A 53,588-nucleotide genomic window follows, 5' to 3' on the forward strand; every position below is an offset into this window, starting at 1 on the left:
CTGTCCAACGGTCACGGCTCCATGCTGCAGTACTCACTGCTGCACCTGAGTGGTTACGACGTTTCCATCGACGACCTGAAGAACTTCCGTCAGCTCCATTCCAAGACCCCGGGTCACCCGGAGTACGGTTATACCCCGGGCATCGAGACCACCACCGGCCCGCTGGGACAGGGAATTGCCAATGCGGTGGGTTTTGCCATTGCCGAAAAGGCCCTGGCCGCCCAGTTCAACCGTCCCGGCCACGAGATTGTTGACCATTACACCTACGCCTTCCTCGGCGACGGCTGCCTGATGGAAGGTATCTCCCATGAAGTGTGCTCGCTGGCGGGCACCCTGGGTCTCGGCAAGCTGATCTTCTTCTACGACGACAACGGCATTTCCATTGACGGTGAAGTCGAGGGCTGGTTCACCGACGACACGCCGAAGCGTTTCGAGTCCTACGGCTGGCAGGTGATTCCAGCGGTCGACGGCCACGATGCCGACGCCATCCGCGCTGCGGTGGAATCTGCCCGCGCCAACACCGATCAGCCCACGCTGATCTGCTGCAAGACCATCATCGGTTTCGGTTCCCCCAACAAGCAGGGCACCGAAAGCTGTCACGGCGCACCGCTGGGTGACGATGAAATCGCCCTGACTCGGGAAAAGCTGGGCTGGAATCACGCCCCGTTTGAAGTGCCGGCCGATATCTACGCTGCATGGAATGCCCGCGACAAGGGCGCGGCCGCCGAAAGTGCCTGGGATAAAGTGTTTGCCGCCTACGAGCAGGCCGAGCCGGAACTGGCTGCCGAGTTCAAACGCCGGATGGCGGGCGAGCTGCCAGCCGATTTCAGTGCCAGGGCGGATGCGTACATCCAGGAATGCCAGGACAAGGGCGAGACCGTCGCCAGTCGCAAGGCCTCCCAGAACAGCCTGAACGCCTATGGCCCGTTGCTGCCGGAACTGATGGGCGGCTCCGCCGACCTGGCCGGCTCCAACCTGACCATCTGGGGCGGCTGCAAGGGCCTGACCAAAGACGACGCCAGCGGCAACTACATCTACTACGGCGTTCGCGAATTCGGCATGGCCGCCATCATGAACGGCATCGCCCTGCACGGTGGTTTCGTACCCTACGGCGCGACCTTCCTGATCTTCATGGAATACTGCCGCAATGCGGTACGCATGGCCGCGCTGATGAAGCAGCGTGCCATCTATGTGTTCACCCATGACTCCATCGGTCTGGGCGAAGACGGCCCGACCCACCAGCCCATCGAGCAGATGGCCAGCCTGCGTACCACCCCGAACATGAGCACCTGGCGCCCGGCCGATGCGGTGGAATCCGCCGTTGCCTGGAAGGCGGCCCTGGAGCGTAACGACGGCCCGACCGCCATGGTGTTCTCCCGTCAGAACCTGCCGCACCAGCAGCGCAGCGCCCAGCAACTGGCCGACGTCGCCAAGGGTGGCTACGTGCTGTCGGACAGCGAAGCCGCACCGGAACTGATCCTGATCGCCACCGGCTCCGAAGTGGCGCTGGCTCAGGACGCCGCCGCCAAGCTGCGTGAGCAGGGCAAGGCCGTGCGTGTGGTTTCCATGCCGTCGACCGACGTGTTCGATGCCCAGAGCGCCGAGTACAAGCAGCAGGTACTGCCGCTGGACGTGTCCAACCGGATTGCCGTTGAAGCGGGCATTGCCGACTACTGGTACAAGTACGTGGGCCTGGACGGCCGCGTGGTGGGCATGACCACCTTCGGCGAGTCTGCCCCGGCTGGCCAGCTGTTCGAGGAATTCGGCTTCACCGTCGACAACATCCTTGAAGTGGCCGCGGAGCTGCTGGACGCCTGATGACCACTCCGGCGCCCTTCCGTATAGCGATCAACGGGTACGGCCGTATTGGCCAGTGCGTGTTGCGGGCACTTTACGAGAACGGGTTTCGCGATCACCTGCAGGTGGTCGCGATCAACGAGCTGTCAGACATCGACACCATCGCCCATCTCACCAAGTACGACTCCACCCACGGCCGGTTTCAGGGTGAGGTCAGGGTGGATGGGCAGGACCTGTTGGTGAACGGCGACCGCATCCGGGTACTCAGGCATCCGGACCCGGCCGACCTGCCGTGGGGGTTGCTGGCCATCGACCTGGTGCTGGAATGTTCCGGTGCCTTCTCGGACCGGGCGACCGCCCAGAGCCATATCGACGCGGGTGCCCGGCGCCTGTTGTTTTCCCAGCCTGCCGAGTCCGATGTGGACCGCACGGTGGTATTCGGGATCAACGACCGGGAGCTAACCGCGGACGACGTGATCGTTGCGGCGGGCTCCTGCACCACCAACTGCCTGGTGCCGGTGATCCGGGTACTGGATGAGGCCCTTGGTGTCGAGCAGGGCAGTACCACCACCATTCACGCCGCGATGAACGACCAGCCGGTGATCGACGCCTATCATCACCAGGATCTGCGCCGTACCCGCAGCGCCCTGCACAACATCGTGCCGGTGGACACCGGCCTCGCCCGCGGTATCGAGCGCCTGTTGCCTCACCTGGAGGGGCGCTTCAGTTCGGTGGCCATGCGGGTGCCCACCATGAACGTGTCCGCCATCGACATGGTGGTCAACGTGCGCAAGGCGACGTCTGTCGGGGCGGTTAACAAACTGTTAGAACAGGCCGCAAGCGGTCCGTTACAAGGTATCCTTGGCTACACCGATGAACTGCTGGCCAGCTCCGACTTCAACCATGATGCCCATTCCGGCATTGTCGACGGCGGCCAGACCCGGGTCACCGGTGGCACCATGGTGAAGGTGCTGTGCTGGTTCGATAACGAGTGGGGCTTTGCCAACAGGATGCTGGATGTCAGCAAGAGCTGGTTAACCAACGATCTGTAATCTCAGAATTTTCCCAAGGGATAAATGTTATGGCCATCAAGAAAATGACCGACATGGACCTCGCTGGCAAGCGGGTGCTGATTCGTGAAGACCTCAACGTACCGGTAAAAGACGGCAAAGTGACCAGCGATGCCCGTATCCGTGCCTCACTGCCCACCATCAAGGCGGCGCGGGATGCTGGCGCCCGGGTCATGCTGATGTCTCACCTCGGCCGCCCGGAAGAAGGCGTGTACGACGAAGCCTCTTCAATGAAGCCGGTAGCCGACCACCTGAGCCAGGTGCTGGGCCAGGAAGTACGGCTGATCAAGGATTACCTCGACGGTGTTGAGGTGGCCGACGGCGAAGTAGTGCTGTTCGAGAATGTGCGCTTCAACAAGGGTGAGAAGAAAGACGATGAGGCGCTGGCAAAACGCTACGCCGCGCTGTGCGACGTTTATGTGATGGATGCCTTCGGTACCGCGCACCGCGCCCAGGCATCGACCCACGGTGTTGCCCGCTTCGCCCCGGAAGCCTGTGCTGGCCCGCTGCTGGCCGCTGAACTGGACGCCCTCGGCAAGGCCCTGGATAACCCGGCCAAGCCGGTGGTTGCCATCGTCGGCGGCTCCAAGGTGTCCACCAAGCTGGACGTCCTCAACGCCCTGGAAAAGGTCTGCGACCAGATCATCGTGGGCGGCGGCATCGCCAACACCTTCCTGGCCGCCGCCGGTCATCCGGTTGGCAAATCCCTCTGTGAACACGACCTGATCGACACCGCCAAGGACATCGCCGCCCGCGTGGAAATCCCGCTGCCGGTGGATGTCGTGGTGGCCAGCGAATTCGCCGAGACTGCCGCAGCGACCACCAAGGGCATCGACGAGGTCAGCGCGGACGACATGATCCTCGACGTGGGACCGCAAACCGCCAGCCACTTTGCGGAGCTGCTGAAGTCCGCCAGAACCATCCTGTGGAACGGCCCGGTCGGCGTGTTCGAGTTTGACCAGTTCGGTAACGGCACCAAGGCCCTGGCCAATGCCATTGCCGACAGCGACGCCTTCTCCCTGGCCGGCGGTGGCGATACCGTGGCCGCCGTTGACAAATACGGCGTTGCAGACAAGATTTCCTACATCTCCACCGGCGGTGGTGCCTTCCTGGAGTTTGTGGAAGGCAAGACCCTGCCAGCCGTTGCAGTACTCGAAGAACGCGGCGCCTGAGTGCGCCTGAGCGCGGGTGGTTGGCGCCACCCGTTCAACGACACTTTTGAACAGACTTTTACCCGATTAAGGAGAGTTCCCCATGGCCCTGATTTCGATGCGGCAAATGCTGGATCACGCCGCCGAGCACGGTTACGGTGTGCCTGCGTTCAACGTCAACAACCTCGAGCAGATGCGCGCAATCATGGAAGCTGCGGACAAGACCGATTCCCCGGTGATCGTCCAGGCCTCTGCCGGTGCCCGCAAGTATGCCGGTGCGCCGTTCCTGCGCCACATGATTCTCGCTGCCATTGAAGAATTCCCCCACATCCCGGTGTGCATGCACCAGGATCACGGCACCAGCCCTGCGGTGTGCCAGCGCTCCATCCAGCTGGGTTTCAGCTCGGTGATGATGGACGGCTCACTCGGTGAAGACGGCAAGACGCCAACCGATTACGAGTACAACGTCGACGTTACCCGTCGCACCGTGGAAATGGCCCACGCCTGTGGCGTGTCGGTAGAAGGCGAGCTAGGCTGCCTGGGCTCCCTGGAAACCGGCCAGGCCGGTGAGGAAGACGGCATCGGCGCGGAAGGTATTCTCGACCACAGCCAGATGCTGACCGACCCGGAAGAAGCGGCGGACTTCGTCAAGAAGACCCAGGTAGACGCCCTGGCCATCGCCATCGGTACCTCCCACGGCGCCTACAAGTTTACCCGTCCGCCTACGGGCGACATCCTCGCCATCGACCAGATCAAGGCCATCCACGCCCGCATCCCGGACACCCACCTGGTGATGCACGGCTCCAGCTCCGTTCCCCAGGAGTGGCTGAAGATCATCAACGAATTCGGTGGTGAGATCCCGGAAACCTATGGTGTCCCGGTTGAGGAAATCGTCGAGGGCATCCGTCACGGCGTGCGCAAGGTCAACATCGATACCGATCTGCGCCTGGCCAGCACCGGCGCGGTCCGTCGTTTCATGGCCCAGAACCCGGCCGAGTTCGACCCGCGTAAATTCCTCAAGGAAACCATGAAGGCGATGACGGAAATCTGTATCGCCCGCTACGAAGCTTTCGGTACCGCCGGCAACGCCAGCAAGATCAAGCCGATCAACCTCGAACGCATGTTCGAGCGTTACGCCGCCGGCGAACTGGACCCGAAGGTCAAGTAAGCCTGCCTCGCCCCCGGCCGTCCGGCCGGGGGCTGCTTTCCCGTCTGCACTTCAGCGATTCATCCGGAATGATGCCGGGGTTTGCGTTGTTACAGCGCCGCGGCCTTCAAGCCGTTGCTCAGGGCACGCACGCCGGCTTCAATCTGTTGTTCGCTCGCACTGGCGAACCCCATCACCAGTCCCGACCTGGCGGCCGATCCGATGTAGTGGGCGCTGAGCGGAGTACTGCCGAAGCCCCGGCTTCTCAGCCAATGATGAGTTGCCACGTCGTCGAATTCGCCCTCCAATACCAGGTGCATGCCGGCGCTTTCCGCCACTGGTCGTACCCGTCCGCCAAGCTCTTCTGCCACCCGTCCCTGGAAACGGTGCCATTTGTCCCGGTAGAGCTGCCGCATGCGCCGGAGGTGACGGCTGAAATGGCCGCTTTCAATAAACTCGGCAATGGTTGCCTGCGTGAGCAGGGGGGCTTCCCCGCCGCTGACCTGCTTGGCCCAGAGCACCGGCTCCACCACCTGCTCGGGAACCACCAGGTACCCAACCCGCAGGGCAGGCACCAGGGTTTTGCTGAAGCTGCCCACATACAACACCGGTGGGTTGTCGAACATCCCCTGAATGGCGGCCGGATGTCCCGGTGCCTGGCGCCGGGGACACAGCTCTGTCTGTCCTTTGCGGTAACCAACGAATGGGTCATGAGTAAGTCCGCCTACCATCACAGCGCCAACTATGAGTCGGTGGTGCTGTTCGGTCGGGCCGTGCAGGTCACCGGTAATGACGAGTTTGATGCGGCATTTGAGGCCATCATCAACCAGCTTGAGCCGGGGCGCTGGGAGCAGGTACGGGCTCCCAGCCTGAGTGAACGCAAGGCAACCGCGCTATTCCGGATACCCATAGAGGAGGGCGCGTTCAAGAGCCGTAGCGGTGGCCCCAGCGAGGAACCCGGCGACATGGCGTTGCCTGTCTGGCACGGGCTCCTCCCTGCTGGGTCTTAGCCAGGATCTGCAGGGTTCTATCCGGGGTCAGTCGCACTGTCCGCTTTCATAGAACCCTTCAGCAGTTTCCTTAACCCAGCTGTAGGTGCCAGACAAGGCCCCGATGGCGTCATCACCTCCGGTGGTGAAATAACCTCCGGCATAGTAAGCCCGGCCGGCAAGGTCATGGTTAAGGTTGGTGTCGTTCCAGTCCTGGCAGGCAAATTCGCCACCGCCGCTGCCGCCGTCACCCGATCCGGTGCATGCAGCCGGCTCGGTGGCATACCAAAGCCCTGGCTCGCCTTCGTACAGCGTGATGCTGCTCCAGGTATCGAAGGATCCACCAATATCCACATCATCGCCGTTTGCCAGAGCCCGAAGCTCATACAAACCCCCGGCATAGGCGCGGCCTGCGGAGATGTGGCCATTGGGCGAGGCCGTGGCCTGTTCGCAGGTTTCGATGGGGGCAGCGGGATCGAAAACGTCGACGGTTCGTTCTTTGGTGGTGGCGTTGCTGTCGCTGTCAGTCGCCACGTAGGCGCAGGTGTAGGTGCCTACGGCTGCGGTGTCCACCTGGCTGCAGTCGGCCGTGACGGTCAGGGAGCCATCTTCGGCGTCTTCCGCCGTTGCGCCAGGATCGGTGAAGGTGGTGTTGATGGCGACGGTCATCGGATTATCGCCAAGCAGGGTGATTACCGGGAACCCTTCCGGCTCCGAGCCGTCGCGGCTGTGACGGTTGAAGAAATCCCAGATGATGTCCGGATAGCTGGGACCAACCTTGACGGACCACTTGCCATTGTTGCCATTAACGCCACCAACCCAGTAGTGGCCGTGGTCGGTGTCCTGCAGGTTCGGGGTGGACAAAGGGCCGTCCAGGTACACCGTTTCCACCACGGAGCGGGTGCCGAGGGTACCGTCCCGGGTATAACGGGTATGCACGCAGCTGTAATTGTTCTGGTTGAAGGGGGAGCAGGCCGCTGCCGAGGCCTCGGCTTCGGTCGGGGTGTCGAACGCCGGATCACCGAAAACCTTGAGGTGGGCATCCCGTGCGGTGTCGGCAGCGGTTTTAAGAACGGTGCAGTCGTTTTCGTTCTGCAGCACCATCATCGGGATGGGATAGGAGTCGTCCAACTCGGCCTGCATGTCGGACACCACGCGGGCGACGCTGTGAAATGTCGCGCTTCCCGGACACTGTCCGGATAACGAGACAGAGGCCGCATCCTCACCATAAGGCAGTCCCGCCGCCGGGGCGGCGGCGGCCCAGTATTCGTTGTGCGTGGTGGCGGCTACGATGGTCATGGCACCACCGGAGGACAGCCCGGTGATAAACCGGCGGTTTGGGTCAATGCTGAAGTTACCTTCCACAGCCTGTGCAATCTGGTGCAGGTCTTCCACTTCGCCGCCACCTTCGTGGCGATGGTGATCAAACCAGAAGCCCCAGCAGTTCTCGTTGCGCAAACCATCGTAACTGGTGATAAACGGCGCCACCAGTACGAAACCGTAGTCGTCTGCCGCCGTGGTCAGGCCCCAGTCGTTCAGTACGTCGTCATTGGTCTGCTTGCAGCCGTGGAGTGCCATCACCATGGGGGCAGGGCTGGTGAGATTGTCCGGCACATACACCTTGTAGTTCCGTGCGCGGGATTGGCTGTAGGCCTGTTGAGGCAGGGTGTATGAGTAGGTCTGGCCGGCAGTTGCCGGTGTGATGGGGGCCATGAGGATTACTGACAGCACGAGTCCGGACAGCAACGCCGGGCCGCCGTGCAGTGAAGCGGTCGATACCTTCATAGTTCTGAGCTCCGTTCTTGGATTTATTGTTCGGAGATTGGAGCCAAGAAAGTTTCATGCCAGGATTGTAACCAATTGAATTGTTGGCATATCTCTTGGGAGCTGCCCCGATGGGGTGACCGGAAATCTGGACGCATTGTCCGAATTGCAGGACAGCTATTGACTAATCGAGTCCCGGAAAGCGCCGCGTCAGCGCAGATAATGCTGCGTTATTGCGACCCAGTAGGCGGCACCGACGGGCAGGTTTGCGGGATCGAAGGCATACTCGGGATGGTGAACCATCGGGGTATCGCCGTTCCCGAGAAAGCCGTACACCGACGGTCTCTGCTGCGCGAAAAAGGCAAAATCTTCGCTGCCCATGAAGGTGGGCCCGGGATTGACCACCCGTTCTTCACCAAGTAGCCGGCATGCCACTTCCGTGCAGATCCGGGTTTGTTCGTCGTCGTTGACAAGGACTGCGCCCGGTTGCCCCTCCCGGATCTCGAATCCAACGTTGTAGCCTTCTGCCGTTGCGGCGGTGATGGCCCTGATGCGGTCCAGAACCCGGGTCCTCGTATCGGGGTCACGACTACGGACACTCAGCCGCAGGACGGCGTTTTGCGGGATTACGTTGCCGGCCTCGCCGGAGTTGAAGGCCCCAATGGTCACGACAACGGCATCCTGGGCCGCAACATTCCGTGAAACGATGGTTTGCAGTGACATCACCAGGGCTGAGCCGGCCACCAGAGGATCAATACAGCGTTCCGGCATGGATCCATGGCCACCTTTTCCGGTCAGTTCGATTTCCCAGTTATCGACTGCGGCCATAACCGGGCCAGCGGTCAGGTACAGCGTTCCTGCTTCCAGCCCCGGCATGTTGTGGAGCCCGAACATGTAATCCATCGGGAATCGCCTCAACAGGTCGTCCCCCAGCATGGCCGGTGCGCCCGCCATGATCTCCTCCGCCGGCTGGAAGATCAGATTGAGTGTGCCGTTGAAGTTGCCTTTGCGCGCCAGATACTGGGCAGCGCCCAGCAGCATGGTGGTGTGGGCATCATGGCCACAGGTGTGCGACTTGCCAGCCACCTTGCTCTTGTAGGGAAGGTCGGTCATCTCCGGGACCGGCAGCGCATCGGTATCGGCCCGCAGTCCGATGGATGTGGTCCCGTCCCCGAGTTGCATCCGGGCTACCACCCCGGTACCGCCAATGCCTTCCGTCACTTCGTAGCCCCACTGCCGCAGCAGATCGGCGATGTACGCAGCGGATTCCGTTTCTTCAAAGGCCAGTTCCGGATGCTGATGAAGGTGCCGGAAGTAAACCTCCATGGGAATCTGTTCTGCTTGGATATCATCGATCAGGCTGGGCATGTCATGTCTCCGTTCTCGGTCTGGTGCTGTCTAGTCTACATCCGGGGATCAGCGCTGCCAGCCGTTCTTTCCGTAACTGGCCAGGTTTCATCATGCCCTTCAATGATGCAATCAATCTGGCGCTATCGTTCAACCCTTGAGCAAAAACGCGCCAATTCGAGGCGAATGGCCGGCTCCGGGGGCTTTCATAGTGCGTGTGCACCACGGCCTGTTCCGTGGTGGTGCAGCAAAACCGGTTGTGGGCGGGATTGGCGCAGTGTTTGGCCTGGCTGGCGGGCCATTATGGTGCCTGCTTGTCGGCTAATTGATTGATATAAAAGACGTATAGCTCGTTGTGGAACACCACGTGCAATGGGTGCAGGGCGTTTGACGAACTGCACAACTCCCCAAGAACGAAAAGGATGCACGTGATGAAATTCAGCAAACACCTGAAGCTGGGCCTTTCTGCCCTGGCCTTGTCTGTTTCCCTGCACTCGGTTGCCGCCGAGGATCCCATCAAGGTGGGAATCCTGCACTCGTTGTCCGGCACCATGGCAATCAGTGAATCCGCCCTGAAAGACACCATGCTCATGCTGATCGAGCAGCAGAATGCTGCCGGTGGCGTGCTGGGCCGCCAGCTGGAGGCGGTGGTGGTCGACCCGGCGTCCGACTGGCCACTGTTTGCCGAGAAGGCCCGCGAGCTGCTGGCCAAGGAGAAGGTCGATGTGATCTTCGGTAACTGGACGTCGGTATCCCGCAAGTCGGTGCTGCCGGTGGTGGAGGAGCTCAACGGCCTGCTGTTCTACCCGGTGCAGTACGAGGGTGAGGAATCGTCCGAAAACGTGTTCTACACCGGCGCGGCGCCCAACCAGCAGGCCATTCCGGCAGTGGATTACCTGAAGAACGACCTGGGTGTTGAGCGCTGGGTACTGGCTGGTACCGACTACGTCTATCCGCGCACCACCAACAAGATCCTCGAAACCTACCTGAAGGACCAGGGGGTGGCAGACGCGGACATCATGATCAACTACACCCCCTTCGGCCATTCCAACTGGCAGGCCATCGTGGCGGAGATCAAGAAGTTTGGCAGCGCCGGCAAGAAGACCGCAGTGGTGTCCACCATCAACGGCGACGCCAACGTGCCTTTCTACCGGGAACTGGGTAACCAGGGCCTCGCCGCGTCCGACATCCCGGTGGTGGCATTCTCGGTGGGCGAGCAGGAGCTGGCCGGGATCGACACCGCGCCCCTGGTGGGCCACCTGGCTGCCTGGAACTACTTCATGAGCGTGGATAACGACGCCAACTACGACTTCATCGATGCCTGGGTCAAGTTCAAGGGTGACGACAAGGCGGTCACCAACGACCCGATGGAAGCCCACTACATCGGCTTCAACATGTACATCGAAGCGGTGAAAAAGGCCGGCACCACCGAAGTGGATGCGGTGAAAGACGCCATCATCGGTGTCACCGTCCCCAACCTCACCGGCGGATTTGCCGCCATGATGCCCAACCACCACATCACCAAGCCGGTGCTGATCGGCGAGATCCAGGATAACGGCCAGTTCTCGGTGGTGTGGGAAACCTCCTCCACCGTGGCCGGCGACGCCTGGTCGGACTTCCTGCCGGGCTCCCGGGACCTGATCAGTGACTGGCGGGCACCGCTGAAGTGCGGCAACTTCAACGTGGTCACCGGCAAGTGCGGTGGCGGTACGGCGGAAGTCGCGTCCAAGTAACGGGCCATTTTCAAACGGGGCCGGCAGGCGCATCAAGCGCCGCCGGACCCCGGACGAGCGCCCGGAATCCATCTATCATGCAACGCCAACAGGAAACCACCATGAGCATCCTGCGATCGCTCGCCCGGCTGACCTTCGCCCTGCATCTGGTCCTCTTGTCATCGTTAGCCGGTGCCCAGGTCAGCGAGCAGCAGGCCGCCCGCTTGCTGCAGGGCCTCGCCGGCGCCAGCCAGGCCGAGAAATCCATCATCGTCCGCGAGCTGGCCGGCAGTGGTGACGAACGCGCCCGCAACTGGCTGGAAGCGTTCAGTGCCAACAAGCTGAGCCGGATCAAAACCACCGGCCAGATAGTGATCGTGACCAGCAACCGGGGCCGCAACTGGGCCATTGCCGACGCCCTTACCGGTGAGTCGCTCGGGGAGATGTCCCGCCGCGAGCTGGAGGCGGTGCAGGTCAACAACACCCTGCGCGGCGAAGTGGACGACCTGCTGTCGGTGATTGACCTGACGGTGGCCAACCCCCAGGTGCGACTGACCGCTGCCCGTGCCCTGATGGGGACGGTGAATGCGCCGCTTGCCGAACGCCTGAACGGCTTGCTGGCCGATGAAGACAACCCCGCAGTACGTGAGGCACTGGAAAGTGCGCTGGCGATCTACCGGCTGGGGCAGGGCGATGGGGCTGCCGTGGCGGTGCTGGCCGGTAGCCTGAACCCGCAGGCCCGTGCCGCCCTGGCCGGCGCAGCACGGGGCGATGATCCGCAGATTGCGGCAGCCGCCACCCGGGCCCTGGCCAGTATCGAACAGAAACTCACACTCAATCGTGCCGCAGAGACCCTGTATTTCGGGTTGTCACTGGGCTCGGTGCTGGTGCTGGCGGCCATCGGTCTGGCCATCACCTTCGGGGTGATGGGGGTCATCAACATGGCCCACGGCGAGCTGATGATGCTCGGTGCCTACACCACCTGGGGCATGCAACAGTTGTTGCCCGGCCAGCCGGGCCTGGCGCTGATCCTGTCGATTCCCGCCGGTTTTCTGGTGGCGGCCATGGCCGGCATCGTCATCGAACGCAGCGTCATCCAGCATCTCAAGGGCCGCCCGCTGGAAACCCTGCTGGCCACTTTCGGGGTCAGCCTGATCCTCCAGCAACTGGTCCGCACACTGATTTCCCCCCTCAACCGTTCCGTCGTCACGCCGGACTGGATGAGCGGCTCCATCATGATCAACGAGGCGCTGTCGCTGACCCTGAACCGGCTTTACGTGATCGGCTTTGCGCTGGTGGTGTTCGCCGGGCTGATGCTGATCATGCGCAAGACCCGTCTCGGCCTGGAGGTGCGGGCAGTCACCCAGAACCGCGCCATGGCCCGCTCCATGGGCATCCGTGCCACCCGGGTGGACATCCTCACCTTTGGCCTCGGTTCCGGGGTTGCCGGGCTCGCCGGTGTCGCCCTGTCCCAGATCACCAACGTCGGTCCCAACCTGGGCCAGAGCTACATCATCGACTCCTTTATGGTGGTGGTGTTCGGCGGTGTGGGCAATCTCTGGGGCACCCTGCTGGCCGGTCTTTCCCTCGGCACCATCAACCAGATGCTTGAGCCCTGGGCCGGTGCGGTCCTCGCCAAGATCATCGTGCTGGTGTTCATCATCCTGTTTATCCAGAAGCGGCCGCGGGGACTGTTCCCCCAGAAGGGCCGGGCGGCGGAGGGTTAAGCCATGCCGGTATCATCCCAGTGGCTGAAACGGCCCCTGCTTGAACGTTCCACCCAGCTGTTCCTCGGCGTGCTGTTTGCCGCCATGGCGCTGGTGACCCTGCTCCACGTTGCCCTGCCGCAAGGCAGCGCGCTCCACGTCAGCGCCTACACCGTTACCTTGCTGGGCAAGTACCTGTGCTACGCCTTGCTGGCGGTGGCGGTGGACCTGGTGTGGGGCTACCTTGGCATTCTCAGCCTCGGCCATGGTGCCTTCTTTGCCCTTGGCGGCTATGCCATGGGCATGTACCTGATGCGCCAGATCGGCGACCGCGGCGTGTACGGCAACCCGGAGCTGCCGGATTTCATGGTGTTTCTCAACTGGCAGGAGTTGCCCTGGTACTGGCAGGGCTTCGACATGGCCTGGTTCGCCTTCCTGATGGTGTTACTGGCGCCGGGGTTGCTGGCTTTGGTATTCGGCTTTCTGGCGTTCCGCTCCCGGGTCACCGGGGTCTATCTGTCGATCATCACCCAGGCACTGACCTTTGCCCTGATGCTGGCATTCTTCCGCAACGAGATGGGGTTTGGCGGTAACAACGGCCTGACCGACTTCAAGGACATCCTCGGCTTCAGCCTGCGCAGCGATGCCACCCGCCTTGGCCTGTTCATCGCCACCGGCATTGCGCTCGCCATCGGCTACGTGATCTGCCGCGGTATCGTCACCAGCAAGCTCGGCCGGGTCAGCATCGCCTGTCGCGATGCCGAAGCCCGCACCCGCTTCCTCGGCTATCGGGTGGACCGGGTGCAGCTGTTTGTGTTCGTGGTTTCGGCCATGCTCGCCGGGGTGGCAGGCGCCCTTTACGTGCCCCAGGTGGGCATCATCAACCCCGGCGAGTTCTCGCCGCTGTTCTCCATCGAGATTGTGGTCTGGGTGGCGCTTGGCGGTCGCGCCACCCTGTACGGCGCGGTGATCGGGGCGCTGCTGGTGAACTACGCCAAGACCGTGTTCACCGGCGTGATGCCCGACGCCTGGCTGTTCGCCCTCGGCGGTCTGTTCGTGCTGGTCACGGTGTTCCTGCCCAAAGGCATTGCCGGGCTGCTGCAACGACGGTCGGCGCCGCCGGTCTCATCCCCGTCTCAGGAGGCTGCGGCATGAGTGTTTTCCAGCAACTCACCGAGCGGGACCGGGTATTCGACTTTCTTGCCCCGGTGCAGTCCCCGGTGGACGTCCGTCACGGCGCCATCCTGTACCTGGAAGATGTCAGCGTGAGTTTTGACGGCTTCCGGGCCATCAACAACCTCAACCTCACCATCGACGATGGCGAACTGCGCTGCATCATCGGCCCCAACGGCGCCGGCAAGACCACCATGATGGACATCATCACCGGCAAGACCCGGCCCGATACCGGTTCGGTGTGGTTCGGCAGCCGCCACAACCTGCTCACCCTGAACGAGCCGGACATCGCCGCCCTCGGCATCGGCCGCAAGTTCCAGAAGCCGACGGTGTTCGAGGCCCTGACCGTGTTCGAGAACCTGGAGCTGGCGATGGCCGCCGACAAACGGGTGCTGCCCACCCTGACCGCGCTGATGACCCAGGACATTCGCGATCGGATCGACGAAGTGCTGCTGCTCACCGGCCTGCAGGAGCTGCGTGGTGCCCTGGCCGGCATTCTCTCCCACGGCCAGAAGCAGTGGCTGGAAATTGGCATGCTGCTGATGCAGCGGCCCCGTCTGTTGCTGGTGGACGAACCGGTCGCCGGCATGACCGAGCAGGAAATGGAACGCACCGCCGAACTCCTGACCGGCCTTGCCGGCAAGCAATCGGTAGTGGTGGTGGAACACGACATGGGCTTCGTTCGCTCCATCGCCCGCACCGTCACCGTCCTGCACCAGGGCAGTGTGCTGGCGGAAGGCACCATGGACCAGGTGTCTGCCAATCCGAAAGTGATTGAAGTCTACCTGGGGGAGGGCGCGTGATGCTGAAGATCGAACAACTCAACCAGTTCTACGGCCAGAGCCACACCCTGTGGAATCTGGAACTGGACGTGCCGGCCGGCCAGTGTACCTGCGTAATGGGCCGCAACGGCGTCGGCAAGACCACCCTGATGAAATGCATCATGGGCGAGGAGAGCGTCAGCGGCGGCCGGATCATTCTGGCCGGCGACTCAGAGCTGTCCCGACGCCGCACCGAAGACCGCTCCCGGTTGGGCATCGGCTATGTCCCCCAGGGGCGCCAGATTTTTCCGCTGCTGACTGTGGAAGAAAACCTGCGCACCGGCCTGGCGGTGCGCAAGGATGGCAGCAGGAAAATCCCCGAGCGGATCTACGAGCTGTTCCCGGTGCTGAAGGAAATGAAAAACCGCCGCGGCGGTGACCTGTCCGGCGGCCAGCAGCAACAGCTGGCGATTGGCCGTGCGCTGGTGATCGAGCCACGTCTGCTGATCCTCGACGAACCCGGCGAAGGCATCCAGCCCAACATCGTGGCGCAGATTGGCGAGGTCATTCGCCGGCTGATCGCCGAGGATGGCCTCACCGTGCTGCTGGTCGAACAGAAACTGCCCTTTGCCCGCAAATACGCCGACCGCTTTGCCATCATGGATCGTGGTCGCCGGGTGGCGGACGGCGCCATCAGCGAACTGTCTGACGACCTCATCCGGCAGCACCTGACGGTATGACGATACTCACCGCCATTCCAATCCCCGCCCCCAGCGCGCCCGGACCAGGCGCGCGGAACGGCTCCGGTCACCGCTTTGACCCGGACCGGCGCTGGGCCGCCAGCCTGGAGCTGGAATTCCAGCTCCGGGGCAGCGAGCTACAGGCCTCCACCGCGCTGACCCGGGTGCGCCATCACGGCCCGCTGCGGGTGCAACGGCCGTTCTACCCGGAAGGCCGCCGCGGCTGTTGCCACGTCTACCTGTTACACCCGCCCGGCGGGCTGGTCAGTGGTGACCTGCTGCAGATTGACGTCAGCGTCGCCAACGGCGCCCGGGCCCTGCTCACCACCCCGGCCGCCGCCAAACTCTACAAAGCCGACAGCCACGGCGTGGCCTGGGGCCAGCACACCCGGCTCAGCGTTGCCGACGGCGCCACCCTGGAATACCTGCCCCAGGAAACCATCGCCTTTGACGGCTCCCGCGGCCAACAGACCACCACCATTGACGTGGCCGACGGCGGCCGCTGCCTCGGCTGGGAAATCCTGGCCCTCGGCCGCCCGGCCAGCGCGCTGCCGTTTGCCAGCGGCCATCTGGAACAACGCTTCCTGCTGACCCGCCAAGGCCGCCCGCTGTGGCAGGAACGCCAGCTCCTCGACCCCCAGCACAGGCGCTTTAGCGGGCACTGGGGGCAGGGCGGCGCCACTGTCCAGGCCACCTTGTGGGCAGTCGGGCTGGAAGACGCCGGCGACGCGGTGACATTGCTGCGGCAAACCCTGCCCGCAACCACCCGCTGGGCCGTCACCTACCGCCGGGGCGTGCTCTTGCTGCGCTACCTCGGCCGCGAACGCAACGAAGCCTGGGCCCTGTGCCAGCAGGCCTGGGAACTGCTCAGACCAACACTCACCGGTCAGCCGGCCAGCATTCCAAGAATCTGGCTGACCTGAACAGCATTCGAACAACATCGGAACAACACCAGGATAACGGAGCGCACCACGATGGAACTGACACCCAGAGACAAAGACAAGCTGCTGCTGTTTACCGCCGCACTGCTCGCCGAACGCCGCAAAGCCAAGGGCCTGAAACTCAATTACCCGGAAGCCATCGCCCTGATCAGCGCCGAAATCATCGAAGGCGCCCGTGAAGGCCGCTCCGTGGCTGACATGATGGCCGCCGGCCGCGAAGTTCTCAGCCGTGCCGACGTCATGCCTGGTGTCCCCGAAATGATCCCGGAAGTCCAGGTAGAAGCCACCTTCCCGGACGGCACCAAACTCGTCACCGTCCACAACCCGATCGTGTAAGGAGCCCGCCATGATCCCCGGCGAATACCAGCTCAAAGACGGCGACATCGAACTCTGCGTCGGTCGCGAACGCACCACCCTCGACGTCGCCAATACCGGCGACCGCCCGGTCCAGATCGGCTCCCACTACCACTTCGCCGAAGCCAACCCGGCCCTGCACTTCGACCGCGCCAAAGCGCGCGGCCTGCGGCTGGACATCGCCGCCGGCACCGCCATCCGCTTCGAACCCGGCCAAAGCCGAGCAGTCACGCTCATTCCCTTTAGCGGCAGCCGCGAAATCTACGGCTTCCGGGCTGAAGTCATGGACAAGTTGGAAGTCCAGAAATGAAAATTACCAGACAAGCCTACGCCGACATGTACGGCCCAACCACCGGCGACCGCCTCAGACTGGGCGACACCGACCTGTGGATCGAGGTCGAAAGCGACGCCACCCACTATGGCGACGAAGTAAAATTCGGCGGCGGCAAAGTCATAAGAGACGGCATGGGCCAGAGCCAGCGCGCCGACGACAGCGTGATGGACACCGTCATCACCAATGCCCTGATACTCGACTGGTGGGGCATCGTCAAAGCCGACATCGGCCTCCGGAACGGCCGCATCGCCGCCATCGGCAAAGCCGGCAACCCCGACACCCAACCCGACGTCCAGATCGTCATCGGCCCCGGCACCGAAATCATCGCCGGTGAAGGCAAAATCCTCACCGCTGGCGGCATCGACGCCCACATCCACTTCATCTGCCCCCAGCAAGTGGAAGAAGCCCTGATGAGCGGCATCACCACCATGCTCGGCGGCGGCACCGGCCCGGCGACCGGCTCCAACGCCACCACCTGCACCCCCGGCGCCTGGCACCTCGGCAAAATGCTCCAGGCCGTCGACAGCCTGCCCATGAACATCGGCTTTCTCGGCAAAGGCAACGCGAGCCTGCCCGAAGCCCTCGAGCTGCAAATAAAAGCGGGCGCCATCGGCCTGAAACTGCACGAAGACTGGGGCACCACTCCCGCCTCCATCGACAACTGCCTCACCGTGGCGGACCAGTACGACGTCCAGGTGGCCATCCACACCGACACACTTAACGAATCCGGCTTCGTCGAAGACACCCTCGCCGCCTTCAAGGAACGCTGCATCCACACCTACCATACCGAAGGCGCCGGCGGCGGCCACGCTCCCGACATCATCACCGCCTGCTCGAAAAGCTACGTGCTGCCGTCCTCTACTAACCCGACGCGGCCCTACACCGTCAATACCGTGGACGAACACCTCGACATGCTGATGGTGTGCCACCACCTCGACCCCAACATCCCGGAAGACGTCGCCTTCGCGGACTCTCGCATCCGCCGCGAGACCATCGCCGCCGAAGACATCCTCCACGATCTCGGCGTGATCTCGATGATCGCCTCCGACTCCCAGGCCATGGGCCGGGTCGGCGAAGTGGTGTGCCGCACCTGGCAGACCGCCCACAAAATGAAACAGCAGCGTGGCCTGCTGCCGGAAGACCAGAGCCTGGGCGCCGACAACCTCCGCGCCCGGCGCTACATCGCCAAGTACACCATCAACCCCGCCATCACCCACGGCATCGCCCATGAAGTGGGCTCGGTGGAAGTGGGCAAGCTGGCGGACCTGGTGCTCTGGAGCCCGGCCTTCTTCGGCGTGAAGCCCGCACTGATCCTCAAAGGCGGCATGATCGCCGCGGCGCCGATGGGCGACCCCAACGCGTCTATCCCCACACCCCAGCCGGTGCACTACCGCCCCATGTTCGGCGCCTTCGGCAAGGCCGCCAGTGCCACCCGGCTGAGCTTCGTCAGCCAGGCCGCCCTGGATGCCGGCATCGGCGAGCGGCTCGGCCTCGACAGCCCGCTGGCGGCCTGCAGAAACGTGCGCGGCATCCGCAAGAGCGACATGAAACTGAACGACGCCTGCCCCCACATCACCGTGGACCCGCAGACCTACGAAGTACGTGCCGATGGCGAACTGCTCACCTGCGAGCCGGCGACCGAGCTGCCCCTGGCCCAGCGCTACCACCTGTTTTAAGGAGACCACCCATGCTTGAACTCACTCAGCGGATCGAGAACGTGGACGCCAGCGAAGTGCTGGACACCCTGACGCTGCCCTATGAACTGCGCATCCGTGGCCGCCTGCGTGCCACCACCGACACCAACCAAGACGTGGGGCTGTTCCTCGACCGCGGTCCGGTGCTGCGGCACGGCGCCTGCCTGCAGGCCACCAGTGGCGAGATCGTCCGCATCCGCGCCGCGGAAGAACCGGTGGTGACTGCCCGCATCGCCACCGGCCTGCCACTGGCACGCCTGTGTTACCACCTCGGCAACCGCCACACCTCACTGGCTATCGGCATGGACAGCGAGCAGGTGGGTTGGGTGCGCTTTACCCCCGACCACGTGCTGGAAGAACTGGCGGAACACCTCGGCGCTACCCTGGAACACCACAACGCGCCATTTGATCCGGAACCAGGCGCCTACGCCCAGCCCGGGCACAGCCACGGTCATGGTCATGGTCACAGCCATGGCCATGCTCACCACCATCACGATCATGAAGGCGGCCACAGCCACAGCGAACACCACCATGACCACACTCACGCTCACTGACAGCAGCCGCACCGCGGTGGATGACCTGGCCCTGCTGGGCCTCCTACAACTGGTCAGTCCCGCTCTGCCCATCGGTGCCTTTGCCTGGTCCCAGGGGCTGGAGAGCGCCTTTGAGCTGCGCTGGGTCACCACCGCGGACGAGTTGGGTGACTGGCTGGAAGGGGTGCTGGAAGACGGCCTGACCCGCTGCGAGCTGCCACTGCTGAAGCGGCTTCAGCAAGCCTGGGCCAACGCAGACGGAGCAACCGTAGCCCAGTGGAACGACTGGCTGCACGCCACCCGGGAAACCGCCGAGCTGACCGACGAAGACATCCGCCTGGGCGCGGCCCTGGCGCGCCTGCTCGGCAGCCTGGACCTGTTGCCGGAAGAAGGCCTGCTCCCGGAAGACCCCGGTTACGTCACCTTGTTTGCCTGGGCCGCTCACCTGCGCCGGGTGCCGGTACGGCAGACCCTGCTCGGCTTCGCCTGGGCCTGGCTGGAAAACCAGCTGGCCGTTGCCTGCAAGGCCATGCCCCTGGGCCACACCGCCGCCCAGCGCCTGACCGAACGGCTGCGCCCGAAACTGGTGATGGCCGTGGACCACGCCTTGCAGCGAGAGGACCACGAACTCGGCCCGGTACTGCCAGGCCTGGCGCTCGGCAGCGCCTTGCACGAAACCCAGTATTCACGGCTTTTCAGAAGCTGAACCAACAAAGTACACGAATAGGAGAACACGCCATGAAACATTGCCTGAGAGTAGGCGTCGGCGGCCCGGTAGGCTCCGGCAAAACCGCCCTGCTGCGCCAGCTGTGCAAGGCCCTGAAAGACCACTACGACATCGCCGTGGTCACCAACGACATCTACACCCGGGAAGACGCCGACTTCCTGCTCAAACACGATGCCCTGCCAGCGGACCGCATCCTCGGAGTGGAAACCGGCGGCTGCCCCCACACCGCCATCCGCGAGGATGCTTCCATGAACCTGGCGGCCATTGACGACCTGCAAAGCCGCCACCCGAACCTGGAACTGGTGCTGGTGGAATCCGGCGGCGATAACCTCTCCGCCACCTTCAGCCCCGAGCTGTCCGACCTCACCCTGTACGTGATCGACGTCTCCGCCGGCGACAAGATCCCCCGCAAAGGCGGCCCCGGCATCACCAAATCCGACCTGCTGATCATCAACAAGATCGACATCGCCGAGCAGGTCCACGCCTCCCTGGAGGTAATGGACCGGGACTCCAGGAAAATGCGCGGCGAACGCCCCTTCGTGTTCACCAACCTGTACGACGGGGTAGGGCTGGAGACCATCATCCGCTTCATTCTGGAGCGGGGCATGCTGCCGGAACGCCGGCCTGGGAAAGTGGCTGAAATAGCCTGAACAAACCAAATCCTGAACGTTTAACGCACAACGGAGATACAACCATGAAACTACGTAACCAACTCACTCTGACTGCCAGCCTGCTGCTGGTTTCTGGCGTCACCTGGGGCCACGCCGGGCACGAAGCCCTCGGTGACGGCGTGCATATTGAGTACCTGCTGGCAGCCGGCGTGGCTGCCGCCGTGGGGCTTTTTGCCCTGATGCGACACAAGCGGGGCGGGCAAGACTGACGCTGATATTGGCGGCACCGAGGCAACTCCGTATCGGGTAGGCCGACCAAAAAGTACAGAGGAAACAGAAAGCTGCGTGGCAATGCCTTGCAGCTTTTTTGTGGCAGGAAATTTACGTACTTTTTTAATGGGGACGAAAAGCGGCGCGGAGATGGTCTACCTTAGGTAGCTAAACACTGCGGAAGAACCGATTGTTAGGGATAACGTCCGATGGATCCCTCGCTACTGATACCATCTCTTTCAAACCTCTGGTATTTGGTACTACTGGTGCTGCTGGTCACCGCCGCCGTGGCATCACACTGGCGTAACGTTCAGTGAACCGAGGGATTAGCATGATCGAAACCCCAGCGGAGTTCCCGAGTCACGGTACAACCTGTCGCGGTGTTTTTTACACTCAGAATGCCGACAGAAGCGGTTTACCGTGTGTCGTGATGGCCCATAGTGTTGGGCATGACTCATGCCAGTGGTCTGACACCGTTTAAAGAAGCCTTGTGCAATGCAGGTTATGCGGTCTTTGCCTTTGACTACCGCCACTTCGGTGAAAGTGATGGTCAGCCACGACAGATGCTGAGCCCTCGGGAAGAAGTGGCAGATTGGCTGGCTGCCCTGAATTTTGCGCGGCAGCTGGATCGTATCGATGGGAGCCGCATGTGCCTGTGGGGGACGTCGTTTTCTGGCGGGCTTGTGATTGTGGCCGCGGCAAAGGATGGAAACGTGCAATGCACTATCTCCCGGTGCCCGATGACGGATAGTTTGGCGTCTTTGCCGGGTGTTGTCGGTTATGCCGGCCTCATGCAGGCGATGCGCCTGACCTGCCACGGGACGGTGGACTGGCTTCGTCGTGGGCTGGTGATGTCTCCCCGGTATATTGCATCCGCAGGCCGCCCCGGCGAGCGCTGCGGCCAAAGCGGCCGAGAGAATGCCGAACGCGGAAGTGAAGCACTATCCGGTCGGTCATTTTGATGTTTATCGGGGCGAAGCTCGGGCTCAATCCATCGACGATCAGCTTTATTTCCTGGCCCGGTTTTTCCGGTGAAAGTAACAACCGGGGCAGATCTATTAACGGCTGAGTCGGGGGTCGAGTGCGAGCGTCTTGTTCAGGTCCGATTCATAAAGAATACGCGCCCCTTACAATTTGCAACATATTGAAATATAAATAAAAGGTAAGGGTGGCATCGCGAGTATTTCTGATATTCTCGAATGGTTCACAAAACCGACAAGTGCCTGATGGGACGATGGAGACAATGGTTTCCTTCCGGTCATACTGGGCAGGTCAGACCACCTGAACAATGGGATTTACACCAATGAAAATGAAATCACTGCTCGTTTTTTTATCTCTGAGTGCCACCTCTTTGGGTGCCGTTGCGGGTGACACCGCCGACGCCGCGCTAGGTGGCGGTATTGGCGGAGCGATTGGGGCGGCTATCGGCAACGAGGTAGGTGGTAGAGATGGCGCTATTCTCGGTGGTGCCGTCGGTGCGGCAACTGGAACAGCCATTACCACCAAAGATCATAGAGAATACGATCGCGACTATGATGGCCGTCGTCATGACTATGACGATCGCCACCGGTCTTACCGTCAGTCTGGTGGCCATTTCTGCCCGCCGGGCCAGGCGAAAAAGGGCAACTGCTGAAACGCAATAAGCTTGCAATTTAATCGTGACTTCAAAAAGCCTTTCTCCAACGGGAAGGCTTTTTTCGACCTTGAGCCACCTGCTGAAGTAGTGGGTTATTCCGGCTCAGGGTTCCGCTTTCTGTTCTAAGCTTTATCCAAACGCCTGTGCTGTGAGACCTGTAGTACTCCCTTAATACCCGCTTAATCGCCGCCGCTGCTACTGTTTCCAGACTTGGCAACACAAGCACAAGGAGACAGCCATGAGCGGGAAGAAGATTCTGATGATTACCGGTGATTTCACCGAAGACTACGAAACCATGGTGCCGTTCCAGGCACTGCAGGCCGTGGGTCACACGGTTCATGCCGTTTGCCCCGGCAAGAAAGCGGGCGATACCGTTGCCACTGCCATCCATGACTTCGAGGGTGACCAGACCTACAGCGAAAAACCGGGCCATCGGTTTGCCCTGAATGCGGATTTTGAGGGGCTGGATCCGGCAAATTACGACGCTCTGGTCGTGCCTGGTGGTCGCGCACCCGAGTACCTGCGCCTCAACAAGGATGTGCAGACTCTGGTTCGCCATTTCTTCGAAACCAACAAGCCGGTGGCGGCAATCTGCCACGGTGCCCAGTTGTTGGCCGCAGCGGGGGTTCTTGAGGGCCGCAAGTGCTCGGCCTATCCGGCCTGCCAACCGGAAGTGGAGCTGGCCGGCGGGACCTTTGCCGGTATCGAGGTTGATCAGGCGGTCACCGATGCTAATCTGGTAACAGCGCCCGCGTGGCCGGCTCATCCGGCCTGGCTGGCGCAGTTCTTCAAATTACTGGACCAGTAACTCAGCAGGGGCCTGCCCACCGGCCCCTCAGTGCTCTCAAGCATCCTCAATAGCACCCAGGCACACCCAGGGAGGTCGTCATGTGCAAGCTCTTCATCAACGCCGATCCGGAGCTTTGGCTCAGCCGGACTCACTCCCTGCGTATTGACGGCATGGTGACCAGTGTGCGGATGGAAAACGCCTTTTGGCAGGTGCTGGCAGAGCTGGCCGAGCGGGATGGTATGAACCTGCCGCAGATGATCACCCGGCTTTACCACGAGTCCATTGATGCGGGCCATGATCTCGGCAATTTCACATCCTTCCTTCGGGTTTGTGCGCTGCGTTACCTTGAGCTGCAATTGAGCGGCGACGTTCCGAGGGATACCCGGGTACCGATTGCCTCGCTTGATGCCGACCGTATTCTCGCTGGCAAAACCGGTGAGCCGCCAACTCCGGACGTGGTGAGCAAAGCAAGGCACTGAATCCGAAAAAAACGGGACCACATGGCAATTCCTCAGTTGATGAGCTCGCCAAATTGGCCACTAATGACAAGTGCATTGTCCCCTTGTCCTCTCACGGCAGTGGGTTCTCCGCCCGTATGATGACCGCACACTCATCACGCTTCCCGGGGGCTCACCATGATTGCCAGGAAAACGAACGCCTCTGTTCACCCGATTTCAGCGCGCGGTACAGCTCGAACGACCACACCGAAGGGTATGATCCCCGAAGTCCGGCAGCCGGATTTTGATCTGGCCGACGATGTGCCTAAATACTGGTGGGACAATGATCCGGCCAAAACGCTTCTGCTGGCTGCACTGTCGTCCAGTTTTCCGCCCGGCGAGCGCTTCTTTATCGACTCGGTACGCCACTATCAGAAACAGATTACCGACCCTGAACTGAAAGCGGGGGTGCGTGGTTTTATTGGCCAGGAGGCTCACCACTCGAAGGAACACAAGGCCCTCAACGGCCTTATGCAGGAACGCGGTATCAATCTCGATCGCCTGGAGCGGGAGATTCAGGGGCTGATGAACTGGATGCGCAAGCAATTCAGCCCCGAGCGTCAGCTGGCCCACACGGTCGCCGTGGAACATTTCACCGCCCTGTTGGCCGAGGAGTTTCTTCTGAAATATAACGCTCTGGACGAAATGGACCCGCGCATGGCAGCCATTTGGGCCTGGCACGCCATCGAGGAATCCGAACACAAGGCCGTGGCTTTTGATGTTTACAAGAGCATTGGCGGCAGTGAATTTGTCCGGGTGACGGAAATGATGGCCGTGAGTGTGATGTTCCCGCTGTTCAGCGGGATTCACCTGGTGCAGCTGATGAAAGAGGATGGCCAGCTCTTAAACTTCAAATCCTGGCTGGGCGGACTCAATTACATGTGGGGCAAGCCCGGCGTTTTCCGCAAGCTGTTGCCGAGCTACTTCAAGTATTACAGCCCTGATTTCCACCCCTGGAATCACGATGCGCGCGATCTGGTCGAAAGGGCCAAGCGCAAATGGCTGGCGCCGGTAATGAAAAAGACCGCCTGAAAAACGTAGTTCAGGACAGAACCTGGCCGCCATCCACCACCAGCGTCTGGCCGGTTATCCAGCGGGCCAGATCGGAGGCGAGGAACAACGCCACGTCGGCGACTTCCTCCGGCGTGCCCAGGCGCCCGAAGGGAATCCCCCCGCGAATACGCTCGTAGAGCTCCGGATTGTGCTGACGGGCCTGATCCCAGACGCCGCCCGGAAACTCGATCGAGCCCGGGGCAATGCCATTAACACGCACTTTATGCGGGGCCATGGCCACCGCGAGGCTGGCGGTGTAGTGAGCGACGGCGGCCTTGATGGCCGCGTAGGGGGCGGTGCGTGTCGAGGCGTGCAGGGCGGCGATGGAGGCAATGTTGATGATCGTGCCCCCGGTTTCCTTGAGCGCTGGCAGGCAGGTGTGACCGGCGCGAACCGTACCCATCAGATCCACTTCAACGCTGCTCAGCCAGCCTTCTTCGTTGTCCTCCCGCCCGAAGGCCGAGGCGCAATTGACCAGCACGTCGAGGCCGCCCAGCTTGGTCATGGCGCTCTGCAGATATGTCTCCAGTGCGGCCTTGTCGCCGATGTCGCAGGAGGCCACATGCAGCGCCAGCCCCTCGTCTGCCGCTTCTCCCGCCAATGCGTCCAGGGATGCCTGCCCGCGCGCGCACACGGAAACGCTGGCACCGGCTCGGGCAAACCCCAACGCGATGGCCCGGCCAATCCCCTTGCTGCCGCCAGCGACGATGACGCGCCGGCCGTTGAAATCAAACGTCATTGATTGCTCCTGATTTCCCATTAGGTTGGTCTCGACTCTGGGCGCGCCAGTGTCTGGAATCTCCAGCTACTTTAGCGCTAAACGTGGGCTTGGACGATCTAATGGTTGAGTGAATTGCTTGAGTAATGAGAAGGTCGCAACGACATTTGCTAGTATCTTCGCCTCCTCCTCCTGAAAGCGATCAAGTCCCCGAGAATGAATGCTCCTTTCAAACTGCGGCCCTACCAGCAGGAAGCTGTCGACGCCACGCTGAGCCATTTCCGCAAATCGGACGAGTCTGCCGTCATCGTGCTGCCCACCGGCGCGGGTAAGAGCCTGGTCATTGCCGAGTTGGCCCGGCTAGCCCGCCGCAAAATTCTGGTGCTGACCCACGTCAAAGAGCTGGTGGAGCAGAATCACGCCAAGTACCAGAGCTACGGCTTGGAAGGTGGCATCTTCTCCGCCGGGTTGAAGCGCAAGGAGAATCAGCACCAGGTCACCTTTGCCAGTGTGCAGTCCGTCGCGGCGAATCTGGATCAATTCCGGGATGAGTACTCGCTGGTCATTATCGACGAGTGCCATCGGGTCAGCGGTGAGGAAACCAGTCAGTACCAGCGGATTATCGAGTTGCTGCGGCAGCAGAATGACGCCCTCAAAGTGCTCGGGCTGACCGCCACACCCTATCGCCTGGCCATGGGCTGGATCTATCGCTATCACTACCGGGGCTTTATTCGCGGCTCGGGTGAAGAGCAGGACAAGCCCTTTCAGCACTGCATCTACGAACTGCCTTTGAGCTACATGATCAACCGCGGGTATCTCACCCGTCCCGAGCTGGTGAATGCGGCGGTGGCCCAATACGATTTCTCCGCGCTGGCCCAGGACCGCTTTGGCGAATACGCAGAAAAGGACGTCAACCAGCTGCTGAGCAAACACAAGCGTGTGACCCGGGCGATCATCGAGCAGGTGGTGGAGCTGGCCGCCGACCGCAAAGGCGTGATGATCTTTGCGGCAACGGTGGAGCATGCCCGGGAGATCACCGGCTATCTGCCTGAACACGAAACCGCCCTGGTGACCGGCGCAACCGATTCGAAGGAACGGGACTTGCTGATCCAGCGCTTCAAACAGCGGCAGTTGAAGTATCTGGTGAACGTGTCCGTGCTCACCACGGGTTTTGATGCGCCCCACGTGGACTTTATTGCCATTCTTCGGCCTACCCAGTCTGTCAGCCTGTATCAGCAGATCGTTGGCCGCGGTCTTCGTCTGGACGAAGGTAAACGGGACTGCCTGGTGATTGATTACGCGGGCAACCGTGTGAACCTGCATCACCCGGAGGTGGGGGAGCCGAAACCGAATCCCGACAGCGAGCCGGTGCAGGTATTCTGCCCGGGCTGTGGTTTTGCCAATATCTTCTGGGGCAAGACCGACAGTGAGGGCCGTGTTATCGAGCACTTTGGGCGCCGTTGCCAGGGGCTGTTGGCGCCTGCGGAAGGGGAGGAACCTGCCGGGCAGAGCGGGCGCCCGCAACAGTGCGATTACCGTTTCCGGTTCAAGGAATGCCCACATTGTGGTGGCGAGAATGACATTGCTGCCCGTAACTGCGGGCATTGCCACCAAGCGATTATCGACCCGGATGATCAGCTGAGAGATGCACTGAAACTGAAGGACGCCATGGTGATCCGTTGTGCCGGGATGACGTTGGGCGTTGGTGGAGGCAAGCTGAGAATCACCTATCACGGCGAAGATGGGGAGGAACTCAGCGAGTCGTTCGATTTCACCAAGCCCGCGCAGCGCGCCGTGTTCAACAAACTGTTTGGCCGCAGGTTCGCCAATAGCCAGGCCCCGAAAGAGTTCAAAAAGGTGGATGCGGTGCTGGAGATGCAAACCCTGTTGCCGGCACCGGATTTCGTGATTGCCCGCAAGCAAAAGCACTATTGGCAGGTGCAGGAACGGATTTTTGATTATCAGGGGAATTATCGTAAGGCGAACGAGCGGTAACTTGGGTATTGCGGCCGCTTTGTTTACTATTGGGCGCGGCGCCAGTGACGGCACCCTCGACAATTTGGATGATTCTTCAAGGACAGAAGGAACAAAGGAATGAGCAAGAACGTTGTGCTGTTGGGTGATTTGGGAACAGATCACCAGGGATTTCCCCCCACGCCGGTTATTGCCGGCTCCCCCGATGTGCTGATTGACGGCAAACCCGTTGCCCGCGTCGGCGATCCTCTCGCTCCACACGCCAAGCCCAAACATCCTCCCCACCCGCGAGCCATCGCTGCTGGCTCGGCAACGGTGCTGATCAATGGTATTCCCGCGGCTGTGACGGGGGGGGCAATTTCCTGCGGCGGCGTCACTATTGGTAGTGGCAGCGTTGTGATTGGTGATACCCACTCACCGGCGCCGTTTTCCGCTATTTCACCCGCACCAGCAAAGCCCGCTCCGCAGGCGGCATCGTCTTCCGCCCGTGGTTTTGAAAGTACCGCTTCGGAGCCCTCAATCGCCGACGGGGCAGCGAAAAGTGCGGGTAGCGCAACGGCAGGTGGGCCGGTGGCCTCCAGCCTATCTGGGCAATTCCCAATCACCAGTGAGCCGAAGGCCGCCGTAGAGCCTGGCTACCATGTCGTCCAGAGCCCAACGAGCAAAACGGACTTGTTGACTGCCCTATATGGAGAGGCGTCGGCAAAGCCGGATCACTTTGACCGGTTGAACCCGGGCCTCGGTGAGCGTGTGTTGCCTGGTGAGATGATTGTGCTGGGTGACCCGGAAGGCATGGAGTGCACTCAAGAAGAAGCCGACTTGATGGAAGTGGCGGCGCAGGTGAACGCCCAGGTAAGGTCGCTGGAGCAGGACGAGGCGCAGTTTATCGTCAAGTATTACGATCTGTTGGAAGCCGTCACTTCAACGGGCTCGGCTGGTCTGGGTGCTGGCGCAGTGATGATTTCGAAGCAGATCGAAAGCATTGAGGCGACGCTAAAGAATATCGAGCGACTTCATCAGGACAGTTACCGTAAGCATGGTCATCTCAACCATCCGGAGTTTTTCGAGAAGCGGCAGGCGCTATTCAAGAAGCTGGATTTTGCTCTGGGGAGTTTGGCACGCAAAGGTATGTCGCTGGATGATGATGCCAAGCTCAAACGAGCGCTGGGGTTATCGTCGAAGAGTATTGTGAATAGTTGGAAGACTGCTGGGGTTGGTGGCATACCGGGGTATGCCACGCATTACGAGCGGCTGGCGACGGGTGCGAGGTATGTACGAAACGTTGGCTATTTGGGCATCACCCTGGATGCCGCTTTGTCCGCTATGAAGATCAATGAAGCCTGCAAAGCGGGCGACTATAAGGAATGTCGGGTCGTGGCGTATAGGGAGAGCGGTAAACTGGTTGGCTCTTCAATTTTTGGTGCTGCGGGAGGAGCTTTGGCTGGTGGGTGCACGTTGGTGGCTGTCACTTCTGCAGGCATAGGCGGTGTTGCCTGCGCGGTCATTGTCGGAGGTTTGGGAGCTGCGGGAGGTAGTCATTTCGGCTCTGGTGTCGGTGAGGCTATGGGCGAGCTTTTGCGGGAGTCAATTCATGAATGACGGGAAGTACGTAGACATTGTGGAAGTGATATTCCTTGTTTCAATGCTTGGAGGATTCTTCCTCCTCTTGCTTATATTGACGTTATTTTTTCCTAAAGTTGTCGAGGTTGAAAATCGCATCGCAACACCTGGCAAGCAACTGGACGGTATACGTAATGTATGGGGTAATGGTCCAATCGGGCGGTGGATGCGCGTGGTCCATGTATTTTTCTTTTTCGTCTTCAGGAACCTTCCGCGGGTTGGTCATCGCATAGAATCCAGAATGGGAGATGAGAGTGAGGCGCTTCCGAGAGGCCTAAAATTTTGGGTGATTCTGCCAGTATCGGTTTTTTTTGCTTCAATTGTCGTGTCGGTTCTGGCGGCGTGGTTTCTTGGGGTGTTGGACTAGCGGAAGGGCATTATGCCGGCTTCGGCTTGTAAGAAATGTCTGACGGCGTTGCACTTGGAGTTGGAGACCTCCCTATTGACGTGATGTAGAAATGGCCGGCGTGTGCGCTGGCGAAATCTAGAACAAGGAAGTTCATGAGTGAAGAGCAATTAACAGAAATAGCGGCGATTACAGGCGCCGCCTCTCTGGGAACTAGCATTGTTTTGATGTTCCTGATGGTCACGCTGTTTTTTCGTAAAACCGAGGAAGTTGAGCGGCGAATTGCAACTCCAGGTAAGCAGCTGGATGGAATCCGGATGATCTGGGGTAATGGCCCGATCGGACGATGGATGCGGGTGGCACATGTTTACGCTTTCTTTGTATTCCGAAACCTTCCACGAATAGGATCTCGTATCGAATCCAGAATGGGTGATGAGAATGAACCTTTGCCACTTTCGTTGAAGCTTTGGGTGATCGTGCCTTTCACTGTGTATACAGTTCTTATGTTTTTGTTTTTCTTATCAGGCTGGTATCTCGGAGCATTCGACTAGCGAGGGGTTCTACCCCGTTGCCTGAGGTCGCTTGCATATATTGTCAACTCGAAGGCTATTTCCGGAAAACCAGCAGCCGGTTGTTCGCTGGCATGGCATGGTTCTCCGCGAGGTTCAGGCCCACCGATTCCGCCAGTGCAATCAGATCTTCCAGATCCCGGATGCCCATGTGGGATGCGCGGGCTCTCAGATATTGGTCAAACTGTCTGTTGCTTTCACTGGTATATCGGCCGTGGTTGTTGAACGGGCCATACAGACAAAAGGCCCCATCATTTGGCAGGCGCTCGCCAATGTTGCGAAACATCTGTTCGACTTCGCTCCACGCCATGATGTGGGCGGTGTTTGCCGAGAACGCCCAGATGAAGGATTCGACGGGCCAGGGTGCGGTGCATACGTCCAGTTCAACAACAGGCAGGATGTTGGGCAGCGCGGCTTGCTCCAGCCGGGCGCGACAGAGATCCACCGCGTCCGGATGGTCGGACGGTTGCCACTGCAGGTGGGGCATTGACTTTGCGAAATGCACCGCGTGCTGCCCGGTGCCTGTGCCCACCTCCAGGACGTTTCCCGGCGCATCGAAAATCTCACGGAGCTTCTCCAGGATCGGCGATTTGTTGTTCTCACAAGCCTGAGAAAAGGGCAGGTTGGTGGTCATCGAGCCGGGTCTCCTGTTGCTTGGCAGTATGATCAGGTTAAATTCTGGTGATTATGAATCCGGGAGTGCTTAGCCGGCAGCTGCGGTGGCCTGATGCCGATTCTGCCCGGGTGTTTTCCATTGGTGAGATTCGCGCCGCGTTGGAACGGCCATATCAGCTACTGGTTTACGGCTAAAGTGAACGGGGAGCGTGTATAAATCACTCTCCCAACAATTATTTCGTGTTTCATATATACTACCTTGCCGAATCTGGCAAACAAGCCAAGACTTAACGTGGATAATATAATGAGCAAGAAAGCCGTAAAATCTACTTTAACTTCTGCCGAGATTGAGGCGCATACTGCTGAATTTTTAAAGACTGGCGGGCGTGTTGATTATGTGGTGAAAGGTAAAAGTGCACAGTTTTCCACCACTGGTCCAAAGCAGATTAACCTGAAAAGCAGTTGATGATTGCGCGAAAGCTCAAGCAGATCGGGGAGGCCATTCTACCCGGATCGGATCAACAAAAAAGGCAGCCGAGGCTGCCTTTTTTCGTCACGTCTTGGCTGTTATTTACAGACCAATTACGTTCTCGGCCTGCGGACCTTTCTGTCCGTCAGTCACTGTGAATTCAACTTCCTGACCTTCGGCCAGAGTTTTGAATCCGCCACCCTGAATAGAGCTGTAGTGAACAAAAACGTCTGCGCCGCCTTCACGAGTAATAAAGCCGAAACCTTTTGCTTCATTGAAGAACTTAACGTTGCCTTTAATAGTAGACATAATAATTATCCTGATTTTAATCAAATGGTTGCTGCCAATAGATCGTTGTGATTTTTGGTCAGCGATATGCAGGAAATAAAAAACGTGCAGGATCAAAAACAGGACAAGAGGTTTTGCAACACTAAAGGTCTGATTCGTGAAATGCTTTGCTAAATCTTTCCGACGGAAGAGACAGTACGCTAATTACCAGGTATTGCATAGCTAAATTTTCCAGAAAGCTGGAAAGTTTTGTTTTTGGGTTTAGTTATCTGGCCGTAACCATGAGCTGGGTGGTTTCTTCAGGTGTTTCGTTTCTCGCGGGTGACGCCTATGCTCATAACATACATTTCTTGTCCGGGAGTTGCTTTTATGAGTCTGGCTATCGCACTGCATGTTCTCTCTGCCGTGATCTGGGTTGGTGGTATGTTTTTCGCTTACATGGCCATGCGTCCGGCGGTGGTCGAGGTCATTGATGCGTCGCAGCGGGGCGTGCTCTGGTGTCACACGCTGTCCCGGTTTTTCCGGTGGGTATGGGCTGCCGTCATCCTGTTGCTGGTGACCGGTTACTGGATGATTTTCAGCGTGTTCGGCGGCATGGCGGGTGCCGGCTGGCATATCCACGTAATGCAGGCGCTGGGGATCGTGATGATCCTGCTCTATTTTCACGTTTACTTTGCCCCCTTCCAGCGACTGAAGCAGGCCGTTGCCAACCAGGATCCCCAGGAAGGTGGACGCCAGGTAGGCCAGATCCGCAAGTTGGTGGGTACCAACCTGATTCTGGGGCTGGTCGTGGTGGCGATCGGCGCTGGTGGCCGCTACCTGTAAGCCCGAAGCCGTTTTCCGGTTGCAGAGATCGACTATTGGAACGCCAGTCGACTGTAGCCGCTGCTGGAGCCAACGCCGCCACTGGTTATAATGGCGTATCTTGAACCGTTGCAGAGAACCCTATGCCAATCGAAAAGAATCAGGTGGTCTTGTTTCACTACAGTGTCCGTGATGAACAAGGCAACGTTGTTGAAAACTCCCATGGCGGCGAGCCGAACGCCTACCTGCATGGTCACGGCGGCATTATCCGCGGCCTGGAAGAAGCCCTGGAAGGTCGCGAGGCCGGCGAAAGCTTCAGTGTCACCGTCGCTCCGGAAAAAGCCTACGGTCCGCGCAAGGCCGACGCCATCCAGCGGGTGCCGATAAAACATCTGATGGGTGCCAAACGCTGGAAACCGGGCATGATCGCCCAGGTGCAGACCGAGCATGGCCCGCGCCATGTGGTCGTCGCCAAGGTCGGCCACAAGTTTGCCGATGTCGACACCAACCATCCGATGGCCGGTAAAACCCTGACCTTCGATATCGAAATCATCGAAGTACGTGCGGCCGATCCGGAAGAAATAGCGCACGGCCACGCCCATGGGCCGGGTGGGCATCATTGAAGGCTTAACTCATCCCCGGATTAAGTGGGCAGGCGCGTCCCAGTCGACGATCTCAAGGTATTCGCGATGAAATCAATTGCCCTGGCGGCGCTGTTGGTCGTCCTTCTGGGGTTGATCGGTGTTCAGTATTACATTACTTCCGTCCCGGCTCTTGAGGCTCCTGTCACCGTTGGTGACGTTCGAGAAGTAAAGCCTGAACAATCGCTGGTGGTCACTCTGGTGGACAGCGAAGGGCAGCGATTTACCATCGGGCTTCGGGGCGATACCGCCAAGCCGGAGGAAGTCGCGCTTTTCTATATCCGGAACCCGGATGTCATTCCCTATGTGTTCTGGCCGAGTCTCCGAAGTAATGATGAAAAGCGGGTTCTGGAATTGTTGGAGGACCTGATCGAATCGGATGCGTCCGACGTTGCCGCCGTTCGCAGCATTTACTCGGTTTTAAAGGAGCGCAACTGACGATCAGGACGGACCAGTCCTGACAGGAGGGCCGGCCCAGAATCTTTCTCTACTCAAACCTTCCTCTAAAAGGTAAGCAAGAAAACGCAGATGCCTCGAAAGGCCAAGATAATCGTCTCATTGTCTGCGCTCTGTTTTCTGGTGTACAAGGAAGTTCAAGTTTGTTTGGAGCTTATTGATGCAGCCAAAAGACATTGTCGCCCGGTTCATCGCGGATATCCGCGCCCAGCGGCTGGATGAGGCAAAGGCCTTGCTGGCGGCGGAGGGGTTTGAATACGTGGGGCCGAACATGCGCTTCCTGAGCCGGGATGACATGCTGAACTATCAGTTCGGCATGTTTGCCATCCAGAAAGACCTGGTCCTGCGGCAACTCAGTGCTGACGGTGAGCATGTGTTTGCGATCCTGGATTACTGCACGCACTTTGAACCTATCGGGGATGTGCGCCTTGCTGTCTGGTTTCGTGTGCGGGAGGACAAAATCCAGAGCGTTGAAACGTTCTATAACGCGGCAGTGGTGGAGAACATGCTGGGAGGCAGCCTGCCTTAGGCCGACTGAAGCATTGGCCAGGGTTTCAGGAAGCAGATCTTGCCCGGATTCAACAGGCAAGGTTGATATGCGGCAAGATGCTGAAATGTGTCCTACCATTGAGAAACAGTTCCCTCGATTCAAGGAGTGAGTCATGAGCATGATCAACCGCGCACAAGGTTTCTTTCTCTCTTCTGTTCTCGCTGCCTCGCTGGTTTCCGGAGTCCATGCTGCAACGCCCGCGCCTGAAGGGGCGGCGGTGTATTTTGTTACGCCACTTGATGGGCAGACTGTGAATTCGCCGGTAACGGTGAGCTTCGGCCTGGAGGGTCTGGGGGTGGCGCCGGCGGGGGTGGAGCGCGAGCGCACCGGCCACCATCACCTGCTGGTGGATGTAGACGACCTGCCGGCGCTGGATCAACCGGTGCCTGCCGATGAGCATCATATTCATTTTGGTGGCGGGCAAACCCAGACGACCCTGAAGTTGTCGCCGGGTAAGCATACCCTGCAGTTACTGGTGGGAGATCACCTGCACGTCCCCCACGAGCCGCCGGTCATGTCCGAGAAGATTACCATCACGGTGGAGTAAGGGTCGGCCCGCGCCATGAGGCCGCGACTGAATAAGACATAACCGTAATCATTGCTGATTTCCAATGCAGGTTACACTCGTAGCAGCACGGACCTGATATGAGGAACAGATGCCGCCATGGGAAACGATGAGCAAACCCCGGCTTCCGCAAGGGAAGCGGACGGTCGGGATCCCAGGGCAGCGCTGATCGAAACGATCAATGTCCGAAGCATGTCGTTGATCATCCTGACCAGCATCGCCACCCTCTATTTTATCGACTGGGCCCAGCCGGTGCTGCTGCCGCTCGTGGTCGCGGTACTCATCAGCTATTCCCTGGACCCGCTGGTATCGGGGCTTGAACGCATTCATATCGCCCGTCCCCTGGGGGCAGCCATGGTCCTGTTGGCACTGGTCGGCATTCTCGCTGCCGCAAGTGTTCCTCTGAAACAGGAAGCAATGGTTATGCTGGACAAAATCCCCAAGGCGATCAAGGAGTTCCAGCGCGAGGACGCATACTCGGCTGAGGATGAAGAGAGCATCATGGAAAAGGCTCAGATCGTCGCGAAGGAGATCGAGGAAACCGCCAAGAAGAGCCGGGAGGGGCAGGCCGCGGCCGAGGTTGGTGTTACACCCGTCCGGGTCGTGGATCGGCCCATGGACATCCGCGAGTATGTGATCAGTAACTCGCCGGCAACCCTGGTGCTTATCTCCCAGCTCTTTTCGGTGCTGCTTTTGGTTTACTTCCTTCTGGCGATCGGGAAGCTCTATCGGCGTAAAGTGGTGAAGATTTCGGGGCCGTCGTTCAAGCGTATGCGCAAAGCGGCCAGAATCCTGAACGACTTGCACTACCAGGTTCGCCGCTTCCTGTTCGTGATGGTCGTCAGTGCCCTGTTCGTCGGCATCCTGACATGGCTGGCCTTCCTTGTGCTCGGCATGGAGCAGGCGGCCCTGTGGGGAGCTGTGGCCGGGATAGCCAGCGCGATCCCTTATCTGGGCCCGTTTCTTGTTTTCGTGGGTTCCGGGATTGCCGCGTTCGTCCAGTTTGGTGAACTCGACATGGCCATTATCATCTCAAGCACCTCGCTGATCATTACCAGCATCCAGGGAAATCTGCTGATGCCCTGGTTAACCAGCTATGTTTCAAGTCTCAACGCGGTGGTGATCTTCGTGGGTCTTTTGTTCTGGGGCTGGCTCTGGGGGCCGGTCGGGCTGATTGTGGCTACCCCGATCCTGATGATCACCAAATCGCTGTGCGACCATGTGGTCGACCTGCGCCCGGTGGGCGAGCTGCTGGGTAAGTAGGAGGGGCGTTCTGAAACGCCTGGAGTGGCCTACTCCCAGTTGGGCTCTCCGTCCCGGGAGGGATGGGCCGTCGGTTCCTTGGGGTTCTCCGGGGCGGGCTGTTTCATGAGCGCCATCCCCCCTTGCATCAGAAGGGTTCGGAGCCGCGGGTCTGATTCCTGAACGAGGCCAACTGCGAACGCTGTCAGGGCCGATTCCAGCGGATTCTCGCGGATCAACTCACGCAGCTTCTCGATAGCGGAGGTTGTGCCAGAGCCAGTGCCCGGGGAGCGGCTGGCGGTCATTCGCCAGAAGAAGGCGGCGAGAAGGACGACGCAGCCGAAACCAACCACTGCCATCGCCCCGGCCTGACCCAGGTACGCCGAGAGCGACAGGATGGCGGCCTGGACCAGGAGGTAAAACCCGGTGATCAGAAGGGCGGTCAGCAAAACCAGCGCGAGCAGGAGTCCCGTGACTGCGGCAATGGCTTTGCGAACCGCACTCTTCAATAGCGCTGAATCAGGCATGGTCAGCGGTCGAGTAACTTGCCAACGAGAACACCCGCCAGGAACATGAGCAAGATTGTGAGGAACGGCCGCTCCTCTATCTTGTGCTCAATCTCGTTAACCGCCTTTTCTCCGGTATCCCTGGCCCGGTTGATTGCGTCGTTGCCGGTTTTCCTGACCTGGTCAAACGCCTCACGACTCTCCCGGCGAATTTCGTCCCGGAGGTTGCTGATATTGCTTTTCTGACTCTCGGTTACGGAACGTGTCAGATTGGCCAGATCCTCCCGAAGCTGCTTCAGATCCTGCTGAAGTTGTCGGTATTCTTCCTGGCTGGATTTCGTTTCCATTTTCCATCTCCTGTACCAATGAACTTACCGCTTGATCGGCGAACGGGGGCTCATGACACCCAATCGAGCATCTCCAATTTTCCTTGAAGGGTGTCTTTCAACCATGGCAGCCGAACTCCGGATTCGCAACTTTCAGGCGTGTATGTGGAAGGACGGTAACCGGGCGTTCATCCGGGGGGCGCTCAGGGCTGCACAAAATGCCTTTCAAGGGATAGGCATCGGTCGTTTCCAGGGATGAAACAGTGCCAGCCACAGATACTTCAGGTACCAGGTAGCAAACGGGTAGTTCCCCCGGTCCTTTGGCGCCAGCAGCTTGATGAGATCAAAATGATTGGTGAGGGCCTCACTCGGCGGCTGCACAAAAACCGGCCTGCCGCCGATGTGAGACATGATGGACCTGGCCACGTGGGCATAGGCCCAGGGCGTCGAGGTGTTGGTGTCGAGTACGCCAGGTGCCAGCAGGAAGAGGTTGGGAGCGTCTGCGGAAAGGAAGCGTGAGTAGCAGCGGCTGCTTATCTCATTGAGGTTCCTTGCCTTGTTGATTGCTTCCAGGCCGAGGAAGCTGAAGTCGACGCTATACCCGGTACCCCAGAGCAGCAGATCGGTTTCCAGTTCGTCGCCGCTTGAGAGTGTGATGGTGTTGCCGCGCAGTGAGCGCACTTCGCCGTGATGGCGCTCAATCCGGGCAAAGTTTTTGATCATGCCCGGCCTACCCGGGATGAGTTGGTCGCGACGGATGTCGAAGTCGCCCTCCGGCATTATCTCGCTGATACCCGCTTTTGCATACCTCGCCCGCAGGTCCTTGTTGGTCAGCCGATGGACCATGTTTGCGGGCAACCCGAGCATCTGGTACCTGGCCAGGATCCGCATGTCGATGCCAAGGTGTTTGACCTGGCGCGTTGGTCGCATCCACTTGGTAGAGCGATAGATCCACGCTACGCTGCGCGCGCCGTGGGCGAAGCAGAGGTCCAGAAGATCGTACGCAGACGCGCCACCTCCCACTACGGTGAGGCGCTTGTCTCGCACTTCTCCGGGATCGCGCAAGGCGGAGGAATGGTATTCAGTGATTGAGGAACCCGTCCGTTCGACGTGCGGGACGACGGGGTGATTGTGGCCACCAGTGGCGGCGATGAGCCATTTTGCTTCATGGGTTTTGGTATCGGTAGTCAGGCGCCAGCCTTTCTCGCACCGCCGGGCGCTGGTCACGGGCGCATTCAGGAGGATATGGGGAGACAGCTCAAATCGTTCGGCCCAGGCTTCGATATTGCCCAGAATGTTGGTCTGATCCTCTCCGCCGAGCGGAAGATTGCCAAGCGTCCAGTCCTCTTTGCGGAACTGGATGTCTTGCCAGGATGGGAGGTCGCGCCATAGGCCTCCGATGCGATCACTGCGCTCCAGCAACAACGCATTCAGCCCGGCGTCTTTGGCATACTTCAGGCAGATGATGCCGCCAATGCCCCCGCCGACGATAACCAGATCGAGGCCTTCATCGGTGTTCATTGGGTGCTCCTGCAAATGCGGTGGCATCCCGAAGAGGGCAGGGGGTGATCGACGCATTGCGGTCAATTCTTAACCTACACCCTCCTGACGCCCGGCGCCAACATTCCCTGTTTTCCGGACTAAATCCGACTAACAGTGCCGCCATAGTCCTCAAACAGTCTAATAACTGGCTGGTGTTCCCGCTGAAAGGGCGCAGGATGGTGAGTGGAGCCTTTCGGGGCAAGGAGATGGTTATGACCAGGTTACAGCAAGGAAAGATTGACACCTTCCGAGGGCGGTTCGGTGGCGCTGTGTTTGAGCCGGGCGACGCCGGGTACGACGGGGCCCGTCAGATCTGGAACGCGATGATTGACCGGAAGCCGGCGTTGATTGCCCAGTGCCAGTCGCCGGAGGATGTGGTGGCGGCGGTCAACTTTGGACGTGATCAGGCAATGCTGGTTTCGGTCAAGGGCGGTGGACACAACATCGCGGGCAACGCAGTGTGTGATGACGGTCTGATGATCGATCTGTCGCAAATGAAGGACGTTGAGATCGATGTTGCGAAACAGCGTGCCTTCGTAGGGCCCGGATGCACGCTGGCGGATTTTGACGCGGCTGCCCAGATGCATGGATTGGCGACGCCACTTGGTATCAATTCCACAACCGGTGTCGCGGGCCTGACGCTGGGCGGCGGGTTTGGTTGGCTCAGCCGCAAGTATGGCATGACTGTGGATAACCTGATTTCCGCCGACATGGTGACCGCCGATGGGCACCAGACTCGCGCCAGTGCCACCGAGAATCCGGACCTGTTCTGGGGTACCCGGGGCGGCGGCGGTAACTTCGGCATTGTTACCCGGTTTGAATTTCAGCTGCACCACGTGGGACCAGAGTTATTGAGTGGGCTGATAGTGTTCCCGTTTGCCCAGGCCCGATCGGTGGTGACCCGGTTTGCGCGGTTCACCGAAACCATGCCCGATGAACTTAACATATGGCTGGTGATTCGCCACGCGCCACCCTTGCCCTTCCTGCCTGAGTCGGTTCATGGCGAGCCGATTGTCGCCCTCGCTATCTGCTATGCCGGGGACCCGGAAGAGGGTGAACAACTGATCGCACCGCTGCGCTCATTTGGCGACGCGCACGGCGAGCATGTCGGTGTTCAGCCTTACGCAGATTGGCAGCAGGCCTTTGACCCACTGCTGGCGGACGGTGCGCGGAATTATTGGAAGTCCCACAACTTTGTGACGCTGACCGACGATGTTGTCCGGGTAGCGCTGGAATATGGGGGCAAGCTGCCATCGCCTCACTGTGAGATCTTTATTGCCTCACTCGGCGGCCAGACCGGCCGGGTGCCGCACGACGCCATGGCCTATTCCAGTCGTGATGCAAACTATGTGATGAACGTGCATGGCCGCTGGGAAACGCCCGGGGAAGATGAGCATTGCCGGCAGTGGGCCCGCGCCTTCTTTGAGGCCGCCAGGCCTTATGCCAGCGGAGGCGCTTACATCAACTTTCTGTCCCATGATGAGACCGACCGGGTCGAATTTGCCTATGGAGCGGCCTACCCGCGGCTGGTGGAGGTCAAGCAGAAGTATGATCCGGAGAACCTGTTCCGGGTGAATCAGAATATCCGGCCCCGTTAGCGGGCTTTGCTGGGCCGCTAAAGCAATCCCGTTCGGATCATGTCGAACGTGTCCAGAACCCGCGCCACAAATTGGTCTTTCGGGCGAAAGCTGCTTTGGGTGCTGAGGGATACGTCCCGTTGCAGGTGATCCAGTAACTTGTGCAGGCGCCGGCGATGTAAGCCGACCGCCGCCTGCACGGGATCGAAAATCACCCCGGACAAGGCCGCGAACGCCGCCAATGCGGCCATCACAGCGACCATGACACTGGCCGTTGTTGCCAGCGACGGCTCCGGTGGAAAGACGCTGTAGTACCAGCCGCCGATGGTTTCACCCAGGATAAAGTCCCTGGCGGCCAGGGTCTTTGCGAGCATGGACGCGAGTACCACCCCCAGCCCGATACCTCCCGGGGTAAACTTCTGGAAGGCAAAGGCACCGAGTACCGTGCAGGTAATACTGTTGGTGATATCGGCCGATGCCGTCCGGGTCACCCGGTACTGGCTGAGTGTTTCCGCAATCAGCGGCTCGATCAGCCGGCCAAACCGCTGGTGATCGACCGGCTCGCAGCTATGGCGCGCATAGACCGCCTCCAGTGCCTCAACCAGGTAGCGCTCCAGCAGCGGCCCCTCCTGGCCATTGTTTAACAGGTCCACCAGAATCAGGTGCGAGATGTGCTGTTGTACCCGGGTGGTAAAACCGGCGGGAACACGGCTTGCCAAATCGTGCAGCCATTTCAGGCCCGCTCGTTTGGAGGCCAGGAGTTTCACGAGGGATGCCAGAGCGTACACCGGCGCCCAAAGCAGATTAATGGGCGCCCGCAACATGTCCCATCCCAGCGCTATCCGGTTGGTTGCGATGGCACCGGGATAATGGAAATGGCGGTCAATAAAGGCCGGTATCCGCGCCCGGCAGTCGTCAAAGTAGCGTGCAATGCCCGAGCGGATGGCCTGCTCTATCTCAAGTTCGGAGACGTTGGGCTCGGGCGAGGTGGCAGTGGGCATAGTGGCAGGCGTGTCGGCAGGCAAGTGAGTGTCTGTGGCATTAAAGCGCAATTGAGAAAACCGTGACAGGTTTGTTTTTAACAGCTGACTATTACGATTGGTAGAACTATCTGACAGCCGCAAGCAGTTCGGAGCCTGTCATCTTCAAGGGCGAGACTCAACGTCCACAACCTGTCCGTTTCTCAGGGTGACTACCTGCCGAAACTGGTTGTTGGAGAAGTCATACAGCCACTCCTGAATCAGTACCGGTTGCAGGGTTTGCCAGCTTTCCCAGCGTTTGCGAAGCGGGGGTGCCTGCCACTCCAGGCGTTTGGAGATCGGTTCTCCACAACGGGCGATCAGCTCGTATTCGGTTTTGATAAGCCTCAGCATGTTGGGGGTACAGCGGGGGGAATCGCCGGCATGGAATCCGTATCCCAGGGTGTCAACCCGGGCGAGCTTGCCATTGCGAAAGATCAACCGCTGCATGAAGCGCTGGGGGCCGTGGTTGTAGTACCAGTGCGCTTCGGTCTGCACCACACCCAGGCCGGGCACCGTCGCACTGGGGTATTCCGCAACATAATCCGGTGGCCCGCAGCGTTCCTCCACCTCGATGGGCCAGGCACCGTTGCTGACCAGCGAGCTGCCGCAGCGAAGTTCGCCGTGGCTGGTCTGGGCAAGGGCGACGAGGGCGGCGAACGTCAACAGGGCCAGTAGTGGCTTGAGGTTATTCATGCTGTGACTTTGCGCTGGTTTGGTGTTTCGATGCAATACTACGTCTTTATCTGAACAGCGGACTGATAGGGTGCTGAATGTGCCCGTTGCGGGATTGGGGGGAGAGGTTGGTTTATGGCAGGTGAAACTGCATGAAGAACATATCGTCAGAACAAGGTCTAGCGGACATGCTGCAATCCAACGCCGCCGTGTTGCTGTTGTTCGGCGGCCCGCACTGCGGTGTCTGCCAAACCATCAAGCCGCAACTTGAAAAGCTTGCCGCCGATGAGTTCCCCGGGCTGGTCACCGCCTACATCGACTGCCAGGATACCGCCGGCGCCGTGTGCGCAGCGCGGGGCATTTTTTCGTTGCCGGTGGTGCAGCTCTGGTTCGAAGGACAGCGCTTTGCGGAGTTTGTCCGGGTGTTTTCGCTGGGCGAGGTCCGGAATGCGATAGAGCGGCCTTATCGTGCGTTGTGCCTTATGAGACCGGGATAAAGCGTGTGCACGGTATAAGGCCCTGAAGGGAGAGACTCAGTGAACCAGAAAGGGGTACTTACCACATGGAACGACGCCAAGGGCTTCGGCTTCATCACTCCGGAGGGTGGTGGTGAGCGGGTTTTTGCTCACATCAGAAGTTTTGCGGGGCGTGGGCGCCCGGTTTCCAATCGCAAGGTGGTTTACAGAGTCGTCAGGGACGATCAGGGCCGGCCCAGGGCAGGGGGTTTCCAATACGCGGGAGCTGCCCGAATCGGCGCCAACGTGGCGCCAGGGGTATGGGTAGCCGGGACTTTTGTGCTGGGGTTTTTCGCCATTCTGGCCGGCCTGTTGTATCTACATTATCTGCCAGTCTCCATTCTGGCCGCCTACGGTGTGGTGAGTCTGTTGTTGTTTGTGATGTACTGGATTGATAAACGGGCTGCGCAGCGGGGTGCGCAACGCACAGCTGAGAAGACGCTGCATATCTTTGAGCTCTGCTGTGGCTGGCCGGGTGCTTTGTTGGCGCAGCAAATCTTCCGGCATAAAACCCGGAAGGGAAGCTATCAGTTTGTCTTCTGGCTGGCGGTTCTGGCCAATCTCGGCGCACTCGGGTGGTTACTGGTTGCTCCCGGGGCCATAAGTTGGCGGCAACAATTGGGCTTTGATTTGTCGACGTTGATACAGCCGCTTATCTGGTGAAGGCAAATGCGCTTTTTGATGTACCAACGTCGTGTTTTCAGTTGCTAACTTCGATTACGGTCCGTCGCGGTCTTGCGTTTAAGGCCTTTGAGAATCTCGGGCACCTTGAAGGGCAGCAGTGTCCTGGCCGCTTTTAGAAGGTTGATAACAACATTCATCCGCTTGTACCAGAGTACGCGGCGAATCTTCTGCTGCATGGGGCGGTAGCCTTCCAGATACAGCTCGTCCACACGGTCGGCGTTGTTGGTGAGGCTGTAACTGCTTAAATCCAGTGGCACCACGATGTCTGCGTTTTTCAGTTGCTTGCGGGTGTTAAAATCGATCCCGATGTTGATGGCGTTGCTGATCACATCAAACGTGTCCTGCGGTTTCGGGTAGCGGCTGACATGGCTCAAATCAATGGCCACCGTAATACCCGCGCCCATTTTCGCCAACGGCGAAATCGGGACATTTTCCACCAGCCCGCCGTCGACCAAGGTCCGGTCACCTATCTCCACCGGTACAAACAGGCCGGGCACCGCCATGGACGCGCAGACGGCATCCGCCAGATTGCCTTCCCGGAAGATCAGCTGCTCGCCGGTTTCGATATCCGTTGCGCAAATGGCCAGGGGAATGAGGGCGTCTTCGATCCGGCAATCCCCCAGATCCCGATGGATCATCTCCCGAATGGCATTGGTACTGAAAAGGCCACCCCGCTCCAGGGTGAAGTTAATAATCTTCGACAGATTCAGCGTGGAGCAAATGGACAGTATGGATTCTGCCGGGCGGCCGAAGGCGTGGTAGCTGGCGACCAGTGCCCCTACGCTGGTACCCGAAATGCAATGAATCCGGATTTGCTCTTCCTCGAAGGCTTTCAAAACGCCAATGTGAGCAATACCCTTGGCGGCACCGCCCCCAAGCGCCAGACCGATGCGGGTGTTAAACGGATTGAGTTTCATGCCGGGGGCCTGCTGTTGTGACGGATGGTGTTATGGTGGAAAAGTCCGGAATGGATTTTAACAGACCAGACTTACCTCGCTCTCGCATTATTCACAATTGAAGCGGGGCCGGATTTCCGTTACATCTACACCTTCGCTTACGGCGAAGGCCGTCCTCTTAACCGATAGATCAGGAGCTCGACAATGTCGGAATCATCACTCAAGGACCAACTGGGCAGCGCGGTGAAAGACGCGATGCGAAACAAGGATAAAATCCGGCTTGTTACCCTGCGTATGGCTCAGGCGGCTATCAAACAGATCGAGATCGATGAGCGCCGAGAGCTGAGTGACGAAGACGTTCTTAAGGTGTTGGATAAAATGCTCAAACAACGCCGCGACGCTGCCAGTCAATACGATGAGGCCGGCCGCGGCGAGCTGGGCGACAAGGAGCGGGCGGAGATGGCGATTATCGAAGAGTTCATGCCCGCTGCCCTGAGCGAAGACGACCTGGACAGCCTGATCCGGATGGCGATCAGTGCAACTGGTGCCCAGGGCATGCAGGACATGGGGCGTGTCATGAACGAGTTGCGCCCCCAGGTACTGGGGCGGGTCGACATGGGCCATCTCAGCAAGAAGGTACGGGCTGCGTTGGCGGGTTAGTGGCAGCCCCTGCACCGCGGTGATTCGCGATAAACCGCTCGCGCCCGGACCATGGCGGCAGTAACGGTCGAACTACTTCCTGAAAAACAGGAGGAAAGCACCCGCCGCTGAGGCCGCAGCGCCACCTATCAGATACCACATGGTCTCATCCGTAAAGCGGCCGGTGACCGTCTCGATCACCTGGTTGCCCACGGACTGTGTTGATTGGTAGCCGAAATAGAGTAGGGCAAGCCCCACCACCAGCAGAATGACACCGATCAGTTTTGAGCTTCCCATTGTTTTCTCCCTGTGAGGTTTGCGGTTAGTTTCATTCCAACGGTGAGTACCCTATAAGGGGCAAATACCCGAGATCCATGAGGTGAGTATGAACACAGGTCCGTGGCACGAGCAAGCAGTGACGCTGATCCATCAGGCAGTGCTGGCGCCATCCAGTCATAACACCCAGCCGTGGCGCTTCCGCATCTCGACCTCCACCATCGACCTGTACGCCGACCGAACGCGAGCCTTGCCCGTCAACGATCCGGCGGATCGTGAGCTGACAATAAGCTGTGGCTGTGCGTTGTTCAACCTGTGCGTCGGCGCGGCCGGCATCGGCCTTCTCGCACAGGTTCAGCTGCTGCCAGCTCCGCATGAACCGGATTGGTTGGCCCGGGTAGCTTTTACCGGTGGGCCGGAGGATGCCGGCGTGGATGCCTCGCTTGCCCGGTTCATCCCGATGCGGCGAACCTATCGCAAGCGCTTTGCGCCACGTGAGGTTGATGCAGCTGTTCTAGCTGAAATGATCGACGCGGCGAGGTCTGAAAGCACGTGGCTGCTACCGCTGGTTACCCCGGAGGCACGGCAGCAAGCGGCGAGCCTGGTCGCCGAAGGCGATGCCGCGCAATGGACCGATGTAAGCTGGCGGCATGAACTTGCAGCCTGGATGCACCCGCCTCGCCGTGGTGACGGCTTGACTGTATCAGCGTTGATGGGACCAGTGGTGCGGGCAGTGGTTCGTGCTTTCGACTTGGGAGGCAGTGTTGGTGCGAAGGATAGCGACCTCGCAGAGGCATCACCTCTGCTGCTCGTGCTCGGGACGGAGCACGACGATCCAGCCACTTGGCTGGCAGCCGGACAGGCGCTGCAGCGCGTCCTGCTGACGGCGTGCAAGCACGGCTTGCAGGCCTCCTATCTCAATCAGCCGGTGCAGGTGGCGCCGTTGCGGTCCAAGCTGCGAAACCTCATTGGCGTTGGATTCCCGCAGATCTTTCTGCGAATAGGGTATCCGGCAAGCGAGATTGCCCCGGCACCCCGCCGCGAGGTCGCCGCGGTGATCGATACCGCCGTATGACTTGGTCAGAGGCAGGTGGCTTGAGCATTGCCGCGGTCACAATATGAGCGGGGAAGGTTGGCGAAAGTCTCCCGGCCTGGGTACCTGATAGAGTTTTAGCTTATCTGCCGACTCTGGCCGGACCAGTGTTGTGCCCGGAGGGCTTTCTTGTCGACTTTTCCGATGGCTGTCAGGGGCAGTTCGTCCACAAAGATCACTTTCTTGGGCGAATTGACAACGCCTTTGTGTTGGGTGACGTAGGTGATAATGTCCTGTTCGCTGCAGCTACTGCCTTGTCTTGGCACGACAACAGCGGTTACCTGCTCGCCCCATTTTTCGTGAGGAATACCGATCACAGCAGAAGATGCCACGTTGGGGTGCTGGGCCAGGCAGTTCTCAACCTCGCTGGGATACACATTGAAGCCGCCGCTGATGATCATGTCTTTGTTGCGATCCACCAGGTACAGGTACCCATCGGAATCCATTCTCGCCATGTCGCCGGTGTGCAACCATCCGCCTGCAAACACCTTGTCGTTTTCTTCGGGACGATTCAGATACCCCTCCATGACAAGAGGACTGCGCACGCACAGTTCACCGATTTCCCCGGTTTTAACGGGCCTGAGGTCGGCACCCAGTAGCTCCACCTGATTACCTACAATGACTTTTCCACAAGAGCGTAACCGCTCCGGTTGATCTACGAGGTGATCCTTTTGGGGAAGATAACTGATGGTCATTGGGGCTTCGGCCTGCCCGTACAGCTGGCCAAAAACCTGGCCAAATGTCTGCAGGACCTGCCATAACCGGCTTGGCGCGATGGGGGAGGCTCCATACAAGACCAATGCCAATGATGAATGGTCAAAAGTGCTGAGTTCCGGGTAGTCCAGCAGCCCGTAAATCTGGGTTGGAACCAGGAAGGAGAAGTTAATGCGGTGTCGCTCGACTGCATTCAGGAAGGCTTCGGGGCTGTATTTGTCCATCAGGTAGACGGTGCCGCCTTTGAGCAAAGCGGGTAACAGCAATGAGCCTGCAGCATGGGAGATCGGGGTTGTCACCAGATACCTGGGGCACTCTGGCCATTCATAGGTGGCGAGCATTTGCATGACCATGGTGGTCGTTGTTCGATGGGTATGAATAATGCCCTTGGAACGGCCTGTGGTGCCGCCAGTGTACGCGAGCTTGTAAATGGCGCAGGGATCGTCAGGGGGCGACATAGGGGTGTTGTCCAATGTCGCAGCCTGTTTGATCAGCCCTGGCCGGGAGGAGGAACCATCAATCTCCATAATCCGGGGTACCGCATTATGCAGGAGTGGAACCCTGTCTCCATAGTTGCGGTCATCAATGATCAGGGCATTTGCTGAGGCGTCAGCCAGTATGAACGTATGGTCCTCCGGCGACGCCATTGGGTGTAACGACAGGTATTTCAGCCCCAGCAGCTGGACTGCGATGAGGACAATCAGTGCTTCCTGGCGATTGCTGGTCAGCAGGGCAACGGTATCTTCCGCTTTCAGGCCCTGTTGTTGCAGCGCGCGAACCATTTGCCAGCTCAGACACTCCAATTGATGGTAGGTGATGCTCTGATCATCTGAATGTACGGCGATCTGGTTGGGGTTCTGGCGCAAGGCCCGCAGGTATAGCTGTGGAATGGTTTCACTGTCGTGGACAAGGTTGGCCCGGGATGGCATGAGGAGGTCTCCGTATCTGGTTTTCAATTGGTTGGCCGCGCTCGCCGTCGGTGCAGCATGTAACCGGCGGCGAAGGGGGCGCTAGCAAATTGCAGAGCCGGCCGTTCAGGTCCGTTGCCAGGGGTAGCCCTTTTCATTTAGCTCGGTCTGGTATTTCTTGAGCAAAACGTTGTACTCGTCCCAGATTGCCTGGCCATCAAAACCCGCTTCATTCATGTCTTTAATCCAGGCCCGAACGTATTTTTCAGAATGCTCGAACAGCTTCTTTCGCTCTTCCTCGGTCCATCTGATGACTTCAATGCTGTTGCCAATTTCTCCTGTAGGCAGCTTACTGAGCACGTCTTCGTTTTCCTTGATCAAGTGCTCGGCATAGTAATTCACCATATCTGAGCCAATCTGACGAAACAGGCGCTTCTGATCGTCCGAAAGGTCGTCCCAGACCCATTTGTTCATTACCATCCCCATGCCGGCGATCTGGCCCCAGTTCACTAAAGCTACACTGGTGGATACCTCGGCTGTTTTGAAGGCTCGCATGGCATAGAGATAGCCTCCACTGCAGTCGATTAGGCCGCTATCGAGAGCTTGGTAGATTTCGCTATATGTGAAGTTCACCAGATTTGCGCCGACTTCATTCAGGATCTTTCCGTAAATCGCCGAAGCTCGTACTTTCTTACCGTTCAGGTCGTCAAGGCTGCGGATCCTCACATCACCGGCACACTCCAACTGCATCTGGCTGGTTGTGAAGTTGGTGATGTAGACGACATCGTTCGCGTCGAATGCTCGTTGGAGATCTTTGTTGGTGGTCATGAGGTCGTACATGGCACGCATACCCACCCAAGGGTCTGCTTCTGGAACAGGGATGTCGCCGACACTCAAGGCTCGCATTTCCTGGGGGGAATAAGCAGCCCAAGTAGTACCCAGCTCTGTAGTGCCTGCCGAGACGCCACCAAGAATGGCACTGGCTTTAAGCAATGATCCGCCCCAATGGAACTCGATGTTCAAGCCGCCGCCTGATTTCTCATTCAGCTGATCGGCAAAATATTGCATTGCTTGCGCTCGTGCTCCCCGATTGGGGGTCGCCTCAGCATATCGGAAGGTGATTTCCGTGCTTGCATGGGCAAGGGTAACTACCGAAAGAACAGAGCTCAGTGCTAAAGACGTAAGTACGGTTTTCGCTTTCATTATTGTTTTCTCCTGCGAACCATAAGGAAAAGCTTGGCAGCTTCCTTTGAAAAACCTAGCAGCGGAGGTAACGATCAACCAATTGCAATGGTGTATGGGTTGTATGCCGCGACATCATGGTTCGGATGGCATGACGGGTATGCTGTAACGGCATTGAAGGGATCGGATGAACGTCGGAAGCTGTAGGGTGGGGAGCCGGCTACTGGCTAAGGGCAAACAGGTGTCCCGGTTTCAGGGGGCGGCACCAATCTTGCTGAGGTTCATTCGCCAGGTTTCCGGTAGACTCCCCGTTACTACCTAACAGTTCTGTGGAGCCATCATGAGTGATAACCCGTCAATGCACGCCCTGGCTATGGATGGTGAGGAACGGTACGACTACTTTCTCGACGCGGTGATTGAGGAACGTGAGGTATGGATACTGGTCAATGCCGACAATCGCTTTCTGAAGATCGTCTCGGACGAGGACCGTGTGGCGTATTTACCGGTCTGGCCGGGCGAGCAATTCGCCATTGAGTATGCGAAGGGAACGGATGAGCTTGCTCCGAAAGCGATCTCGCTGCCGGACTTTTTCAATAAGTGGGTGCCGGGGTTAACCCGGGACGGGCTTGAGGTTGGTGTCTTTCCCGGCGCAGAAAGTGAGGTCTGGATTACCGCGCCGGAAGAGCTGAAGCGGGACCTGCAAGAGGGGTTGTCGGGTTCGGGCTTCTAGGTACCTTCCAGGCAAAACGCCAGGACAGTACAGCCGGGACTGTTTGATTATTCAGGAGCCATCATGAACAAGATTCACATCGACATCGTTTCCGACATCGCCTGCCCCTGGTGCGCTATTGGCTATGCCCGCCTGGAGCGGGCCATGGAACAGCTGGCGCCCGAATTCGAGTTCACCGTTAAGTGGCATGCGTTCGAGCTGAATCCGGACCACCGCGGCGAAGGTGAGCCGATCCTGCCGGCGCTGGCCCGAAAGTACGGGCGCAGCGAGTCGGAGATGCGCGCCAACCAGACTCAGATGATGGGGATCGCAACGGAGCTGGGCCTCAACTTCGAGAAAATGCAGGAACGATTTACCTGCAATACCTTTGATGCCCATCGCCTGGTCAAGTGGGCCGACGAACAGGGTCAGTCGACTGCAATGAAACAAGCGTTGTTCGAGGCCTATTTTGGCCGGGCGGAAGCTGTCTCGGAGCCAGAGGTGCTGCTCAGGTGCGTTGAAGCGGCCGGTCTGGAGCCTGAAAGCGCCCGCGCCGTGCTGGAGACAGGCCAGTACGCCCGGACAGTGCGCGAGGATGAGGCCAGGTATCAGCAGGCCGGTATTTCGTCGGTCCCGGCGTTTGTGATCAACGACAGGTACCTGATCTCCGGGGCGCAGGAGCCGGAGTCTCTGGTGCAGGCGTTTCGGGAAATTGGCGGGGAGTCTGAATAGCAGTTGTTCAAATCTCCCGCGCGGAGGGAATGCCTGCAAACACGCTGTCTGAAAGCCAGTTCTGGATGTTACGGGTGAGGGCGGATGGCCCGACCAGGGTCATGCTCCTGTCAGCAACGGCCGCCCTGTAGGTTTTGTCTCCCATCCAGCAAGCCACCATGGTTCTCAAGTCGGTGGTGAAGTAGACATCGACGTCCTTCCCGGGGTTTTCGAGGCAGATATCCACAGTGCAGCCGTGCACCAGCAGCCACCAGTTGTTCAGCTTTGGCAGGTCGGTGAACTCGAACTTGATCACTGACTGGTTCCCCGGCAGGCATTCGGTTTTGATGCTGCGCTGCAGATAAAGCATCAATAGCCCTACGTCGATGTGGGTTTCCCTCAGATCGCCACGAGCCCACCGCATACCCCATTCGCCGAGCGCCCTGATCAGCGGAAGTGTTTCCTTGCCGGCCTGGGTAAGGTAATACTCGGAGCCGCGCTGGCCGGGTATTTTCTTGCGCAGGATGAGCTCGGCATCGGCCAGTTCATTCAGGCGCTTGGTGAGAATGGAAGGCGAAATGAGGGGGAGCCCGCGCTGCAACTCATTGAAGCGGGTGGCGCCCATGTGGAGCTCGCGGAGAACGAGAAAGGTCCACTTCTCCCCCAGCAGTTCCAAGGCTTTGGAGACAGGGCAGAACTCTCCGTATTCCATGTTCCCCTCGCAGTGACTCACTTCTTTCATTGTAGTTGGGAGCTACAGAAAGCGTAGTTGGTTACTACGGACCGGGAAGTATTTCGCCGGTTGTCGTTTGCCTAGGATAAACCCATCAGACCGATGCGGCTCTGATAATCCCAACCAAACGATACAGCGGAGAAATGCACCATGCCACTCATCACCGTAAATCTGATTGAGAACGTGTTCAGCAAGGAACAAAAAGCGCAGATGATCAGCAAGTTGACCGACACGATGGTTGCAATAGAAGGCGAGGCGATGCGCCCGGTCACCTGGGTCAAAATCGAAGAGGTCGCCGAAGGCCAGTGGGGTATCGGCGGCAACCCCCTCACCGCGGCAATGATTCATGACATGCAGCAAGGCTGACTATTCCACACCGGCGTAGTCGGGATCGGGGTCGACGCCGCGCAGTAGGCCCCGAAAACCCGATAATCCGTCGGCTGGAGGGTGGTGCGGGGCCCTTTCCGCCCCGGCTCAACGGCTCTGGATCATGCCGTCCTCATCCGAGATGACAATTTCGACCCGCCGGTTCTGTTGCCGTCCGGCGCTGGTTTCATTGGTCGCAACCGGATACGCCTCACCGTAACCCATGACTTCTATCCGGCTGCGGGCAATGCCTTCCGCCGTCAGGGCATCCCGTACGGCCATTGCCCGTCGCTCGGACAGATCCTGGTTGTAGGATTCGGCACCGGTGCTGTCGGTGTAGCCCTCAACCCGCACCCGGCGGTTACCATACTGCAACATGAAGTCTGAAAGCCGCCGAACAGTGCGCACACCGGCAGGCTTCAGGTCCGCCTTGTTGAGATCGAACAGCACATCACCGAGAGTCAGCACCATGCCGCGCTCGGTTTTCTCGGCCTGCAGAGCCTCCATCTGCGCCCGCAGTGCTTCGGCCTCGCTTTTACTCATCTCCAGCATGACTTGCTGGCGCCGTGCCTCGGCAGAACTGATGTCTTCCTGCAGTTTCGCGCGCAATCCCTGCTGTTCAGCAATCTGTGCGTGGCGGTTGGCAAGGTAGGCCACGTGTTCCACCTGGCCGATGTCAGCGTCGTCTTCCAGCAGGGCGTCCGCCCGGTCCAGTTGCGTCTTGGCGCTGCGAAGCTGGGTCGCGGCGCTGCGCGCCACATACGGATCTTCCGCGATGGTGTTATAGGCCAGGCGGGCTTCTTCGACCCGGGCATTCTGTTCGGGGGCGCTGGCACAGCCAACCATCAGTAGGGGTAGCCCGGCTGCCAGGATTGTAGACAGGGTATGGATTTTCATATCAGTCTCCTTGCTCCGGGCTTACTGTGGGTTCGATTCCATTTGATTGCGGAGGTTTTCGATGCTGCTGTTGATCTCGGCCACCGCCTGCCGGGCTTTCTCGGTTTCGGCGCGGGCGCCTGCCAGCTGGGCATCAACGGCGGCCTGCTCCAGTAATCTTTCGGCTTGCCGGTATTCCTCCCGGTCGATCAACTTACGGGCATCGGCCAGTTTGTTCTGGGCCTGATTCAGTAAAACCGGCTCGAATCTCCTGGCATCGGTCGCTTCGGCTTGCTGAATGGACGTTTCTGCCCACTGCAGCTGGCTGTCCGGTCGTGGCCCGGGGCCGGCACAGCCAATGAGTGAGGCGGTCAATCCGAGCAGGATCAGGAGGCGTGTGTAGCGTTTGTGCGGCTTCATGAATAAACTCCCTTGTTCCCGATATTTCCTGTGAGGTGGTGCCTGCGGAATTGTTAATTCATGTAAACGTTTAGTGTCACTATAGCAGTCAGCAGGGAATACCAAGAAAGAATCGCTCAAAAAACAACCAGGATTGCCGGTCCTGACCAGGTTGTTGCCCGGGTTTCATCATTACGGGCACGCCGGAGCCCTGTTACCCTGGAGTTATCATGGCAAAACACCCTATCGAAGCGCGGCAACGCGCAACGCTGAGTCGGCTGGAAAAGTTCAGTCGTTTCACTGACAGCAGTATTGGCATTCCCTTTACCCGGCTGAGCATCGGCGCGGAGGCGATCATAGGGCTGGTCCCGGTCATAGGGGATTTTGCCGGCCTGGTATTATCCAGCTATGTTCTCATCGAGGCGCAGCGCGCGGGCGTCAGCCGGGCGGTAAAGTTGCGTATGTTGCGCAATATGGGGATCGATTTTCTGGGCGGGATGCTGCCGGTGGTGGGGGATGCCTTCGATGCCATCTATAAGGCCAATACCCGTAATACCCGCTTGCTGAGGAATTACCTGGAAGACCAACTGGCCGTCGAACCGCCTGCGCCGCCGTTTCCCTGGAAAACCCTGGTCGGGCTGTCGATTCTGTTTGCGGCCATGGCGGGCGGCGTGGCGCTGATTCTGTAAGGCCTCTTTTGCCGCACGGTTCAGGCGGTGTTCGTCTATCCTCAAAGCGCTGCCAGAAGATCCTTACCACCAACAAGAACAAGATTGCCAAAGGGGCACCGCAATGGCTCAGTATGACTTTCTCATCGAAGGCGGGCGTTATTTTGACGGCACCGGGGCGCCGTCTTTCATCTGTAACCTGGCCATCAGGGATGGTCGCATTGCGAAGGTCTGTGCCGAGCCGATTCCTCATTATGAAGCGGATCGGGTGATCGATGCCAGTGGCTGCTGGGTTACGCCGGGGTTTCTGGATACCCACACCCACTACGATGCCGAGTTGCTGGTCAGTCCCAGCCTGTCGGAGTCGGTCCGTCACGGGGTGACCACGGTACTGGTGGGCAGTTGCTCCCTCAGTATGATCTGCAGCAGGGATGAGGATGCCTCGGATATTTTCACCCGGGTGGAGACGGTGCCGCGGGAGCGGGTGCTGCCCATTCTGCAGACCCACAAAACCTGGTCTACGCCGCGGCAATGGGTGGCACACATCCGGCAGGTGCCGCTGGGCCCCAATGTCATCAGTTTTCTGGGGCACAGTGATCTGCGGGTGGGTGTGATGGGCCTGAGTCGGGCGACGGACCTGGCAGTTCAGCCAAGTGAGGAAGAATTGCAGGCCATGGAACGGTTGCTTGAGGAAGCCCTCGATGAGGGGTTCCTGGGGCTGTCCACCATGTGCCTTAAATGGGACAAGGTGGACGGCGACCGGGAATGGTCCAAGAGCCTGCCGAGCACCTACGCCCGCTGGAAGGAGGTTGCCCGGCTGAACCGGTTGGTACGCCGCTATGGCCGGGTGCATCAGGGGGCACCCAATGCCGCGACGCCGTTGCAGATTCTGCAGTACGTGCGGGAGTGCCTGGGCTGGC

General features: G+C 59.5%; 62 protein-coding genes (2 of these 62 only partly in view). 44 read left to right on the forward strand and 18 right to left on the reverse strand.

The window, feature by feature from the left end; genetic code table 11:
* The 4 genes from tkt to fba form a co-directional block, all read left to right on the forward strand.
* Nucleotides 1-1,818: the 3' portion of a transketolase gene (tkt, locus tag CLH61_RS07100; protein ID WP_099614003.1), read on the forward strand. Its footprint begins 183 nt before the window's first position; the window shows 1,818 of its 2,001 coding nt (coding positions 184-2,001); its start codon lies beyond the left edge, outside the window; the stop codon is at nt 1,816-1,818.
* The gene (locus CLH61_RS07105; RefSeq protein ID WP_099614004.1) at nt 1,818-2,849 is read left to right on the forward strand and encodes a type I glyceraldehyde-3-phosphate dehydrogenase; all 1,032 of its coding nucleotides are present in this window, start codon (nt 1,818-1,820) and stop codon (nt 2,847-2,849) included. The genes tkt and CLH61_RS07105 overlap by 1 nt, the downstream gene beginning before the upstream one ends.
* Before the next feature lie 29 nt (nt 2,850-2,878).
* Complete coding sequence (locus CLH61_RS07110; protein WP_099614005.1) at nt 2,879-4,039, forward strand: phosphoglycerate kinase; 1,161 nt, start codon at nt 2,879-2,881, stop codon at nt 4,037-4,039.
* A gap of 82 nt (nt 4,040-4,121) precedes the next feature.
* A complete protein-coding gene (gene fba, locus CLH61_RS07115; protein ID WP_099614006.1) occupies nt 4,122-5,186 on the forward strand; it encodes a class II fructose-bisphosphate aldolase in 1,065 nt (354 codons plus the stop codon).
* A gap of 89 nt (nt 5,187-5,275) precedes the next feature.
* On the opposite strand, the gene CLH61_RS18555 is transcribed toward fba, so the two are convergent.
* Complete coding sequence (locus CLH61_RS18555; protein ID WP_228152575.1) at nt 5,276-5,791, reverse strand: aminotransferase class I/II-fold pyridoxal phosphate-dependent enzyme; 516 nt, start codon at nt 5,789-5,791, stop codon at nt 5,276-5,278.
* 18 nt (nt 5,792-5,809) lie between these two features.
* On the opposite strand from CLH61_RS18555, the gene CLH61_RS18420 reads away from it, so the two are divergent.
* Complete coding sequence (locus CLH61_RS18420) at nt 5,810-6,175, forward strand: pyridoxamine 5'-phosphate oxidase family protein (RefSeq protein WP_143752111.1); 366 nt, start codon at nt 5,810-5,812, stop codon at nt 6,173-6,175.
* Between the two features lie 27 nt (nt 6,176-6,202).
* Here CLH61_RS18420 and CLH61_RS07130 read toward each other — a convergent pair whose 3' ends face one another.
* On the reverse strand, nt 6,203-7,939 hold the full coding sequence (locus tag CLH61_RS07130; RefSeq protein ID WP_099614009.1) for an extracellular catalytic domain type 1 short-chain-length polyhydroxyalkanoate depolymerase: 1,737 nt from the start codon (nt 7,937-7,939) through the stop codon (nt 6,203-6,205).
* Nucleotides 7,940-8,128: 189 nt separating this feature from the next.
* Nucleotides 8,129-9,286, reverse strand: coding sequence for a M20 aminoacylase family protein (locus CLH61_RS07135; RefSeq protein ID WP_099614010.1), 1,158 nt, complete (start codon nt 9,284-9,286; stop codon nt 8,129-8,131).
* A 410-nt stretch (nt 9,287-9,696) separates the two neighbouring features.
* Here CLH61_RS07135 and urtA point away from each other — a divergent pair, with 410 nt between their 5' ends.
* The 18 genes from urtA to CLH61_RS07225 all read left to right on the forward strand — a co-directional run bounded on the left by urtA (nt 9,697) and on the right by CLH61_RS07225 (nt 24,776).
* Entirely contained in the window at nt 9,697-10,998 is a 1,302-nt protein-coding gene (gene urtA, locus CLH61_RS07140; RefSeq protein WP_099614011.1) for an urea ABC transporter substrate-binding protein, read from the forward strand.
* 101 nt (nt 10,999-11,099) lie between these two features.
* Complete coding sequence (urtB, locus tag CLH61_RS07145) at nt 11,100-12,704, forward strand: urea ABC transporter permease subunit UrtB (RefSeq protein ID WP_099614218.1); 1,605 nt, start codon at nt 11,100-11,102, stop codon at nt 12,702-12,704.
* Between the two features lie 3 nt (nt 12,705-12,707).
* The gene (gene urtC / locus CLH61_RS07150; RefSeq protein ID WP_099614012.1) at nt 12,708-13,838 is read left to right on the forward strand and encodes an urea ABC transporter permease subunit UrtC; all 1,131 of its coding nucleotides are present in this window, start codon (nt 12,708-12,710) and stop codon (nt 13,836-13,838) included.
* Nucleotides 13,835-14,659, forward strand: coding sequence for an urea ABC transporter ATP-binding protein UrtD (gene urtD / locus CLH61_RS07155; protein WP_099614013.1), 825 nt, complete (start codon nt 13,835-13,837; stop codon nt 14,657-14,659). The genes urtC and urtD overlap by 4 nt, the downstream gene beginning before the upstream one ends.
* Nucleotides 14,659-15,357 carry an urea ABC transporter ATP-binding subunit UrtE gene (urtE, locus tag CLH61_RS07160; RefSeq protein ID WP_099614014.1) on the forward strand — a complete coding sequence of 233 codons (699 nt, stop codon included), beginning with the start codon at nt 14,659-14,661 and terminating at the stop codon, nt 15,355-15,357. The genes urtD and urtE overlap by 1 nt, the downstream gene beginning before the upstream one ends.
* Entirely contained in the window at nt 15,354-16,280 is a 927-nt protein-coding gene (locus CLH61_RS07165) for an urease accessory protein UreD (RefSeq protein WP_099614015.1), read from the forward strand. Before urtE ends, CLH61_RS07165 begins: the two co-directional genes overlap by 4 nt.
* A 51-nt stretch (nt 16,281-16,331) precedes the next feature.
* Nucleotides 16,332-16,634: an urease subunit gamma gene (locus CLH61_RS07170; RefSeq protein ID WP_099614016.1), complete on the forward strand. Its 303-nt coding sequence runs from the start codon at nt 16,332-16,334 to the stop codon at nt 16,632-16,634.
* Nucleotides 16,635-16,644: 10 nt separating this feature from the next.
* A complete protein-coding gene (locus tag CLH61_RS07175; protein WP_099614017.1) occupies nt 16,645-16,962 on the forward strand; it encodes an urease subunit beta in 318 nt (105 codons plus the stop codon).
* The gene (gene ureC, locus CLH61_RS07180; RefSeq protein WP_099614018.1) at nt 16,959-18,662 is read left to right on the forward strand and encodes an urease subunit alpha; all 1,704 of its coding nucleotides are present in this window, start codon (nt 16,959-16,961) and stop codon (nt 18,660-18,662) included. The genes CLH61_RS07175 and ureC overlap by 4 nt, the downstream gene beginning before the upstream one ends.
* Before the next feature lie 11 nt (nt 18,663-18,673).
* Nucleotides 18,674-19,234: an urease accessory protein UreE gene (gene ureE, locus CLH61_RS07185; protein WP_099614019.1), complete on the forward strand. Its 561-nt coding sequence runs from the start codon at nt 18,674-18,676 to the stop codon at nt 19,232-19,234.
* The gene (locus tag CLH61_RS07190; protein WP_099614020.1) at nt 19,212-19,919 is read left to right on the forward strand and encodes an urease accessory protein UreF; all 708 of its coding nucleotides are present in this window, start codon (nt 19,212-19,214) and stop codon (nt 19,917-19,919) included. The genes ureE and CLH61_RS07190 overlap by 23 nt, the downstream gene beginning before the upstream one ends.
* 32 nt (nt 19,920-19,951) lie before the next feature.
* Complete coding sequence (ureG, locus tag CLH61_RS07195) at nt 19,952-20,590, forward strand: urease accessory protein UreG (RefSeq protein ID WP_099614021.1); 639 nt, start codon at nt 19,952-19,954, stop codon at nt 20,588-20,590.
* Between the two features lie 44 nt (nt 20,591-20,634).
* On the forward strand, nt 20,635-20,820 hold the full coding sequence (locus tag CLH61_RS07200; RefSeq protein WP_099614022.1) for a hypothetical protein: 186 nt from the start codon (nt 20,635-20,637) through the stop codon (nt 20,818-20,820).
* Nucleotides 20,821-21,270: 450 nt separating this feature from the next.
* Nucleotides 21,271-21,783 carry an alpha/beta hydrolase gene (locus CLH61_RS07205; protein ID WP_211289082.1) on the forward strand — a complete coding sequence of 171 codons (513 nt, stop codon included), beginning with the start codon at nt 21,271-21,273 and terminating at the stop codon, nt 21,781-21,783.
* 341 nt (nt 21,784-22,124) lie between these two features.
* Nucleotides 22,125-22,454 (forward strand): glycine zipper domain-containing protein, encoded by a 330-nt coding sequence (locus CLH61_RS07210; RefSeq protein ID WP_099614023.1) that lies wholly within the window; start codon nt 22,125-22,127, stop codon nt 22,452-22,454.
* 241 nt (nt 22,455-22,695) lie between these two features.
* The gene (locus CLH61_RS07215) at nt 22,696-23,265 is read left to right on the forward strand and encodes a DJ-1/PfpI family protein (RefSeq protein WP_099614024.1); all 570 of its coding nucleotides are present in this window, start codon (nt 22,696-22,698) and stop codon (nt 23,263-23,265) included.
* Nucleotides 23,266-23,345: 80 nt separating this feature from the next.
* Nucleotides 23,346-23,726 (forward strand): ribbon-helix-helix domain-containing protein, encoded by a 381-nt coding sequence (locus tag CLH61_RS07220; RefSeq protein ID WP_099614025.1) that lies wholly within the window; start codon nt 23,346-23,348, stop codon nt 23,724-23,726.
* Nucleotides 23,727-23,960: 234 nt separating this feature from the next.
* Nucleotides 23,961-24,776 carry a metal-dependent hydrolase gene (locus CLH61_RS07225; protein ID WP_099614026.1) on the forward strand — a complete coding sequence of 272 codons (816 nt, stop codon included), beginning with the start codon at nt 23,961-23,963 and terminating at the stop codon, nt 24,774-24,776.
* A gap of 10 nt (nt 24,777-24,786) precedes the next feature.
* On the opposite strand, the gene CLH61_RS07230 is transcribed toward CLH61_RS07225, so the two are convergent.
* The gene (locus tag CLH61_RS07230) at nt 24,787-25,536 is read right to left on the reverse strand and encodes an SDR family NAD(P)-dependent oxidoreductase (protein WP_099614027.1); all 750 of its coding nucleotides are present in this window, start codon (nt 25,534-25,536) and stop codon (nt 24,787-24,789) included.
* Nucleotides 25,537-25,731: 195 nt separating this feature from the next.
* Between CLH61_RS07230 and CLH61_RS07235 the strand changes: the two genes are divergently transcribed.
* The 4 genes from CLH61_RS07235 to CLH61_RS07250 all read left to right on the forward strand — a co-directional run bounded on the left by CLH61_RS07235 (nt 25,732) and on the right by CLH61_RS07250 (nt 30,006).
* Entirely contained in the window at nt 25,732-27,510 is a 1,779-nt protein-coding gene (locus CLH61_RS07235) for a DNA repair helicase RadD (RefSeq protein ID WP_099614028.1), read from the forward strand.
* 99 nt (nt 27,511-27,609) lie between these two features.
* Nucleotides 27,610-29,088 (forward strand): type VI secretion system PAAR protein, encoded by a 1,479-nt coding sequence (locus CLH61_RS07240; protein ID WP_099614029.1) that lies wholly within the window; start codon nt 27,610-27,612, stop codon nt 29,086-29,088.
* Nucleotides 29,081-29,476, forward strand: coding sequence for a hypothetical protein (locus CLH61_RS07245; RefSeq protein ID WP_099614030.1), 396 nt, complete (start codon nt 29,081-29,083; stop codon nt 29,474-29,476). Before CLH61_RS07240 ends, CLH61_RS07245 begins: the two co-directional genes overlap by 8 nt.
* A gap of 134 nt (nt 29,477-29,610) precedes the next feature.
* A complete protein-coding gene (locus CLH61_RS07250; RefSeq protein ID WP_099614031.1) occupies nt 29,611-30,006 on the forward strand; it encodes a hypothetical protein in 396 nt (131 codons plus the stop codon).
* Nucleotides 30,007-30,061: 55 nt separating this feature from the next.
* Here the strand turns inward: CLH61_RS07250 and CLH61_RS07255 are convergent, their stop codons facing one another.
* Complete coding sequence (locus tag CLH61_RS07255) at nt 30,062-30,658, reverse strand: DUF938 domain-containing protein (RefSeq protein WP_099614032.1); 597 nt, start codon at nt 30,656-30,658, stop codon at nt 30,062-30,064.
* 285 nt (nt 30,659-30,943) lie between these two features.
* Here CLH61_RS07255 and CLH61_RS18430 point away from each other — a divergent pair, with 285 nt between their 5' ends.
* A complete protein-coding gene (locus CLH61_RS18430; protein WP_170003640.1) occupies nt 30,944-31,105 on the forward strand; it encodes a hypothetical protein in 162 nt (53 codons plus the stop codon).
* Between the two features lie 105 nt (nt 31,106-31,210).
* On the opposite strand, the gene CLH61_RS07260 is transcribed toward CLH61_RS18430, so the two are convergent.
* Complete coding sequence (locus CLH61_RS07260; RefSeq protein WP_022987913.1) at nt 31,211-31,417, reverse strand: cold-shock protein; 207 nt, start codon at nt 31,415-31,417, stop codon at nt 31,211-31,213.
* 348 nt (nt 31,418-31,765) lie between these two features.
* Between CLH61_RS07260 and CLH61_RS07265 the strand changes: the two genes are divergently transcribed.
* The 6 genes from CLH61_RS07265 to CLH61_RS07290 all read left to right on the forward strand — a co-directional run bounded on the left by CLH61_RS07265 (nt 31,766) and on the right by CLH61_RS07290 (nt 35,675).
* The gene (locus tag CLH61_RS07265; protein WP_099614033.1) at nt 31,766-32,221 is read left to right on the forward strand and encodes a CopD family protein; all 456 of its coding nucleotides are present in this window, start codon (nt 31,766-31,768) and stop codon (nt 32,219-32,221) included.
* 122 nt (nt 32,222-32,343) lie between these two features.
* Nucleotides 32,344-32,823, forward strand: a complete 480-nt coding sequence (locus CLH61_RS07270) for an FKBP-type peptidyl-prolyl cis-trans isomerase (protein ID WP_099614034.1) — start codon at nt 32,344-32,346, stop codon at nt 32,821-32,823.
* Nucleotides 32,824-32,889: 66 nt separating this feature from the next.
* Entirely contained in the window at nt 32,890-33,279 is a 390-nt protein-coding gene (locus CLH61_RS07275) for a hypothetical protein (protein ID WP_099614035.1), read from the forward strand.
* A 178-nt stretch (nt 33,280-33,457) separates the two neighbouring features.
* Nucleotides 33,458-33,826 (forward strand): nuclear transport factor 2 family protein, encoded by a 369-nt coding sequence (locus CLH61_RS07280; RefSeq protein WP_099614036.1) that lies wholly within the window; start codon nt 33,458-33,460, stop codon nt 33,824-33,826.
* Nucleotides 33,827-33,959: 133 nt separating this feature from the next.
* Nucleotides 33,960-34,394, forward strand: a complete 435-nt coding sequence (locus CLH61_RS07285; protein ID WP_099614037.1) for a DUF4399 domain-containing protein — start codon at nt 33,960-33,962, stop codon at nt 34,392-34,394.
* 117 nt (nt 34,395-34,511) lie between these two features.
* On the forward strand, nt 34,512-35,675 hold the full coding sequence (locus CLH61_RS07290) for an AI-2E family transporter (RefSeq protein WP_099614038.1): 1,164 nt from the start codon (nt 34,512-34,514) through the stop codon (nt 35,673-35,675).
* 29 nt (nt 35,676-35,704) lie between these two features.
* On the opposite strand, the gene CLH61_RS07295 is transcribed toward CLH61_RS07290, so the two are convergent.
* From CLH61_RS07295 to CLH61_RS07305, 3 genes are all read right to left on the reverse strand, one after another.
* Entirely contained in the window at nt 35,705-36,181 is a 477-nt protein-coding gene (locus tag CLH61_RS07295) for a hypothetical protein (protein ID WP_099614039.1), read from the reverse strand.
* A 2-nt stretch (nt 36,182-36,183) separates the two neighbouring features.
* A complete protein-coding gene (locus CLH61_RS07300) occupies nt 36,184-36,507 on the reverse strand; it encodes an ElaB/YgaM/YqjD family protein (RefSeq protein ID WP_099614040.1) in 324 nt (107 codons plus the stop codon).
* Between the two features lie 204 nt (nt 36,508-36,711).
* On the reverse strand, nt 36,712-38,007 hold the full coding sequence (locus CLH61_RS07305) for an NAD(P)-binding domain-containing protein (protein WP_170003643.1): 1,296 nt from the start codon (nt 38,005-38,007) through the stop codon (nt 36,712-36,714).
* A gap of 233 nt (nt 38,008-38,240) precedes the next feature.
* Between CLH61_RS07305 and CLH61_RS07310 the strand changes: the two genes are divergently transcribed.
* Nucleotides 38,241-39,626 (forward strand): FAD-binding oxidoreductase, encoded by a 1,386-nt coding sequence (locus tag CLH61_RS07310; protein ID WP_099614042.1) that lies wholly within the window; start codon nt 38,241-38,243, stop codon nt 39,624-39,626.
* A gap of 17 nt (nt 39,627-39,643) precedes the next feature.
* On the opposite strand, the gene CLH61_RS07315 is transcribed toward CLH61_RS07310, so the two are convergent.
* Complete coding sequence (locus CLH61_RS07315; protein WP_099614043.1) at nt 39,644-40,606, reverse strand: DUF6635 family protein; 963 nt, start codon at nt 40,604-40,606, stop codon at nt 39,644-39,646.
* A gap of 144 nt (nt 40,607-40,750) precedes the next feature.
* Complete coding sequence (locus CLH61_RS07320; protein ID WP_099614044.1) at nt 40,751-41,320, reverse strand: DUF2845 domain-containing protein; 570 nt, start codon at nt 41,318-41,320, stop codon at nt 40,751-40,753.
* 167 nt (nt 41,321-41,487) lie between these two features.
* Between CLH61_RS07320 and CLH61_RS07325 the strand changes: the two genes are divergently transcribed.
* Together CLH61_RS07325 and CLH61_RS07330 are read left to right on the forward strand one after the other, a co-directional pair.
* Entirely contained in the window at nt 41,488-41,796 is a 309-nt protein-coding gene (locus CLH61_RS07325) for a thioredoxin family protein (RefSeq protein WP_228152560.1), read from the forward strand.
* 39 nt (nt 41,797-41,835) lie between these two features.
* A complete protein-coding gene (locus CLH61_RS07330) occupies nt 41,836-42,477 on the forward strand; it encodes a DUF1294 domain-containing protein (protein ID WP_099614046.1) in 642 nt (213 codons plus the stop codon).
* A 44-nt stretch (nt 42,478-42,521) separates the two neighbouring features.
* Here the strand turns inward: CLH61_RS07330 and CLH61_RS07335 are convergent, their stop codons facing one another.
* On the reverse strand, nt 42,522-43,415 hold the full coding sequence (locus CLH61_RS07335) for a patatin-like phospholipase family protein (RefSeq protein ID WP_099614047.1): 894 nt from the start codon (nt 43,413-43,415) through the stop codon (nt 42,522-42,524).
* A gap of 183 nt (nt 43,416-43,598) precedes the next feature.
* Here CLH61_RS07335 and CLH61_RS07340 point away from each other — a divergent pair, with 183 nt between their 5' ends.
* Nucleotides 43,599-44,054 carry a GatB/YqeY domain-containing protein gene (locus CLH61_RS07340; RefSeq protein ID WP_099614048.1) on the forward strand — a complete coding sequence of 152 codons (456 nt, stop codon included), beginning with the start codon at nt 43,599-43,601 and terminating at the stop codon, nt 44,052-44,054.
* Between the two features lie 72 nt (nt 44,055-44,126).
* On the opposite strand, the gene CLH61_RS07345 is transcribed toward CLH61_RS07340, so the two are convergent.
* Complete coding sequence (locus CLH61_RS07345) at nt 44,127-44,330, reverse strand: DUF3185 family protein (RefSeq protein WP_099614049.1); 204 nt, start codon at nt 44,328-44,330, stop codon at nt 44,127-44,129.
* Nucleotides 44,331-44,418: 88 nt separating this feature from the next.
* Between CLH61_RS07345 and CLH61_RS07350 the strand changes: the two genes are divergently transcribed.
* Nucleotides 44,419-45,384, forward strand: coding sequence for an Acg family FMN-binding oxidoreductase (locus CLH61_RS07350; RefSeq protein WP_099614050.1), 966 nt, complete (start codon nt 44,419-44,421; stop codon nt 45,382-45,384).
* Between the two features lie 95 nt (nt 45,385-45,479).
* Here the strand turns inward: CLH61_RS07350 and CLH61_RS07355 are convergent, their stop codons facing one another.
* Both CLH61_RS07355 and CLH61_RS07360 read right to left on the reverse strand, forming a co-directional pair.
* Nucleotides 45,480-47,045: an AMP-binding protein gene (locus CLH61_RS07355; RefSeq protein WP_099614051.1), complete on the reverse strand. Its 1,566-nt coding sequence runs from the start codon at nt 47,043-47,045 to the stop codon at nt 45,480-45,482.
* Nucleotides 47,046-47,150: 105 nt separating this feature from the next.
* The gene (locus CLH61_RS07360; RefSeq protein WP_099614052.1) at nt 47,151-48,227 is read right to left on the reverse strand and encodes a C4-dicarboxylate TRAP transporter substrate-binding protein; all 1,077 of its coding nucleotides are present in this window, start codon (nt 48,225-48,227) and stop codon (nt 47,151-47,153) included.
* A gap of 319 nt (nt 48,228-48,546) precedes the next feature.
* Between CLH61_RS07360 and CLH61_RS07365 the strand changes: the two genes are divergently transcribed.
* The gene (locus CLH61_RS07365) at nt 48,547-48,936 is read left to right on the forward strand and encodes a DUF2750 domain-containing protein (RefSeq protein WP_228152561.1); all 390 of its coding nucleotides are present in this window, start codon (nt 48,547-48,549) and stop codon (nt 48,934-48,936) included.
* Between the two features lie 63 nt (nt 48,937-48,999).
* A complete protein-coding gene (locus CLH61_RS07370) occupies nt 49,000-49,647 on the forward strand; it encodes a DsbA family oxidoreductase (protein WP_099614053.1) in 648 nt (215 codons plus the stop codon).
* A gap of 7 nt (nt 49,648-49,654) precedes the next feature.
* Here the strand turns inward: CLH61_RS07370 and CLH61_RS07375 are convergent, their stop codons facing one another.
* Nucleotides 49,655-50,338, reverse strand: coding sequence for a winged helix-turn-helix transcriptional regulator (locus CLH61_RS07375; RefSeq protein WP_099614054.1), 684 nt, complete (start codon nt 50,336-50,338; stop codon nt 49,655-49,657).
* A gap of 171 nt (nt 50,339-50,509) precedes the next feature.
* On the opposite strand from CLH61_RS07375, the gene CLH61_RS07380 reads away from it, so the two are divergent.
* Nucleotides 50,510-50,725 carry a tautomerase family protein gene (locus CLH61_RS07380; protein ID WP_099614055.1) on the forward strand — a complete coding sequence of 72 codons (216 nt, stop codon included), beginning with the start codon at nt 50,510-50,512 and terminating at the stop codon, nt 50,723-50,725.
* Nucleotides 50,726-50,833: 108 nt separating this feature from the next.
* On the opposite strand, the gene CLH61_RS07385 is transcribed toward CLH61_RS07380, so the two are convergent.
* Together CLH61_RS07385 and CLH61_RS07390 are read right to left on the reverse strand one after the other, a co-directional pair.
* Nucleotides 50,834-51,622, reverse strand: a complete 789-nt coding sequence (locus CLH61_RS07385; protein ID WP_099614056.1) for an OmpA family protein — start codon at nt 51,620-51,622, stop codon at nt 50,834-50,836.
* A gap of 21 nt (nt 51,623-51,643) precedes the next feature.
* Nucleotides 51,644-52,021, reverse strand: coding sequence for a DUF4398 domain-containing protein (locus CLH61_RS07390; protein ID WP_099614057.1), 378 nt, complete (start codon nt 52,019-52,021; stop codon nt 51,644-51,646).
* 209 nt (nt 52,022-52,230) lie between these two features.
* Between CLH61_RS07390 and CLH61_RS07395 the strand changes: the two genes are divergently transcribed.
* Nucleotides 52,231-52,689, forward strand: coding sequence for a DUF4112 domain-containing protein (locus CLH61_RS07395; RefSeq protein ID WP_099614058.1), 459 nt, complete (start codon nt 52,231-52,233; stop codon nt 52,687-52,689).
* A gap of 103 nt (nt 52,690-52,792) precedes the next feature.
* Nucleotides 52,793-53,588, forward strand: the 5' portion of a protein-coding gene (locus tag CLH61_RS07400) for an N-acyl-D-amino-acid deacylase family protein (protein ID WP_099614059.1). 944 nt of this gene lie beyond the right edge of the window; 796 of the gene's 1,740 nt are visible here — the first part of the coding sequence; the start codon lies at nt 52,793-52,795; its stop codon lies off the right edge, out of view.

This window comes from Marinobacter profundi (genome assembly GCF_002744715.1).
Lineage (GTDB): Bacteria > Pseudomonadota > Gammaproteobacteria > Pseudomonadales > Oleiphilaceae > Marinobacter > Marinobacter profundi.

Excerpts from the sequence above, each read along its gene's own strand:
- CLH61_RS07105 (WP_099614004.1), top strand. The coding sequence starts at position 1,818 with ATGACCACTCCGGCGCCCTTCCGTATAGCGATCAACGGGTACGGCCGT.
- CLH61_RS07110 (WP_099614005.1), top strand. The coding sequence starts at position 2,879 with ATGGCCATCAAGAAAATGACCGACATGGACCTCGCTGGCAAGCGGGTG.
- fba (WP_099614006.1), top strand. The coding sequence starts at position 4,122 with ATGGCCCTGATTTCGATGCGGCAAATGCTGGATCACGCCGCCGAGCAC.
- CLH61_RS18555 (WP_228152575.1), bottom strand. The coding sequence starts at position 5,791 with ATGTTCGACAACCCACCGGTGTTGTATGTGGGCAGCTTCAGCAAAACC.
- CLH61_RS18420 (WP_143752111.1), top strand. The coding sequence starts at position 5,810 with ATGTCCCGGTGCCTGGCGCCGGGGACACAGCTCTGTCTGTCCTTTGCG.
- CLH61_RS07130 (WP_099614009.1), bottom strand. The coding sequence starts at position 7,939 with ATGAAGGTATCGACCGCTTCACTGCACGGCGGCCCGGCGTTGCTGTCC.
- CLH61_RS07135 (WP_099614010.1), bottom strand. The coding sequence starts at position 9,286 with ATGCCCAGCCTGATCGATGATATCCAAGCAGAACAGATTCCCATGGAG.
- urtA (WP_099614011.1), top strand. The coding sequence starts at position 9,697 with ATGAAATTCAGCAAACACCTGAAGCTGGGCCTTTCTGCCCTGGCCTTG.
- urtB (WP_099614218.1), top strand. The coding sequence starts at position 11,100 with ATGAGCATCCTGCGATCGCTCGCCCGGCTGACCTTCGCCCTGCATCTG.
- urtC (WP_099614012.1), top strand. The coding sequence starts at position 12,708 with ATGCCGGTATCATCCCAGTGGCTGAAACGGCCCCTGCTTGAACGTTCC.
- urtD (WP_099614013.1), top strand. The coding sequence starts at position 13,835 with ATGAGTGTTTTCCAGCAACTCACCGAGCGGGACCGGGTATTCGACTTT.
- urtE (WP_099614014.1), top strand. The coding sequence starts at position 14,659 with ATGCTGAAGATCGAACAACTCAACCAGTTCTACGGCCAGAGCCACACC.
- CLH61_RS07165 (WP_099614015.1), top strand. The coding sequence starts at position 15,354 with ATGACGATACTCACCGCCATTCCAATCCCCGCCCCCAGCGCGCCCGGA.
- CLH61_RS07170 (WP_099614016.1), top strand. The coding sequence starts at position 16,332 with ATGGAACTGACACCCAGAGACAAAGACAAGCTGCTGCTGTTTACCGCC.
- CLH61_RS07175 (WP_099614017.1), top strand. The coding sequence starts at position 16,645 with ATGATCCCCGGCGAATACCAGCTCAAAGACGGCGACATCGAACTCTGC.
- ureC (WP_099614018.1), top strand. The coding sequence starts at position 16,959 with ATGAAAATTACCAGACAAGCCTACGCCGACATGTACGGCCCAACCACC.
- ureE (WP_099614019.1), top strand. The coding sequence starts at position 18,674 with ATGCTTGAACTCACTCAGCGGATCGAGAACGTGGACGCCAGCGAAGTG.
- CLH61_RS07190 (WP_099614020.1), top strand. The coding sequence starts at position 19,212 with ATGACCACACTCACGCTCACTGACAGCAGCCGCACCGCGGTGGATGAC.
- ureG (WP_099614021.1), top strand. The coding sequence starts at position 19,952 with ATGAAACATTGCCTGAGAGTAGGCGTCGGCGGCCCGGTAGGCTCCGGC.
- CLH61_RS07200 (WP_099614022.1), top strand. The coding sequence starts at position 20,635 with ATGAAACTACGTAACCAACTCACTCTGACTGCCAGCCTGCTGCTGGTT.
- CLH61_RS07205 (WP_211289082.1), top strand. The coding sequence starts at position 21,271 with ATGACTCATGCCAGTGGTCTGACACCGTTTAAAGAAGCCTTGTGCAAT.
- CLH61_RS07210 (WP_099614023.1), top strand. The coding sequence starts at position 22,125 with ATGAAAATGAAATCACTGCTCGTTTTTTTATCTCTGAGTGCCACCTCT.
- CLH61_RS07215 (WP_099614024.1), top strand. The coding sequence starts at position 22,696 with ATGAGCGGGAAGAAGATTCTGATGATTACCGGTGATTTCACCGAAGAC.
- CLH61_RS07220 (WP_099614025.1), top strand. The coding sequence starts at position 23,346 with ATGTGCAAGCTCTTCATCAACGCCGATCCGGAGCTTTGGCTCAGCCGG.
- CLH61_RS07225 (WP_099614026.1), top strand. The coding sequence starts at position 23,961 with ATGATCCCCGAAGTCCGGCAGCCGGATTTTGATCTGGCCGACGATGTG.
- CLH61_RS07230 (WP_099614027.1), bottom strand. The coding sequence starts at position 25,536 with ATGACGTTTGATTTCAACGGCCGGCGCGTCATCGTCGCTGGCGGCAGC.
- CLH61_RS07235 (WP_099614028.1), top strand. The coding sequence starts at position 25,732 with ATGAATGCTCCTTTCAAACTGCGGCCCTACCAGCAGGAAGCTGTCGAC.
- CLH61_RS07240 (WP_099614029.1), top strand. The coding sequence starts at position 27,610 with ATGAGCAAGAACGTTGTGCTGTTGGGTGATTTGGGAACAGATCACCAG.
- CLH61_RS07245 (WP_099614030.1), top strand. The coding sequence starts at position 29,081 with ATGAATGACGGGAAGTACGTAGACATTGTGGAAGTGATATTCCTTGTT.
- CLH61_RS07250 (WP_099614031.1), top strand. The coding sequence starts at position 29,611 with ATGAGTGAAGAGCAATTAACAGAAATAGCGGCGATTACAGGCGCCGCC.
- CLH61_RS07255 (WP_099614032.1), bottom strand. The coding sequence starts at position 30,658 with ATGACCACCAACCTGCCCTTTTCTCAGGCTTGTGAGAACAACAAATCG.
- CLH61_RS18430 (WP_170003640.1), top strand. The coding sequence starts at position 30,944 with ATGAGCAAGAAAGCCGTAAAATCTACTTTAACTTCTGCCGAGATTGAG.
- CLH61_RS07260 (WP_022987913.1), bottom strand. The coding sequence starts at position 31,417 with ATGTCTACTATTAAAGGCAACGTTAAGTTCTTCAATGAAGCAAAAGGT.
- CLH61_RS07265 (WP_099614033.1), top strand. The coding sequence starts at position 31,766 with ATGAGTCTGGCTATCGCACTGCATGTTCTCTCTGCCGTGATCTGGGTT.
- CLH61_RS07270 (WP_099614034.1), top strand. The coding sequence starts at position 32,344 with ATGCCAATCGAAAAGAATCAGGTGGTCTTGTTTCACTACAGTGTCCGT.
- CLH61_RS07275 (WP_099614035.1), top strand. The coding sequence starts at position 32,890 with ATGAAATCAATTGCCCTGGCGGCGCTGTTGGTCGTCCTTCTGGGGTTG.
- CLH61_RS07280 (WP_099614036.1), top strand. The coding sequence starts at position 33,458 with ATGCAGCCAAAAGACATTGTCGCCCGGTTCATCGCGGATATCCGCGCC.
- CLH61_RS07285 (WP_099614037.1), top strand. The coding sequence starts at position 33,960 with ATGAGCATGATCAACCGCGCACAAGGTTTCTTTCTCTCTTCTGTTCTC.
- CLH61_RS07290 (WP_099614038.1), top strand. The coding sequence starts at position 34,512 with ATGGGAAACGATGAGCAAACCCCGGCTTCCGCAAGGGAAGCGGACGGT.
- CLH61_RS07295 (WP_099614039.1), bottom strand. The coding sequence starts at position 36,181 with ATGCCTGATTCAGCGCTATTGAAGAGTGCGGTTCGCAAAGCCATTGCC.
- CLH61_RS07300 (WP_099614040.1), bottom strand. The coding sequence starts at position 36,507 with ATGGAAACGAAATCCAGCCAGGAAGAATACCGACAACTTCAGCAGGAT.
- CLH61_RS07305 (WP_170003643.1), bottom strand. The coding sequence starts at position 38,007 with ATGAACACCGATGAAGGCCTCGATCTGGTTATCGTCGGCGGGGGCATT.
- CLH61_RS07310 (WP_099614042.1), top strand. The coding sequence starts at position 38,241 with ATGACCAGGTTACAGCAAGGAAAGATTGACACCTTCCGAGGGCGGTTC.
- CLH61_RS07315 (WP_099614043.1), bottom strand. The coding sequence starts at position 40,606 with ATGCCCACTGCCACCTCGCCCGAGCCCAACGTCTCCGAACTTGAGATA.
- CLH61_RS07320 (WP_099614044.1), bottom strand. The coding sequence starts at position 41,320 with ATGAATAACCTCAAGCCACTACTGGCCCTGTTGACGTTCGCCGCCCTC.
- CLH61_RS07325 (WP_228152560.1), top strand. The coding sequence starts at position 41,488 with ATGCTGCAATCCAACGCCGCCGTGTTGCTGTTGTTCGGCGGCCCGCAC.
- CLH61_RS07335 (WP_099614047.1), bottom strand. The coding sequence starts at position 43,415 with ATGAAACTCAATCCGTTTAACACCCGCATCGGTCTGGCGCTTGGGGGC.
- CLH61_RS07340 (WP_099614048.1), top strand. The coding sequence starts at position 43,599 with ATGTCGGAATCATCACTCAAGGACCAACTGGGCAGCGCGGTGAAAGAC.
- CLH61_RS07345 (WP_099614049.1), bottom strand. The coding sequence starts at position 44,330 with ATGGGAAGCTCAAAACTGATCGGTGTCATTCTGCTGGTGGTGGGGCTT.
- CLH61_RS07350 (WP_099614050.1), top strand. The coding sequence starts at position 44,419 with ATGAACACAGGTCCGTGGCACGAGCAAGCAGTGACGCTGATCCATCAG.
- CLH61_RS07355 (WP_099614051.1), bottom strand. The coding sequence starts at position 47,045 with ATGCCATCCCGGGCCAACCTTGTCCACGACAGTGAAACCATTCCACAG.
- CLH61_RS07360 (WP_099614052.1), bottom strand. The coding sequence starts at position 48,227 with ATGAAAGCGAAAACCGTACTTACGTCTTTAGCACTGAGCTCTGTTCTT.
- CLH61_RS07365 (WP_228152561.1), top strand. The coding sequence starts at position 48,547 with ATGAGTGATAACCCGTCAATGCACGCCCTGGCTATGGATGGTGAGGAA.
- CLH61_RS07370 (WP_099614053.1), top strand. The coding sequence starts at position 49,000 with ATGAACAAGATTCACATCGACATCGTTTCCGACATCGCCTGCCCCTGG.
- CLH61_RS07375 (WP_099614054.1), bottom strand. The coding sequence starts at position 50,338 with ATGGAATACGGAGAGTTCTGCCCTGTCTCCAAAGCCTTGGAACTGCTG.
- CLH61_RS07380 (WP_099614055.1), top strand. The coding sequence starts at position 50,510 with ATGCCACTCATCACCGTAAATCTGATTGAGAACGTGTTCAGCAAGGAA.
- CLH61_RS07385 (WP_099614056.1), bottom strand. The coding sequence starts at position 51,622 with ATGAAAATCCATACCCTGTCTACAATCCTGGCAGCCGGGCTACCCCTA.
- CLH61_RS07390 (WP_099614057.1), bottom strand. The coding sequence starts at position 52,021 with ATGAAGCCGCACAAACGCTACACACGCCTCCTGATCCTGCTCGGATTG.
- CLH61_RS07395 (WP_099614058.1), top strand. The coding sequence starts at position 52,231 with ATGGCAAAACACCCTATCGAAGCGCGGCAACGCGCAACGCTGAGTCGG.